Source organism: Kribbella swartbergensis, from assembly GCF_054784135.1.
The window spans coordinates 394,318-450,018 of record NZ_BAAGPM010000017.1; the positions used below are offsets into that span (position 1 = coordinate 394,318).

At 70.1% G+C, this 55,701-nt stretch carries 52 protein-coding genes (2 of these 52 cut by a window edge); 31 read left to right on the forward strand and 21 right to left on the reverse strand.

What is annotated here, in order from left to right; genetic code table 11:
• Positions 1–32, forward strand: the 3' portion of a protein-coding gene (locus ACYVOK_RS13705; protein WP_460662745.1) for an ArsR/SmtB family transcription factor. It extends 937 nt beyond the left edge of the window; only the last 32 of its 969 coding nucleotides appear in the window; the start codon falls outside the window, past its left edge; its stop codon occupies positions 30–32.
• A gap of 62 nt (positions 33–94) precedes the next feature.
• Here ACYVOK_RS13705 and ACYVOK_RS13710 read toward each other — a convergent pair whose 3' ends face one another.
• Positions 95–2,515, reverse strand: coding sequence for a glycoside hydrolase family 3 protein (locus ACYVOK_RS13710; protein ID WP_460662746.1), 2,421 nt, complete (start codon positions 2,513–2,515; stop codon positions 95–97).
• Positions 2,516–2,561: 46 nt separating this feature from the next.
• Here ACYVOK_RS13710 and ACYVOK_RS13715 point away from each other — a divergent pair, with 46 nt between their 5' ends.
• The 3 genes from ACYVOK_RS13715 to ACYVOK_RS13725 all read left to right on the forward strand — a co-directional run bounded on the left by ACYVOK_RS13715 (position 2,562) and on the right by ACYVOK_RS13725 (position 4,312).
• On the forward strand, positions 2,562–3,143 hold the full coding sequence (locus ACYVOK_RS13715; RefSeq protein WP_460662747.1) for a TetR/AcrR family transcriptional regulator: 582 nt from the start codon (positions 2,562–2,564) through the stop codon (positions 3,141–3,143).
• Between the two features lie 35 nt (positions 3,144–3,178).
• Positions 3,179–3,976: a CPBP family intramembrane glutamic endopeptidase gene (locus tag ACYVOK_RS13720; RefSeq protein WP_460662748.1), complete on the forward strand. Its 798-nt coding sequence runs from the start codon at positions 3,179–3,181 to the stop codon at positions 3,974–3,976.
• Positions 3,977–4,105: 129 nt separating this feature from the next.
• Positions 4,106–4,312 (forward strand): hypothetical protein, encoded by a 207-nt coding sequence (locus tag ACYVOK_RS13725; protein WP_460662749.1) that lies wholly within the window; start codon positions 4,106–4,108, stop codon positions 4,310–4,312.
• A 72-nt stretch (positions 4,313–4,384) separates the two neighbouring features.
• Here ACYVOK_RS13725 and ACYVOK_RS13730 read toward each other — a convergent pair whose 3' ends face one another.
• The 3 genes from ACYVOK_RS13730 to ACYVOK_RS13740 all read right to left on the reverse strand — a co-directional run bounded on the left by ACYVOK_RS13730 (position 4,385) and on the right by ACYVOK_RS13740 (position 6,821).
• A complete protein-coding gene (locus ACYVOK_RS13730) occupies positions 4,385–5,152 on the reverse strand; it encodes an SDR family NAD(P)-dependent oxidoreductase (RefSeq protein WP_460662750.1) in 768 nt (255 codons plus the stop codon).
• 68 nt (positions 5,153–5,220) lie between these two features.
• Positions 5,221–5,988 (reverse strand): helix-turn-helix transcriptional regulator, encoded by a 768-nt coding sequence (locus ACYVOK_RS13735; protein WP_460662751.1) that lies wholly within the window; start codon positions 5,986–5,988, stop codon positions 5,221–5,223.
• Positions 5,989–6,008: 20 nt separating this feature from the next.
• A complete protein-coding gene (locus ACYVOK_RS13740) occupies positions 6,009–6,821 on the reverse strand; it encodes an endonuclease/exonuclease/phosphatase family protein (RefSeq protein ID WP_460662752.1) in 813 nt (270 codons plus the stop codon).
• Positions 6,822–6,895: 74 nt separating this feature from the next.
• Here ACYVOK_RS13740 and ACYVOK_RS13745 point away from each other — a divergent pair, with 74 nt between their 5' ends.
• The gene (locus ACYVOK_RS13745; protein WP_460662753.1) at positions 6,896–7,420 is read left to right on the forward strand and encodes a GNAT family N-acetyltransferase; all 525 of its coding nucleotides are present in this window, start codon (positions 6,896–6,898) and stop codon (positions 7,418–7,420) included.
• A 34-nt stretch (positions 7,421–7,454) separates the two neighbouring features.
• Here ACYVOK_RS13745 and ACYVOK_RS13750 read toward each other — a convergent pair whose 3' ends face one another.
• The 6 genes from ACYVOK_RS13750 to ACYVOK_RS13775 all read right to left on the reverse strand — a co-directional run bounded on the left by ACYVOK_RS13750 (position 7,455) and on the right by ACYVOK_RS13775 (position 15,416).
• Positions 7,455–8,186 (reverse strand): amidohydrolase family protein, encoded by a 732-nt coding sequence (locus ACYVOK_RS13750; protein ID WP_460662754.1) that lies wholly within the window; start codon positions 8,184–8,186, stop codon positions 7,455–7,457.
• Positions 8,183–8,908 (reverse strand): amidohydrolase family protein, encoded by a 726-nt coding sequence (locus ACYVOK_RS13755; RefSeq protein ID WP_460662755.1) that lies wholly within the window; start codon positions 8,906–8,908, stop codon positions 8,183–8,185. Before ACYVOK_RS13755 ends, ACYVOK_RS13750 begins: the two co-directional genes overlap by 4 nt.
• Positions 8,905–10,140, reverse strand: coding sequence for a DegT/DnrJ/EryC1/StrS family aminotransferase (locus ACYVOK_RS13760; protein ID WP_460662756.1), 1,236 nt, complete (start codon positions 10,138–10,140; stop codon positions 8,905–8,907). Before ACYVOK_RS13760 ends, ACYVOK_RS13755 begins: the two co-directional genes overlap by 4 nt.
• Positions 10,141–10,169: 29 nt before the next feature.
• Positions 10,170–12,128, reverse strand: coding sequence for an NHL repeat-containing protein (locus ACYVOK_RS13765; protein WP_460662757.1), 1,959 nt, complete (start codon positions 12,126–12,128; stop codon positions 10,170–10,172).
• Positions 12,129–12,137: 9 nt separating this feature from the next.
• The gene (locus ACYVOK_RS13770; RefSeq protein ID WP_460662758.1) at positions 12,138–14,024 is read right to left on the reverse strand and encodes a YncE family protein; all 1,887 of its coding nucleotides are present in this window, start codon (positions 14,022–14,024) and stop codon (positions 12,138–12,140) included.
• Between the two features lie 180 nt (positions 14,025–14,204).
• Positions 14,205–15,416, reverse strand: coding sequence for a helix-turn-helix domain-containing protein (locus ACYVOK_RS13775; RefSeq protein ID WP_460662759.1), 1,212 nt, complete (start codon positions 15,414–15,416; stop codon positions 14,205–14,207).
• Positions 15,417–15,510: 94 nt separating this feature from the next.
• Between ACYVOK_RS13775 and ACYVOK_RS13780 the strand changes: the two genes are divergently transcribed.
• The 6 genes from ACYVOK_RS13780 to cpt all read left to right on the forward strand — a co-directional run bounded on the left by ACYVOK_RS13780 (position 15,511) and on the right by cpt (position 20,205).
• Entirely contained in the window at positions 15,511–16,371 is an 861-nt protein-coding gene (locus ACYVOK_RS13780; RefSeq protein ID WP_460662760.1) for a hypothetical protein, read from the forward strand.
• Between the two features lie 99 nt (positions 16,372–16,470).
• Positions 16,471–16,881, forward strand: coding sequence for a PRC-barrel domain-containing protein (locus ACYVOK_RS13785; protein WP_460662761.1), 411 nt, complete (start codon positions 16,471–16,473; stop codon positions 16,879–16,881).
• 113 nt (positions 16,882–16,994) lie between these two features.
• Positions 16,995–17,606 (forward strand): maleylpyruvate isomerase family mycothiol-dependent enzyme, encoded by a 612-nt coding sequence (locus ACYVOK_RS13790; RefSeq protein WP_460662762.1) that lies wholly within the window; start codon positions 16,995–16,997, stop codon positions 17,604–17,606.
• 51 nt (positions 17,607–17,657) lie between these two features.
• Complete coding sequence (locus tag ACYVOK_RS13795) at positions 17,658–18,899, forward strand: MFS transporter (RefSeq protein ID WP_460662763.1); 1,242 nt, start codon at positions 17,658–17,660, stop codon at positions 18,897–18,899.
• 36 nt (positions 18,900–18,935) lie between these two features.
• A complete protein-coding gene (locus ACYVOK_RS13800; protein WP_460662764.1) occupies positions 18,936–19,622 on the forward strand; it encodes a GAF and ANTAR domain-containing protein in 687 nt (228 codons plus the stop codon).
• 49 nt (positions 19,623–19,671) lie between these two features.
• A complete protein-coding gene (gene cpt / locus ACYVOK_RS13805) occupies positions 19,672–20,205 on the forward strand; it encodes a chloramphenicol phosphotransferase CPT (protein ID WP_460662765.1) in 534 nt (177 codons plus the stop codon).
• Positions 20,206–20,226: 21 nt separating this feature from the next.
• Here cpt and ACYVOK_RS13810 read toward each other — a convergent pair whose 3' ends face one another.
• The gene (locus ACYVOK_RS13810; RefSeq protein ID WP_460662766.1) at positions 20,227–21,186 is read right to left on the reverse strand and encodes a TIGR03885 family FMN-dependent LLM class oxidoreductase; all 960 of its coding nucleotides are present in this window, start codon (positions 21,184–21,186) and stop codon (positions 20,227–20,229) included.
• A gap of 119 nt (positions 21,187–21,305) precedes the next feature.
• Here ACYVOK_RS13810 and ACYVOK_RS13815 point away from each other — a divergent pair, with 119 nt between their 5' ends.
• Positions 21,306–23,327: a GMC oxidoreductase gene (locus ACYVOK_RS13815; protein ID WP_460662767.1), complete on the forward strand. Its 2,022-nt coding sequence runs from the start codon at positions 21,306–21,308 to the stop codon at positions 23,325–23,327.
• A gap of 6 nt (positions 23,328–23,333) precedes the next feature.
• Here the strand turns inward: ACYVOK_RS13815 and ACYVOK_RS13820 are convergent, their stop codons facing one another.
• Both ACYVOK_RS13820 and ACYVOK_RS13825 read right to left on the reverse strand, forming a co-directional pair.
• Positions 23,334–23,852, reverse strand: coding sequence for a VOC family protein (locus ACYVOK_RS13820; RefSeq protein WP_460662768.1), 519 nt, complete (start codon positions 23,850–23,852; stop codon positions 23,334–23,336).
• 65 nt (positions 23,853–23,917) lie between these two features.
• Entirely contained in the window at positions 23,918–24,619 is a 702-nt protein-coding gene (locus ACYVOK_RS13825) for a LysR substrate-binding domain-containing protein (protein ID WP_460662769.1), read from the reverse strand.
• Between the two features lie 39 nt (positions 24,620–24,658).
• Here ACYVOK_RS13825 and ACYVOK_RS13830 point away from each other — a divergent pair, with 39 nt between their 5' ends.
• Genes ACYVOK_RS13830 through ACYVOK_RS13855 form a run of 6 tightly spaced genes read left to right on the forward strand, consistent with a single transcriptional unit; the run spans position 24,659 to position 29,406 of the window.
• Positions 24,659–25,036, forward strand: a complete 378-nt coding sequence (locus tag ACYVOK_RS13830; RefSeq protein ID WP_460662770.1) for a DUF5997 family protein — start codon at positions 24,659–24,661, stop codon at positions 25,034–25,036.
• Between the two features lie 14 nt (positions 25,037–25,050).
• The gene (locus ACYVOK_RS13835; protein WP_460662771.1) at positions 25,051–25,515 is read left to right on the forward strand and encodes a GNAT family N-acetyltransferase; all 465 of its coding nucleotides are present in this window, start codon (positions 25,051–25,053) and stop codon (positions 25,513–25,515) included.
• 52 nt (positions 25,516–25,567) lie between these two features.
• Complete coding sequence (locus ACYVOK_RS13840; protein WP_460662772.1) at positions 25,568–26,821, forward strand: ABC transporter substrate-binding protein; 1,254 nt, start codon at positions 25,568–25,570, stop codon at positions 26,819–26,821.
• Positions 26,822–26,825: 4 nt separating this feature from the next.
• Positions 26,826–27,509, forward strand: coding sequence for an amidohydrolase family protein (locus ACYVOK_RS13845; protein WP_460662773.1), 684 nt, complete (start codon positions 26,826–26,828; stop codon positions 27,507–27,509).
• Positions 27,506–28,261, forward strand: a complete 756-nt coding sequence (locus ACYVOK_RS13850; protein ID WP_460662774.1) for an amidohydrolase family protein — start codon at positions 27,506–27,508, stop codon at positions 28,259–28,261. The genes ACYVOK_RS13845 and ACYVOK_RS13850 overlap by 4 nt, the downstream gene beginning before the upstream one ends.
• Positions 28,258–29,406, forward strand: a complete 1,149-nt coding sequence (locus tag ACYVOK_RS13855) for a DegT/DnrJ/EryC1/StrS family aminotransferase (protein WP_460662775.1) — start codon at positions 28,258–28,260, stop codon at positions 29,404–29,406. The genes ACYVOK_RS13850 and ACYVOK_RS13855 overlap by 4 nt, the downstream gene beginning before the upstream one ends.
• A gap of 137 nt (positions 29,407–29,543) precedes the next feature.
• Here ACYVOK_RS13855 and ACYVOK_RS13860 read toward each other — a convergent pair whose 3' ends face one another.
• Entirely contained in the window at positions 29,544–30,686 is a 1,143-nt protein-coding gene (locus tag ACYVOK_RS13860; protein ID WP_460662776.1) for a pyridoxal phosphate-dependent aminotransferase, read from the reverse strand.
• A 110-nt stretch (positions 30,687–30,796) separates the two neighbouring features.
• On the opposite strand from ACYVOK_RS13860, the gene ACYVOK_RS13865 reads away from it, so the two are divergent.
• The gene (locus tag ACYVOK_RS13865; RefSeq protein WP_460662777.1) at positions 30,797–31,645 is read left to right on the forward strand and encodes an NAD-dependent epimerase/dehydratase family protein; all 849 of its coding nucleotides are present in this window, start codon (positions 30,797–30,799) and stop codon (positions 31,643–31,645) included.
• Here the strand turns inward: ACYVOK_RS13865 and ACYVOK_RS13870 are convergent.
• Positions 31,642–32,994 (reverse strand): FAD-binding oxidoreductase, encoded by a 1,353-nt coding sequence (locus ACYVOK_RS13870; RefSeq protein ID WP_460662778.1) that lies wholly within the window; start codon positions 32,992–32,994, stop codon positions 31,642–31,644. The two genes, ACYVOK_RS13865 and ACYVOK_RS13870, sit on opposite strands and share 4 nt — an antisense overlap.
• Positions 32,995–33,037: 43 nt before the next feature.
• Positions 33,038–33,766 carry an alanyl-tRNA editing protein gene (locus tag ACYVOK_RS13875; RefSeq protein WP_460662779.1) on the reverse strand — a complete coding sequence of 243 codons (729 nt, stop codon included), beginning with the start codon at positions 33,764–33,766 and terminating at the stop codon, positions 33,038–33,040.
• A 77-nt stretch (positions 33,767–33,843) separates the two neighbouring features.
• Between ACYVOK_RS13875 and ACYVOK_RS13880 the strand changes: the two genes are divergently transcribed.
• From ACYVOK_RS13880 to ACYVOK_RS13905, 6 genes are all read left to right on the forward strand, one after another.
• Positions 33,844–34,497: a hypothetical protein gene (locus tag ACYVOK_RS13880; RefSeq protein WP_460662780.1), complete on the forward strand. Its 654-nt coding sequence runs from the start codon at positions 33,844–33,846 to the stop codon at positions 34,495–34,497.
• A gap of 8 nt (positions 34,498–34,505) precedes the next feature.
• A complete protein-coding gene (locus ACYVOK_RS13885) occupies positions 34,506–35,057 on the forward strand; it encodes a DUF6529 family protein (protein ID WP_460662781.1) in 552 nt (183 codons plus the stop codon).
• Positions 35,058–35,068: 11 nt separating this feature from the next.
• Positions 35,069–35,473 carry a Rieske (2Fe-2S) protein gene (locus ACYVOK_RS13890; RefSeq protein ID WP_460662782.1) on the forward strand — a complete coding sequence of 135 codons (405 nt, stop codon included), beginning with the start codon at positions 35,069–35,071 and terminating at the stop codon, positions 35,471–35,473.
• A gap of 33 nt (positions 35,474–35,506) precedes the next feature.
• The gene (locus ACYVOK_RS13895) at positions 35,507–36,388 is read left to right on the forward strand and encodes an LLM class flavin-dependent oxidoreductase (protein ID WP_460662783.1); all 882 of its coding nucleotides are present in this window, start codon (positions 35,507–35,509) and stop codon (positions 36,386–36,388) included.
• A 148-nt stretch (positions 36,389–36,536) separates the two neighbouring features.
• The gene (locus ACYVOK_RS13900) at positions 36,537–42,050 is read left to right on the forward strand and encodes an ATP-binding protein (RefSeq protein WP_460662784.1); all 5,514 of its coding nucleotides are present in this window, start codon (positions 36,537–36,539) and stop codon (positions 42,048–42,050) included.
• Positions 42,051–42,059: 9 nt separating this feature from the next.
• Positions 42,060–44,333 carry a penicillin-binding protein gene (locus ACYVOK_RS13905; RefSeq protein WP_460662785.1) on the forward strand — a complete coding sequence of 758 codons (2,274 nt, stop codon included), beginning with the start codon at positions 42,060–42,062 and terminating at the stop codon, positions 44,331–44,333.
• A gap of 73 nt (positions 44,334–44,406) precedes the next feature.
• Here ACYVOK_RS13905 and ACYVOK_RS13910 read toward each other — a convergent pair whose 3' ends face one another.
• Positions 44,407–44,742, reverse strand: coding sequence for a hypothetical protein (locus ACYVOK_RS13910; RefSeq protein ID WP_460662786.1), 336 nt, complete (start codon positions 44,740–44,742; stop codon positions 44,407–44,409).
• Positions 44,743–44,806: 64 nt separating this feature from the next.
• Between ACYVOK_RS13910 and ACYVOK_RS13915 the strand changes: the two genes are divergently transcribed.
• On the forward strand, positions 44,807–48,241 hold the full coding sequence (locus ACYVOK_RS13915) for an error-prone DNA polymerase (protein ID WP_460662787.1): 3,435 nt from the start codon (positions 44,807–44,809) through the stop codon (positions 48,239–48,241).
• 116 nt (positions 48,242–48,357) lie between these two features.
• Positions 48,358–48,747, forward strand: a complete 390-nt coding sequence (locus ACYVOK_RS13920) for a VOC family protein (protein ID WP_460662788.1) — start codon at positions 48,358–48,360, stop codon at positions 48,745–48,747.
• Positions 48,748–48,833: 86 nt separating this feature from the next.
• Here ACYVOK_RS13920 and ACYVOK_RS13925 read toward each other — a convergent pair whose 3' ends face one another.
• Positions 48,834–49,232, reverse strand: coding sequence for a hypothetical protein (locus tag ACYVOK_RS13925; protein ID WP_460662789.1), 399 nt, complete (start codon positions 49,230–49,232; stop codon positions 48,834–48,836).
• Between the two features lie 101 nt (positions 49,233–49,333).
• Between ACYVOK_RS13925 and ACYVOK_RS13930 the strand changes: the two genes are divergently transcribed.
• Entirely contained in the window at positions 49,334–49,774 is a 441-nt protein-coding gene (locus ACYVOK_RS13930; protein WP_460662790.1) for an SRPBCC family protein, read from the forward strand.
• Between the two features lie 41 nt (positions 49,775–49,815).
• Here the strand turns inward: ACYVOK_RS13930 and ACYVOK_RS13935 are convergent, their stop codons facing one another.
• The gene (locus tag ACYVOK_RS13935; RefSeq protein WP_460662791.1) at positions 49,816–50,589 is read right to left on the reverse strand and encodes an inositol monophosphatase family protein; all 774 of its coding nucleotides are present in this window, start codon (positions 50,587–50,589) and stop codon (positions 49,816–49,818) included.
• 83 nt (positions 50,590–50,672) lie between these two features.
• Here ACYVOK_RS13935 and ACYVOK_RS13940 point away from each other — a divergent pair, with 83 nt between their 5' ends.
• Positions 50,673–51,572 (forward strand): TIGR03619 family F420-dependent LLM class oxidoreductase, encoded by a 900-nt coding sequence (locus ACYVOK_RS13940; RefSeq protein WP_460662792.1) that lies wholly within the window; start codon positions 50,673–50,675, stop codon positions 51,570–51,572.
• A 3-nt stretch (positions 51,573–51,575) separates the two neighbouring features.
• Here the strand turns inward: ACYVOK_RS13940 and ACYVOK_RS13945 are convergent, their stop codons facing one another.
• Positions 51,576–52,403, reverse strand: coding sequence for an IclR family transcriptional regulator domain-containing protein (locus ACYVOK_RS13945; protein WP_460662793.1), 828 nt, complete (start codon positions 52,401–52,403; stop codon positions 51,576–51,578).
• A 58-nt stretch (positions 52,404–52,461) separates the two neighbouring features.
• The gene (locus ACYVOK_RS13950; protein WP_460662794.1) at positions 52,462–53,934 is read right to left on the reverse strand and encodes an amidohydrolase family protein; all 1,473 of its coding nucleotides are present in this window, start codon (positions 53,932–53,934) and stop codon (positions 52,462–52,464) included.
• A gap of 183 nt (positions 53,935–54,117) precedes the next feature.
• Between ACYVOK_RS13950 and ACYVOK_RS13955 the strand changes: the two genes are divergently transcribed.
• Both ACYVOK_RS13955 and ACYVOK_RS13960 read left to right on the forward strand, forming a co-directional pair.
• Positions 54,118–55,269 carry a CaiB/BaiF CoA transferase family protein gene (locus tag ACYVOK_RS13955; protein WP_460662795.1) on the forward strand — a complete coding sequence of 384 codons (1,152 nt, stop codon included), beginning with the start codon at positions 54,118–54,120 and terminating at the stop codon, positions 55,267–55,269.
• Positions 55,266–55,701 carry the 5' portion of a citryl-CoA lyase gene (locus ACYVOK_RS13960; RefSeq protein WP_460662796.1) on the forward strand. It continues 359 nt past the right edge of the window, so only the first 436 of its 795 coding nucleotides appear in the window; its start codon is at positions 55,266–55,268; its stop codon lies beyond the right edge, outside the window. Before ACYVOK_RS13955 ends, ACYVOK_RS13960 begins: the two co-directional genes overlap by 4 nt.

Consider the following 55,701-nt stretch of genomic DNA (forward strand, 5'->3'; position numbering starts at 1 on the left):
GCCGCCCGGCACCGAGCCGCCGCCGCCCCTAGCCGGATACCAGCCGCCGTCCGCGGCCTCCTCAAACTGGTCCAGCCGCAGCGAAGGTGAGCTGCTAGGGCAGCTGAATTGTCGTGGACAAGGGAAGATCCGAAATCGAGGAGCCGGCTCGAAGGGTGAAGGTGCCTGGCTCGGTGGTCCAGCCGTTGTCCCAGTGTTCGAAGGTGTGGTTGTGCAACTGGACGGTGATCTCGCGCGCCTCACCGGCGTTGAGGCGTACGACGGCGAACCCGGCCAGCCAGCGGACCGGGCGGTCCACGGTGGTCTCGGGGCGTTCGGCGTACACCTGGACGACGTGCTTGCCGGCCCGGCCGCCGGTGTTGCGGACGGTCAGGGCGACCGACGACGGGTCGATCGCCCGGAGGTCGGTGAGCTCCCAGGTGGTGTAGCCGAGGCCGTGGCCGAACTCGAAGGCCGGCTCGGTCCCGGCGCGGAGCCAGGCCCGGTAGCCGATGTGGATGCCTTCGTCGTACCGGACGATCCCGTCGCGCGAGGTGACGTCCATGACCGGTACGTCACTCTCCTCGCGCGGCCACGTCGTCGGTAGCCGGCCGCCTGGCTCGACGACGCCGAGCAGTACGTCGGCCAGTGCGTTGCCGTACTCCTGGCCGCCGAAGTAGGTGACCAGGAGTGCGGCAACCTCGCCACGCCAGGGCAGCAGGACGGGCGAGCCTGCGTTGACGACCACGACCGTGCGCGGATTCGCCGCGACGACGGCCCGGACCAGGTCGTCCTGGTGACCGGGAAGCGCGAGCGTGGTCCGGTCGTAGCCCTCGGACTCGACCTTGGAGTTGGTGCCGACCACCACGACCGCCACGTCCGCGGCCCGCGCGGCCTCGACGGCTTCGTCGATCAGTACCTGCGGATCCGGGACGTCCGGCTCGACGCCGACGGTGATGCCGAAGGCGTCGGCGAGACCGCCTTCGCGGCTCGGCAGGTCCAGCTCGACCCGGACGTCGACCGGCCGGCCGGCGGTCACCGCGAGCGGGGTGGAGATCGACGGCGGCGCCAGCAGCGCGGCGCCGAGGTCGGTGCCGACCGGTACGGCGACGTCCTCCCGCAGAAGCTTGCCGTCGGCAAAGATCCGGCCGCGGCCGACCGAGGCGAAGCCGAGCAGTACCGAACCGGACTCGGCCGGCGTGTACGTCGTACCGAACTCGAAGACCGCGGTGTCGCCGATCGGTGCGTCGCCACCGAAATAGACCAGCGCGCTGGAGAAACGGTCCTCGGCGAACAGTTCGGAACCGTCCTCGGCCAGGAAGCGCACCCGGGCGCCCGGACGGCCGCTGCTGGGATTGGTCATCGCCGACAGCGGCAGCTCCGCGACGCCCTCCTGGACGACCGCGCCGATCGAGTACGTCACGTCCGCGTCGGGCAGCGCCGCGCGGAGCCCGTCCAGCGGTGAGACCACGGACGCGGGAATCACGGTCGCGCTGCCGCCGCCCTGGGTCCGGGCGTCCCGCGCGTTGTGGCCGATGACCGCGACCCGCTGCAGAGCGCCGGCGTGCCACGGCAGCTCGCCGGCGTTGCGCAGCAGCACCGACCCTTCGGCGGCCGCCCAGCGGGCGAACGCGACACCGTCCACGTCCGGTACGTCGGCAGGCTTCTCGAACCCTTCGAGCGCGCCGACCCGGGCGGCCAGCGTGAGCAGCCGCAGGACCTTCCGGTCGATCAGGCGTTCCTCGATCTCCCCGGAGCGCACCGCCTCGACCAGAGCATCACCCCACGCCCCGACCGGCCCCGGCATCGCCAGGTCCTGCGAATGTTTCGCGCTCTCCAGGCTGCGTACGGCGGTCCAGTCGCTGACGACCACGCCGTCGAATCCCCACTCGCTGTTGAGTGGCGTCTCGAGCAACTCGTTCTCCGAGGCGGTCACGCCGTTGATCGAGTTGTACGCACTCATCACCAGCCACGCCCTGGACTCGACGACCGCCTTCTCGAACGCGAGCAGGTACACCTCGCGCAGCGCACGGTCGCTCACCACTACATCGGCGGTGAAGCGCTCGGTCTCGAAGTCGTTCGCGACGTAGTGCTTCGGCGTCGCGCCGACACCCCACTCCTGCACACCGGCCACGTACGCCGCGGCGAGATCGGCGGTGAGCACCGGGTCCTCGCTGAATGCCTCGAAGTGCCGTCCGCCGAGTGGCGAGCGGTGCAGGTTGATCGTCGGCCCGAGAACGACGTCGACGCCTTTGCGACGTGCCTCGAGAGCCGACACCACGCCGTACCGATGGGCGATGCCGAGGTCCCAGGACGACGACAGGGCGGTCGCAGACGGGAGGTTCAGCGACGGGTCGCGCTCGTCCCACACCGGGCCGCGGACGCCGCTCGGGCCGTCGGACAGCACCATCGAGCGCAGCCCGATGCCGGGCAGCGGATGCGTGGACCAGAAGTCCTGGCCGGTCAGGATCCGGACCTTCTCCTCGAGTGTCAGCCGGTCGAGGAGTCCGGTGAAATCAGCGGGTGCCGGGCTCATGCGTGTCACTCTACGCGTGAAAACCGAGTGGTGCTAGGTTTTGGATATGGCACCTAGAGGCCCGTACGCGAAAGGGGTCGCCAAGCGCGAGGAGATCCTGACCAAGGCGCTCGAGGTGATCGCCCGGCACGGCTACCGCAAGACGTCGACCCGCGAGCTGGCGAATGCGGCCGGCCTGAGCGAGGCCGGCCTCCTGCACTACTTCGGCTCGAAGGAGAAACTCTTCGAGGCGGTCCTCCGCGCGCGCGACGAGGCCGACGTGGCGCGACTCGGCGACGAGGTCGACGCGATCGACAAACTCGGCGCCATCGTGCGGCACAACAGCGACGTACCGGGTCTGGTGCAGCTGTACTCGACGTTCTCGGTCGAAGCCGGCGATCCGCAGCACAGCTCGCACGAGTATTTCGTCGAGCGGTACGACGCCCTGCGTCAGGCGCTCGCCGACAGCGTCCGGGCGCGTCAGTCGGACGGGACGATCAGTCCGGCGGCCGATCCGGACAAGATCGCCAGCCTGCTGATCGCGCTGTCCGACGGGCTGCAGATCCAGTCGCAGTTCCGGTTGCGGGACGAGCCGGCCGACCTGCTCGACCACCTTCTCGACCTGCTGCGACCGACTTCGCGGACCTAGCCCTGCCGGTTGGGGGGCGGGGGATAGTGGAGGGCATGACGAGATCCGCGGATGAGGCGGTCGCGCCGGCGGGGGCCTCGGTGGTCGGCCGGCGGGTGCTGACGAGGGAAGTGTGGCTGGTCCTGGCGTTGTCGCTGGGCGCGTCCGGGGTGGCGGCGCTCATCTCGTTCACCGGGGTGCTGACGTCGGCGAAGCCGATCAGCGGTCAGACCGCCGTGATCGTCGGCTCGCGCGCGCCGGGGCGGCCGTGGCTCGACCTGGCCTGGCAGCTGTTCGCAGTGGTCACGGCGCTGGTGCCGGTGGCGCTGGTCGCACACTTCCTGGCGCGTGGCGGCGAGACGATGCGCACGCTCGGCTTCGACCTGCGCGACCGGCTCCGCGACCTGGGACGTGGGACAGCGGTTGCCGCGGGTATCGGCGGCGCCGGGCTGGTGTTCTACCTGGCCGCCTACGCGAGCGGTGTGAACCTGACCGTCGACCCGGCCCGGCTGCCGGACACCTGGTGGCGGATCCCGATCCTGATCGCGGTCGCGGCGCAGAACGCCGTACTGGAGGAGGTCATCGTCCTCGCGTACCTGAACCGGCGGCTGGACCAGCTCGGCTGGTCGGTCGGCCGCAGTACGGCGGCCAGCGCGCTGCTGCGCGGGTCGTACCACCTCTACCAGGGCCTCGGCGGGTTCTTCGGGAACGTGGTCATGGGCGTGATCTTCTGCTACCTCTACCGGCGCTGGGGACGGGTGATGCCGCTGGTCGTGGCGCACACCCTGATCGACATCGGTGCGCTGGTCGGAGCGACGTACCTGATCGGGAAAGTCGGCTGGCTGCCGGGCTGAAACCGGGACTCGACCACAGCCGGAACGTAACCGATCGGTGTTCCGTCAGGTTGTGAAGACGTGACTGTTCACGGGGAAACGACGAGTCCGCCGGAGATCGATCCGGGATTGGCGGCCGCGGCGCTGGCAGTGTACGCGCACCGGCACGAGGTGGTCCATCTGCTGTACGCCGCGGTCGACGAGCCGGACGCACTGAGCCGGATCTCGGACCTGCTGCACATCGACGAGGCGACGATCGCCCGCGTCCTGGACCAGCCGCTGCGCTGGATGCTCCCGCAGTTCCGCGCCGAGCTGGAAACCATCGCCGCCGGCCCGGCACCGGTCACCACCGGCTGACCGCCACCTGAAAGGTCCCGGCGGCGCCCGGCTGAGTGAGAGCAATCGGACGCCGCCGGGCCGCCACGCCGGTCAGCTCGGGGCGCCGGCGGTGACCAGGCCACCGTCGATGACGAGGTCCTGGCCGTTGATGTACGACGCCTCGCCGGAGGCCAGGAAGGCGACGGCGGCCGCGACGTCCTCGGCGGTGCCGACCCGGCCGGCGGGGACCGCGGCGACGACGGCCGCGTGGGCCTCGGGCGTGACGTTGGCGTGGAACATCGGGGTTTCGATGTACCCCGGGCTGACCGAGTTGACCCGGATCCGGCGGGGCGCCAGTTCGGCGGCGAAGGTGTGGGTGAGGTTGTGTACGGCGGCCTTGGTCGCGGCGTAGACGGAGGCGCCGGGCAGGCCGCGCTGGATCGTCCAGGACGCGTTGATCACGACCGCGGCGCCGTCGGACAGCAGGGGCGCCAGCTTCTGGACCGTGAAGAACACCCCCTTGAAGTTGATGTCGACCACCCGGTCGAACTCGGCTTCACTGGTCTGCTCGGCGGGCTCGAAGGCCGCGACCCCGGCGTTCGCGAACACCACGTCGAGCCGCCCGAAGCGGTCCCGCACGGTGGTCGCGAGCGCGTCGAGATCAGCCAGACTCGCCGCGTCCCCCGGCACCGCCACCACCCGGTCAGCCGGGGCGGAACTGGTGCGGAGGGCTTCGGCGGCGGTGTCCAGACGGGCTTTGTCGCGGCCGGTGATGACGACGTGCGCGCCCTCGGACAGCAGACGCTGGGCCGTGGCGAGGCCCATTCCGCTGGAGCCGCCGGTGACGAGCGCGATCTTGCCGGTGAATCGGTGAGTCATGCCGCCAGCCTGCCGCTCGTTGCACCGGGCAAACAGTGTGCAGTGAACCTGGGTCCGGCACCACCACCTTAGGCAGGCCGCGGGACGTAGAGTTCCAGGAACCAGTCCGGGTGGTCGGTCACCGTCAGCGTGGTCAGGTCGAAGAACAGCTCACCGTCCTCCGGATGGTTGACCGCCTTCACCACCTGCCCCGGTACGCCGACCTCCTGCCGTGCCCAGAGCTCGGTGAACTCCGGGCTCGCCGCACAGAGTTCGTCCACCACCCGCCGGTACTCCGGGTCCTCGGGAGCCCGGGCCGCGTCCGCTCGGTACGCCGCGACGACGGCCGGTGCGATCGACGCCCAGTGGACGTGCATCCCGCGGTACCGCGGGTTGGTGAAGAACGAGATCAGGCAGTTGTGGTCGGTGTCGTCGTACCCGAAGACCGTCCGGGTCGCGTCGTTGATGGCCAGCAGGTTCCAGTACCGGTCGCGCAGGATCGCCGGCCGCGGCGACCACGCGTCGACCAGGCGCTGCAGTTCGGGGGAGACCTCGCTGTCCGCGGCCGCGACGAGTGGTGGATTCAGACCGGCCAGCAGGTACAGGTGGGCGCGTTCGGGCTCGTTCAGCCGCAGCACCCTGCTGATGGCGTCCAGCACGTCGCCCGAGACGTTGATGTCCCGCCCTTGTTCGAGCCAGGTGTACCAGGACACCCCGACACCGGCCAGCGTCGCGACCTCCTCCCGCCGCAAGCCCGGCGTACGACGCCGTCCCGCCACCGGCAGCCCCACGTCACCAGGCGACACCGCCGCCCGACGAGCCCGGAGAAACTCCCGCAACTGCTCCCGCCGCGCCACCCCACGAGGCTACCCGGTGACTACGGTCGCTCGAGTTCGGCGATGACACCGAAGTGGTCGGATCCGAACACGCCGCGCACCGGCCGGTCGAAGAGGCGCTCGGCCGACCGGATCCGCAGGGTCGGGCCCCGCACGTCACAGCGGACCATGACGTAGTCGATCCGCCGGGGCGGGATGCGTCCCCAGTCGGCCTCGGCGATGATGAGCGGGTTCTCCAGCGTGAACGTGTGCCCGTGCTGGTCCGGGTGCGCGAACTCCCAGACATCCTGGTAGTTGACGCTCACATCGCTCAGTGACTGGCGCCCGGTCCAGAACCGCACGCTGCTCGTCTCCGGGCGGGCGTCGAAGTCCCCGGCGAGTACGACGTGCAGGTCGCGGCCGGAGGCGATTCGTTCGATCATCCGGGCCGCGGCCACCGCCTGCAGTTCGCGTTCGTGTTCGTAGGTGATCTGCCAGTTCGGCTTGTGGTTGACGAACAGCACCGGTCCGACCGGTGTGTCGAACTCCGCCGCCGTGGTGCGCCCCGGGAAGTCCGCCGGATCGACGCGCTCGGTGACGCACAGGTCGATCTCCTCGACCGCGACCGCGGGCCACCGGCTGACGATCGAGCAACCGGCGCCGTCGGGCGAGCGTCGGCCCTGGTGCAGGACGTGGTAGTCGTCGCCGAACAACTCCGCCGTCTGGTCGTAGTCCTCCGTGACGACGGTCTCCTGTAAGGCGATCAGGTCCGGCTGGAGCGCGCGGAAGCCTTCGCGGAGCACATCCCGCCGGGCTTCCCAGTCACCGTGCCGGCACCAGATGTTCAGTGTCGCGACTCTCAGTGTCTCAGCCATACACACGGCGGTACCCCCGCCTATGCGCGAGATTCCCGTACCTGCGATCCGGTCGCACCGGGTAGGTTCGGCGGGTGCAGAGTTACGGGACCGACGTGCTGGAGATCGCCGACGAGTTGACCGACGCGTACGTCGAGGTGTTCACCGCGCCGCCGTGGGATCACCGCGATCCGGAGGAGACCCGCGCCGCGTTCCGGGCCCGGCTGGAGGGGGATGCGCGGCGGGACGGGTTCCAGGCACTGATCGAGCGGTCGGCCGGCGGGACGATCTCCGGGTTCGTCACCGGGTGGACGACGCCGACGCCGTTCCGGACCGATCGGGCCTACGGCAAGGTGCTCGAGCGGCTCGGGGCCGAACAGGTCGAGGAACTACTCGTCGGCGCCTTCGAGATCGACGAACTCGGCGTACTGCGGAACGCTCGGGGGACCGGGCTGGGTCGCCGCCTCCTCGAGGCGGCGGTCGCCGATCACCCACGCGCCTGGCTGCTGACCTGGGACCAGGCGCACGACACGATCGCCTTCTACCGCCGGGTCGGCTGGCGTGAGCCGCCGGTGCGCGGCCCGGAAACCGACATCGTCGTCTTCCTCGCGCCGAACTGACGACCGCGTCGCAGGGTCCACGAGGGCGCTCACGTCAGAGATCGAAGAGGTCCTGGGCGTTGCGCCACATGACGGCTTCTTGTTCGGTGGGGGTCAGGTTGGCCGCCTCGAAGGTGCCGAGGGCAACTGAGGGGTCGATGAGGGTGGCGTCGGTGCCGAACATGAGGCGGGACGGGCCGATGCGGTCGAGGATGTAGCGGATGCGGCCGGCCTCGGGGGCGGACCAGCAGGGCTCGAACCAGATGCGGTCGCTGCGGCCCGCGGCCTCGGGGACGAGCGGCCAGCCGTTCGCACCCATGTGGCCGGCGATCACCCGGGCGCCGGGCACGCGAGCGGCGACGTCGGCGAGGTCGAGGACGTTCTCGCCCCAGGTGTGCACCAGGGTGGGCAGCGCGAACTCCGTGGTGAGTTCGATCGCCGCCTGCATGCCGGGGGAGTCGATCGGAGTCCGGCTGTATTCGGTGTGGATCTTCGCGCCGACCCAGCGGGACCGCCCGTCACCGGCGAGCAGTTCGTCGAGGTCCGCGCGGGCCTCGTCCAGCCGGCGCGGGTCGACCACGAGCATGCCGCGCAACCGCGGGTCCGCCGGGAGTTGCGCCGCCAACGAGCGGTTGCCGGCCGGAGCGTCGTACACGATCGCCTCGATCGCCGACACCAATTGGATATCGATCCCGAACCGGTCCAGGAGTTCGCTGTTCACGCTGACACTGCCCACGTCCATGGAGAAGAACCACGGCCCCCAGTGCGCGTGTACGTCGATGATCATGGCCGCTCCAGGACGCGGGTGAGGTTGTGGCTGCCGGTGAGCGCGATCTCTTCCGGACCGAGTTTGGACGAGAGCAGGCGGCGGACCACGGACCGGGTTTCGTGGAACGGCGTACGGCACCCCAGCACCAGCCGCTCCGCCCCGACCTCGGCGGCGACGATCTCCAGCGAATCCGGCCCGGTCAGCATCCGTGTCGACGTGTGGAAGCCGGGCTCACCACGCGCCAGCACGACGAAATCGCCGAGGTAGTAGAAGTGCGTGTCGAGGAACACCACCGTCGCCCCGAGCCCCCGGAAGGCCGGACCCACCTTCCGTACGTCGCCCTCGGTGAAGATCGTCACCCCCGCCTCCACCAGCAGCCGAACGACGTGCTCGAACGCCGGGAAACCCGGCTCCACCCCCTGCGACGTCGGCGCCAGCCGGATCGCCCGCGGCCGCTCCGGCTGAGCCATCAGCCGGTCGAGCTCGCGCTCCGCCCCGAGCGGATCACGCAGGTCGAGCACCGGGCACACCGTCCACCCGTTGCCATCGGCAACGTCGCGCGCCTCGTCGTTCCCACTCGGTACGTCGAAGTACGTCGCCCGCAGCGACGACACCACACCACCCGAGACCCCGGTCGCCTTCATCACGTCCCGCACCGCGTCCGGCCGGCTCCACCGGCCCGTCGTGACGTCATGGCCGACCAGCACGTCGCAGTCCAGCAACACAGGCACGTCGCTCATCCGGCCACCTTAGACAGTGCGGTGTGGACCTTGCGGATCGCGGTGACGATGTCGTCGACGTCCCCCGAGGTGTAGTTCTCGTTCCAGGGCAGGACGAGGAGCCGATGGTTGATCAGCTCCTCGGCGTTCGGGCACAGGCCGACGGGATACTCGACGTCCTGCAACGGGAAGTGCGAACCGCCGTACGTCACCCGGTCCCGCACCGCCGGCGCGCCGTACAGCGGACTCGTCAGATAGCCGCCGTTCGCCGGCACGCCCTCAGCGGTCAACGCCGCCGCCCACTCCCGCAGGTCGCCCGCGACCTCCGGATCGAGGATCAACGGATACTGCCAATAGACGTGGTCGCCCGGGTCCGGGGGAGGCGTGATCCCGGCCAGGCCGGCGATGCCCGCAGTCGCTCGCACGGCCGCGGTACGACGATCTGCCACGACGCCGGCCAGACGCGTCAGTTGGACCCGGGTGACCGCACCGACCAGTTCGGTCATGCGGTAGTTCAGTGCGAGGAAGAGGTAGCTCCGCTCGTTCGTGTCCCGCGGCCAGCCCTTGTCTGCGAACAGCCGCATCCGACGGGCCAGCGTGGCGTCCTCCGTCACGACCAGCCCGCCGTCGCCCGCGCTGATGTGCTTCGTCTGCTGCAGGCTGAAGCAGCCGATGTGGCCGATTCGGCCGGTCACCGTGTCGCCGACCGGCGCGAGATAGGCCTGCGCACAATCCTCGATCAGCATGATCCCGTGCTGGTCGCAGAGCTCGCGCAAGGCGAAGATCGGGGCCGGCTTGCCGAACAGGTGGACGGCCATCACGGCCCTGGTCCGGGGCGTGATCGCGGCCGCGACCGCGGCCGGATCGAGGTTGCCGGTGATCGGGTCCACGTCGGCGAACACCGGTACGGCGTTCTGCATCAGGATAGGGAACACCGTGCCCATGTCGCTGATCGGCGTGGTGATGATCTCGTCACCCGGCTCGGGATCGACCGCGGCGACGGCCAGGTGAAGAGCCGCCGTACCGGAGCTGCAGGCGACCGCGTGCGCGGCGCCGAGAACGTCCGCGAACTCCCGCTCCAGCGCCGGAACCTCGGTGCCCCAGGTGGCCGAGAGCATCCCGCTGCGGAGTACCCGCTCGGCGGCCTTCACCTCCTCGTCGCCGAAGCGCCGGCCGGACGCGTCCATCACCGACGGCAACGGGGCGGAGCGCACCGCTGTGCCGCCGTCGCGTGCGAGTTCGGTCTGGTCCATCGCAGAGGTCCTCACGTCATTGCGGTTGCTCACGGCAACGGTAGCTGGACGAGGTCGCGGTCGGCGAGGCCCCAAACGCTGTGCGGTGCTCCGCCGCGCACCGGCGACAACTGGGGCACCGTGTACCAGCCGTCGCCGAGCTTGTTCACCAGCAGTTTCGCCTCGCTGAGACCCGGCCCGAGCTGGTACAGGTTCCCACCGAAGTTCGTCTCACAATAGACGCCGGTGCGGTCGGTGTAGATCTCGCCGTAGCCGGACAGCTTGTTCGTCCCGCGGACGACGGCACCCGTCCTGAGGTTGTACGTGAACCAGCCACCGCTGGTCCGCTTCAGAACGCCGTACAGGATGCCGTCCTTGACCGCGACGCTCTGGATCGAGCGCTCGCCGGCCAGCGGGTCGATCGTCCACAGCAGCTTGCGCTGTCGCAGGTCGAAGGCGCCGACCGCGGCCGCTGTCCGGGTCGGGGTGATGCCGCCGCCGCCGACGACGTCGCCGCCGAGGTACGCGATGCCGTCCACGATCGCGACCGACATGACGCTCTGCTCGGGCAGGACGCCGTAGTGCACGTCGAGTTCGCCGGTCCTCGTGTCGAGGAGGGTCAGGGCGCCGGTGAGCTTCCCGGTGCCGGGCGCGGAGGCGATCGCGAGCAGTTTGGTCTGCTCGTCGTACGCCGCCTGCCAGGGCCGGATCTGTTCGTGGCCGATGATGCCGAAGCTGTGGAGCTCCTTGGTCCGTGGATCGATGCGGACCACCTCGGTGCTCGGGTAGATCGCGGAGTAGAGCGCGTCGTTGACCCAGGTCAGAGTCTTGGGTTCGCCGGGCACGCGGATCCGGCGGGTGGCGCCGGTGCCGATCGCGTGCTCGGTGACGACCCAGTGGCCGCCGACGTACAGGTGCGGGTTGCCGAGCTCGATCGACTGCGGCTTGTCCGGCGCCGGCGTGAAGCCGGCCTCGACGAGGTCGAGCAGTTCGAACGATCCGGTGGCCAGGTCGAGCCACCAGAGCACGCCGGACCCGGTCGAGCCGAGCAGTGTGGACTCGTCGAGCAGCACGAGCCGCCGGTGCTCGTCGGCCGGCGCGGGCGTGGCGACTGCGGTGAGCGTCGTGTCGCCCGGACCGCAGGACCACACGGTCCCGGAACGCCGGGTTGTGAGGTACGCCGTCCCGTCCGCGGCGACCGCGATCGCATCCACGCCGGTCTCGCCGTCCGGCAACGGCACGATCCGAACGTCGCTCCCGCCGAGGGCCATGCTCACGAGTGCGCCGGACGCACCCGCGACGATCCGATCTCCCGAGGCGGCGAAGGGTCCGAAGTTCTGCCCGCGCACCGCCGCCGGGGTCAGATCACGGAACGTCCCAGTGGTCCGGTCGTAGCCGACGAGCTGGGACGGCGTGTAGATCCCCGCGTAGACGAAGTTCCCGGCCGCGCCGACGTAGCGCCCGTACTGCGCCCCCGGCACCGGCGCACCGAGACGAGTCAGGGCGTTCGTGGCCGGGTCGATCTGCCAGACGGCGCCGTTGGGATAGCTGACCGCGAAGACCTGACCGTCCGGTGCGGTCGTCATGTCCCAGACGAACCCGCCCGCACCGGCCAAACTGCCGACCCGGGTCAGCTGACCGTCCGCCGGATCGAAGCAGTACACATCGGCGACCGGATACAACCCGACGTAGATCTTGCCGGCGGCAACGGTGATGCCCCAGCCGCCTTCACCGACCGGGAGATCGATCGTCGTGGTCGCGCGCCGGGTGCCGAGGTCGACCTCCACCAGCTTGGGCGGCACGATGCCACGGGTGACCACATACGCATGCCCGTTGTGCACGGCCATCGCCACCACCGCGGCCGTCAAGCACGCGGCACCGAATCTCGGCAGCGTCGAGCCGTCGATGGGTTCAGCCTGCACGGCGGCTCGTGCTCCGGAGCTCGGAAGGGCGGCTGCGGCACCGGTGAGCACGGCACCGGCCAGCACCGTACGGCGGGAGATCGTCATCTGAAGGCCTCACTGCTCGCGGGGGAGATTGCCGATCCGGACCAGGTCGCGGCCCTTGATCGTGTAGAGGGCGTCGCCGGTGTGCGACGTCGTGATCAACGGATAGCCGTAGACCTGCGTGGCCAACCCGTCGACGACCGTGGTCACCACCGGTGGACCGGACCGGCTCGGCACGATCTGGAAGACCCGCTTGCTGTCCGTCCCGAAGAGCCCGGAGCGGGCGATCGTCAGCCGGCTCTGACCGGTGCCGATGACGACCGTCGACAGCACCGTGCCGGTGGACGGGTCGAGTACGGCGAGCCGCCCGTCGTCCGTGGTCGCGTAGAGCCGGCCGCGATAGACCATGACGTCGCTGTACGACGGTGCACCGGGCAGCGGGGCGACCTCCCACAGCCTGCGGTTGCTGCTCAGGTCGAACGCGACGACCGTTGCCTCGGGCAAGATCGGATCCGTGCCCAGACTGTTGCGGGTCGCGCCGCCCAGGTAGGCGATGCCGTCCTGGGTGGCCACCGATCGGACCGACTGCTGCGGTACGACGCCGCGGTGGACCTCCCGCTCACCGGTGTCCAGGTGCTGCTCGGTCAACGTGCCGTCGTACTTGCCGTAGTCGGGCTCGGTCGAGATCAGCCAGGTCCGGGACCGGGCGTCGTACGCGTCGTCGGTCGGCCGGGTCTGTTCGTGGCCGATCCGGCCGAACTCGTGCAGACCTGAGCCGTCGGACTTCATGGCCCACAGCCGGGCGAGTGTGTAGACACCGAGGTAGACGTCCCGGCCGACCGGGGTCAGTGTCTTCGCCTCACCGGGCAGGAACGTCCGGCTGCTGGCGCCGGTGGCCAGGTCGTGGACCTGGATCCCGGCCTTCCCGCTGACCAGCACCGAGGTCGCGGTCGCCGCGATCCCCATCGCCTGCTCGGGCGCCGGCGGCAGACCGGCGGTGCCGAGATCGGTCCCGCTGAACGTGCCGGTGGCGCGGTCGTACTCGACCACCTGGCTCGTCAGTTCCGCCCGGATCGTCGAGCCGTCGACGAAGATCCGGTTGAAGTAGGCCCCGTCGTACGGCGAACCGAGGCGTTCGAGCGTGGAGCCGGCGTACCGGTAGAGCGTGCCGGACGGGCGGGTGCCGAGGTAGACGTCGCCGGTGGGCGCGTCGATCGTGATCGCGGTGACGTACTGATCGCCGCCCGGTGTCTGGACCTCGACCGGATTGCTCAGGTCGGCGGTGTCGAAGACGAGCATCGTCCCGGTCGGGGAGAGGCCGGCGGCGAGTTTCGTCCCCGACAGGGTGAGGGTGGCGACGAAGGTGCGGTCGGCGTACGCGGCCGGCAGCACGTCACGACGCTCGCCGGTGACCCGGTCGATGGCGATCAGGTGCGCCTTGGTGCCGACTCCGGCGTAGATGGTGGTCGCGTCGGCGGCGATGCTGCGGACGTACTGCTGGCCGGCGACGGCCGCGCCGTACGTCCTGGTGCCTCCGGTCGCCGGGTCGTACTCGTGGACGGCGCCGTCCGGGTACGTGCCGACGACGATCTTCCCGTCGGGGGTGGCGGCGATCGACCAGATGAAGGAACCGAAGCGCGCAACCTTGCTCGCGGTGCCGGTGGTGGTGTCGATCCGGTAGAGGTCACCCGGCGTGTAGAGGCCGACGTACAGGTCGGTGCCGACATGGGTCATCGCCCAGGCGCCCGCGCCGGTCGGCAGCGTGAGCTTGCGGTCGACGGTACGGGTGACCGGATCGAACGCGCCGACCTGGATCGGCGAGACCCCGGACGTCACGGTCCAGATCCGGTCGCCGACCTGCTCGGCGACGCTGGTCGAGGTGACCGCCGACGCCGGGCCGAGATTGTCCACGGTCACCGTGCGCACGGCCGCCGCGCCGGGGGTGACCGGAACGCTCACCAGTACTGCGCAAATGACAAGAGCGCCGATCAGTTTCCGTGCGAATCGCTTGTCCACAAGGCCTCCCGGGACATCGCCGCCGGTTTTACGGTCATGGCTGAAATTACCCGGAAGACTACGCGCGGCCGAATCGGGACGTCAACAGGCCAGGGCCGGGGGCGGGGAAAAGCGCGCGGGAACTCAGAGGTGGACGCGGTACACGACCAGCGGCCGGCCGCTGCCGGAGCCGATCTGGGTGCCGGTCGCGTCGGCCAGGCCGGCCCGCTCCAGCCGGTTCAGCACCCGGCGGGCGGTCCGCGGCTGGATGCCGAGGTGATCGGCGACGGTGCGCGTGGTCAGCCCCTCGGGTGTCGCGTGCACCAGTTCCTGCAGCCGCTCGAGCGTTGCCTTCGACAACCCGGCGCGCTGTGCGAGCACCTGCAGTTTCGTCCGCTGCTGTGCGCGCGGCGCGGCGCCGCCGACCAGTACGAGGTCGATGTCGTTGCGCAGCGAGACCACGGCCGCGGTCCGTCCGGCCGTCTTCGCGCGGCTGAGGGCACGCCGCGCCAGCGCCTCGGTCTCGGTCCCCGAGCCGCCGATGCCGAACCCGATCCGCACCGGCCCGAACTGCTCCTTGAGCCGGCTCAGCATCCCGAGTTCGGTGAACGAGGCGGTCGCCTGTTCGAGCGGCCCGCGCGTCGCCACGATCAGGTAGCGCTTGTCGTCGTACCGGATCACGCTGCCGCCGAGCGAGCCGGCTTCGCGTCGCAGCGCCCGCTCACCGTCGGCGGCGATCTCGACCAGGCCGAGCGCGATCTGCGCATCGTCACTGCGCAAAGCGTCATGAACGAGCAGCAGACTGTTCACCGCGGCGCGGACCGAGTGCACCGACGGAGCCAGCCGGACGGCGGTCCGCTCGGTGCGCAGTTTCTCGTACGCCGACCGCAGACAGGTCACCGCGATCGTCGCACCGGCCTCGCGGTGGAACGCGATCACGTCGTCGGCGCTCAGGCCGCGCCGGTACGGAAGGACGCGGACTCCGCCGGTCGGCAACCCGACCTCGTCGAGCGTCTCCCGGACCTGTGCCTCGTCCAGGACGTCGATGCTCATCGAGGTCACGTCCTGGCCTTCACGGAGCAGCTGGACCAGCGCCCGCATCAACGTCGCGCCGGTGTACTCCACGTGAGCGGCCGGGCGGTCGAGAAGGTCGTTGGCGGCGGCGATCTGGTACGGCACCACGCCGGTGAACAGCCACGCGTCGACACTCGGCGGTGCCTCGGCCATCACCCGTGGGGTGTCGGTCTCGCGGCGGTAGCGCAAGGGAACGACCTCGACACCGCGCAAGGCCGAGACGATGCGGCTCGTGGAGGTGACCAGGTCCGACGGCCCGATGATGCCGATCGTCGTCACCATGTCGTCATCACCGCGCGGTCCCCTCCTTCACCCGGCCAGTCTCGCCACATCGTCAGGCGGCTGCAAGAACCCTCGCCGTAGAACACTGGCACCCATGCCACGCGTTGCCTTAGTCGAACTGGACACCTCCCACCCCGCGGCCTTCGTGCCGTTGTTGCGCGAGCTCGGTCTGGAGGTCGTCGCCGTACTCGACTCGGGAGCCGTCCGCCCGCCGTCGTACGCCGACGAGTTCGCGCAGCGGCACGCGATTCCGACGGTGGCGAGCGGGCTGGACAACGTGCGGGCGGACGTCGCGATGTTGCTGGGGTGTGACTGGGACCAGCGCTACCAGCAGGCGTGCACGCTGCTGGATGCCGGTACGGCGGTTGTACTCGACAAGCCGGTCGCCGGCCGGGTCGGCGACCTCCGCGACCTGGCCGCACGGGCAGCAGCCGGGCAGCCGGTCAGCGGCGGGTCGTCGTTCCGCTGCCTTCCGGAGGCGATCGCCTGGCGGGAGCGTGGTGAGGCGGCCGCCCTCGTCGTGGTTGGTTGCGCAGGGCATCCGTTCTACTACGGCGTCCATGCGGTCTCGTTCGCGGAGGCACTGCTCGGACCGGGATTCACGGCTGCGCGAGCGTTGGACGAATCGAGTCGGCGTGGGCTGCTGCGGCATGCGAGCGGAGCCGAGGTACTGGTCGACATCCACGAGGGCTATCCGTACTTCGCCACGGTGGCCACTTCGTCTTCGGTGGAACACCTGCAGCCGGACCCGCTCGGTGTCTACAAGCCGTTTCTGACCGCCCACCTGCTGCGCGAGAAGCCGCCGTACCTGAGTGTCGAGCCGGAGTTGATGCTGCTCGCGCTGGCCCGTTCGGCGGCGACCGGTGGCGACTGGGTCGAACCCGAGTCGCTGCCCGATTCCTTCTCGCCTTGGGACGCCGCCGCGTACACGGCCGCCTACATGCCGCCGGAGTAGGCCGGTCGCGAAGGGGTACTGGAATGGCGCCGCCGGCCGATGAGCCCGCTCGCACACGGTGTCACCGGTCGGCTGCACCCTGCACAGGAGGGAGGACCGATGAACGATCCGACAGGAACTCTGGTCCGACTGGACGACGTCGACCTGACCCTGGCCGACCCGGCCGACGACCTGCGCGGCCGCACCGTCATCGACCGCAACGGCGACGAGGTGGGCAAGGTCGACAGTCTGCTCATCGACGAGGACGAGCGCCGGGTGCGCTTCCTGGAGGTCGGCTCGGGCGGTTTCCTCGGGCTCGGCGAGAAGAAGCGGCTGGTCCCGGTCGACGCCATCATCCGGGTCGACGACGACAACGTCCACATCGCCACCGATCGCGACCGGGTCGCCGGCGCGCCGGTGTACGACCCCGAGGTCGTCCCGCAGCGGCACTACCTCGAGGACGTCTACGGGTACTACGACACCCCGCCGTACTGGGGTCCCGGCTACTTCTATCCAGGGTGGCCGCGTTAGCCGTACCTTGCGTGGTTGACATCAGGGGGACGCGCCGCTGACCTGCTCCTCGGCCCTGTCGGGCAGGTCCGGTACGTTTCGGCCATGATCTGTCTGACTGCGGGCGTCGGCTGATGCGATCCCAGGAATGGATCGCCGAGGGTACGGCGCTGTGCCGGAAGGCGCTGGTGGACCTGGAGGGGCCGTCGCTGCTGCCCGGCTGGACCAGGAAGCATGTCGCGGCGCATCTCGCGTTGAACGCCGAAGCGCTCGGCAACCTGGTCGAATGGGCGCGCACCGGCGTGGAGAAACGGATGTACGCCTCGACCGATCGGCGCAACGCCGACATCGAGGCCGGTGCGCGGCGGTCGTCCGCCGAGTTGCTCGCCTGGTTCGACGAGTCGGCGCGGCTGCTGACGGAGGCGATGGGGGAGTTGACCGACGCGCAGTGGCAGGCCCGGGTGCTGACCGCTCAGGGAAGCGAGGTGCCCGCCGGCCAGATCCCGTGGATGCGGGCCCGTGAGGTCATGATCCATGCCGTCGACCTCGGTACCGGGGTGACCTTCGCGGACCTTCCCGAGGACTTCCTCGAGGAGCTCTGTACCGATATCCGGACGAAGCGCGGCGATGTGCCGGAGGTCAACGGGCCGCTGCCCGCCGTGGCGGCATACCTGGCCGGACGTCCGTACGAGGGCGTGACCACGCCTGACGGCACGCCGGTAGCACCGTTGCCGCCCTGGCTGTAGAGATCATCGGGACGGCTCCGACGTAGCAGACGACTACGGAGGAGGTGCCCGATGACCACGCCGGAACAGGTTCTGCGGACCTACATCAGGCTGACGGTGGTGTCGACGACCGCGTCGTCGATGATCTGGGGCGTCAACACGCTGTTCCTGCTCGATGCCGGGTTGAGCATCGGGGAGGCATTCGCGGCCAACGCGTTCTTCACCGTGGGCATGGTGCTGTTCGAGGTGCCCACGGGTGTGGTGGCGGACACGGTCGGCCGGCGTACGTCGTACCTTCTCGGGACGATCACGTTGATCGGCTCCACGCTGCTGTACCTGTCGCTGTGGAAGACCGGCGGGCCGTTCGCGGCCTGGGCGGTGGCGTCGGTGCTGATCGGGCTCGGGTTCACCTTCTTCAGCGGTGCCACCGAGGCGTGGCTGGTGGACGGGCTGAAGGCGACCGGATACCGCGGCTCGCTGGACGCCGCGTTCGCGAAGGGCCAGGTCGCCGGCGGGGTCGCGATGCTGGGCGGGTCGATCGGCGGCGGTGTGCTCGCGCAGTGGACGAATCTCGGCGTTCCGTACGTCGTTCGCGCGGCGCTGCTCGGGGTGACGTTCGTGGTGGCGTGGCGGGCGATGCACGACGTCGGCTTCACCCCGAAGCCCCGCGTGTCGGTGGTCGCCGAGGTCCGCGGGATCCTGCGGTCGTCGCTGGATCATGGGCTGCTGAATCCGCCGGTGCGCTGGGTGATGCTGGCCGCCCCGTTCACCGCGGGTGTGAGTATCTACGGGTTCTACGCCGCGCAGCCCTATCTGCTCGAGTTGTACGGCAGCACCGACTCGTATGCGATCGCCGGCCTGAGCGCCGGTCTGGTCGCGGGTGCCCAGATCGTGGGTGGCGTGTCGGCGTCGTACGTCGCCCGTGCCTTCCGTCGCCGTACGTCGATCATGCTGGTGGCGACCGGGACGATCGGCGGCGTCCTGGTGCTGATCGGGCTCGCGTCGGGTTTCTGGGGTGCGCTGCTTCTGCTGGCGGTGTGGGCGGTGTTGTTCGAGGCGATCTCGCCGGTGCGGCAGGCGTACCTCAACGAGCTGATCCCGTCGGCGCAGCGGGCGACCGTCCTGTCGTCGGACAGCCTGCTCAGCTCGGGTGGCGGCGTGGTGATCCAGCCGACCCTCGGCCGCGCCGCCGACGTCTGGGGCTACGGCCCGGCGTACCTCATCGGCGCCGGCGTCCAGCTCGTGGCCCTGCCCTTCATCCTGCTCGCCCGGCGCTCACATCCGGCGGAGGAACGGGTGCCGGTGACCGCATGAGGAATTGTCGGTGTGGTATCGGGTACCGGTGCGCGCATGCACGACGAACGATTGGTCGAGACGATGCGGCAGCTGTCCAAGTCGCTGACGCCGCGCGCACTCGACGAGACCCTGCGCAACATCACGACGGCAGCCGTCGAGCTGTTGCCCGAGGTCGAGTACGCCAGCATCACGGTGCTGCACGACGACCAACGGCTGGAAACCGTCGCGCCCACCCACGACGTGTTGCTGCCGCTCGACGCGGCGCAGTACGAGCTCCGTGAGGGGCCGTGCTACGAGGCCGCGGCGTCAACGGTGCACATCATCTCCCCGGATCTGGCCGCCGACCAGCGCTTCCCGAGGTACTCCTCCATCGCGGTGGCGTCCGGGATCAAGGCGCAGGCCGGTCTCCGGCTGTTCCAGGCTCCGAGCGCGAACGGCGCCCTGAACCTGTATTCGGGCATGGTCGGGGCGTTCGAGGACTTCGACTCCCTCGCCGCGTTGTTCGCCCATCAGTCCGCGATGGCGATCGAGTACGCCCGCGAGATCGACAATCTCGAACAGGCCCTGCGCACCCGCTCGACGATCGGCCAGGCCATCGGCATCGTGATGGAGCGCTACAAGCTCACCGAGCAGCGGGCGTTCGCGTTCCTGGCCAGGCTGTCGCAGACCAGCAACATCAAACTCCGCGAGGTCGCCGAGGAGGTCGTCGACCAGGTCGAGCGGCAGAGCAACGCGCTCTGACCGAAAATCACGAGCCCGGCGCCTGGTCGCTGTCTTAGCCTTGGGGCTCGTGACGCTGCGGATGATTGTGCTGAACGGCGGGTCGAGCTCGGGCAAGTCGGGGATCGTGCGGTGCCTGCAGGCGGTGCTGCCGGACCCGTGGCTGGCGTTCGGGGTGGACAGTTTCGTCGACGCGCTGCCGGCGGCACTGCGGGACTCCGGCGCCGGGATCGAGTTCAAACCGGACGGTGGCATCGAGGTCGGGCCGGTGTTCCGGCACCTCGAAGCCGCCTGGGTGGAGGGGATCGTCGCGATGTGCCGGGCCGGCGCGCGGGTGATCGTCGACGACGTGTTCCTCGGCGGAGCCGCCTCGCAGCAGCGCTGGCGCGACGCCGTCGGCGACCTCGAGGTCCTCTGGGTCGGCGTCCGCTGCCCGGCCGAGGTGGCCGCCGGCCGCGAACTCGCCCGCGGCGACCGCGTGGTCGGCATGGCCGCCCTCCAGGCCGACATCGTCCACGAGGGCGTCACGTACGACGTCGAGGTCGACACCACCCGCACCGAGTCCGTCGACTGCGCCCGCCAGATCGCCCACCACGTGACCTGACAACCTCGTCCTCCTGCGAGGTCAGGTCAAGGCCGGAAGGACGTGCTGGGCGAAGGTGTCCAGGAAGGGTTGCTGGGTCTGGCCGACGTGGTGGAGGTAGACCTCGTCGAAGCCCAGGTCGGCGGCGTCGCGGACACAGTCGACGAAGCGTCGGGGGTCCGAGGAGATGACCACGCTGCGGTGCATGTCCTCGGGTTTCACGTACTTGGCGGCCAGGTCGAACTCCTCCGGGGTCGCCAGGTTCCAGCACAGCGGTGCCTCGAAGACGTTGGACCGCCACTGGTCGAAGGCCATGTCCAGCGCCTCGTCCTCGTCGGGTGCCCAGCTGAGGTGGATCTGGACCGCGAGCGGCTTGTCGTCACCGCCGTTCTCGCGGAACGCGGCGACGATCCGCTTGAGCACCTCCGGCGGCTGCCAGATCGTCACCAGTCCGTCCGCCCACTCACCGGCCCATCGAGCGGTCGCCTCGCTGACCGCGAGAGCCAGCATCCGCGGCGGTTGCTGCGGCAGCGTCCACAACTTCGCGCGGTCCACCTGGACCAGGCCGTGATGCGTGACCTCCTCACCCGCCAGCAGCGCGCGGATCACGTCGACGCACTCTTTCAGTCGTGCGTTGCGGGTGTCCTTGTCGGGCCAGGGCCCGCCGGTGACGTGTTCGTTCAGGAACTCGCCGCTGCCGAACCCGGCGGTCAGGCGTCCCGGGAACATCTCGGCCAGCGTGGCCAGCGCGTGCGCGACGATCGCCGGGTGGTACCGCTGTCCCGGCGTACTCACGACTCCGACCGGAAGCGACGTCGTCGCCATCGCGGCGCCCAGCCACGACAAGGCGAAACCGGACTCGCCCTGCCGCCGGCTCCACGGCGCGATGTGGTCGGAGGACCAAGCGGCCTGGAATCCCGCCTGCTCGGCCAACTGGATGTCCCGCAGCAACTGGCTGGGCGGGATTTGCTCGTGCGACGCGTGCCATCCGACAACGGGCATGCAGAACCTCCGGATCCTCGATCCGCCTGCCGGTGCCCGTCCGGAGCGCGGACAAAACCCCACGCCACGCTCGTCGGGCGCTGAGCCTAGGGTGGGCGACGACGGCGAAGGGATCGGGGGTGAGCGTGCTCTCGGGATGGCAGCGGGTGGTTCTGGGGCGGCTGGCCGAGGTGGCTGTGCCGGCCGACGAGTTTCCTTCGGCGGCCGAGGCCGGTGCGGTCGCGTTCGTCGAGCGGGTTCTGAGCGCGGACCGGCCCGACTGGCGGCCCCGGGTCGAGCGCGCGCTGGAGGTCGCGGGGGAGGACCCGGACCTGGACGCGGTGCTGGCCGACGAGGACGGAGCCTGGCTGGTCCGGCTGGTGGTGCAGGGGTACTACGCCGGCGACGGCCACCTCCCCGATGTCCGCGGCGGCCAACCGTCGGCCTGGACGATGGTCGGGTGGGAATCCGCCGGCCTGCCGGTCGTCGAGACCGAGTTGCCGATCACTCCCTGGGCCGGCCTGCTCGACCGGTACGACACCGTCGTCATCGGCTCGGGTGCGGGCGGCGGCGCTGCCGCGCAGGTGCTCGCGGAGTCCGGCCGGTCGGTGCTCGTCATCGAGGCCGGCCGCTACCCGACGACGGCGTCACTGACCCGCGACCATCTGCGGAATCCGCGGTCGTGGTCCGCACTGCCCGCCCCGACCGACCCGGACCCGCACGGACGACCACGGATCTCGGTCGTCGACGGCGTACGACGTACTGTCCTGCCACCCGACCCCGGATGGGGCAACAACGCCTTCACCGTCGGCGGCGGCACCCGGGTGTACGGCGCCCAGGCGTGGCGGTTCGTGCCACGCGATTTCACGATGGCCGGCACGTACGGCGTTCCCGACGGAAGCAGCCTGGCGGACTGGCCGATCACCTACGACGACCTGGAGCCGTACTACAGCCTGGCCGAGCAGCGATTCGGCGTCAGCGGCGGGGGAGTGGACCCATGGCACGAGCCACGGTCGCTCCCGCTGCCGATGCCGGCCATGCCGCGGACCGCACCGGCGCAGCGGCTGGCGGCTGCGGCCGACCGCCTCGGCTGGGGCACGCTCGACGTACCGCTGTTGATCAACTCCGTCGAGTACCAGGGTCGAGCGGCCTGTGTGCGGTGTGGGCACTGTGTGGGGTTTGCGTGTCCGGTCGGTGCGAAGAGTGGGACCCACAACACCGCGTTGCCTGCCGCGCTGGCGACTGGCCGGTGCACGCTGGTGACCGAGATCACGGCTGAGCGGCTGGTGACCTCCAGTGGGCGGGTCGTCGGAGTAGCGCTGGCCGGATATGAGTCCGGCCAGGTCTGGCGACGTACGGTGTACTGCGCCGAGGTCGTCGTCGCCGCGGGTGCCACGGAGACGCCGCGGTTGCTGCTGAACAGCGCGCACGACGGTGAGCCCGACGGCCTCGGCAACAACCAGGATCAGGTGGGCCGGTATCTGCAGGCACACGTGTACGCCGGAGCGGTCGGGCTGTTCGACGACGAGGTGGTCGATCTGGTCGGGCCCGGGGCGTCGATCGCGACCTGCGACTTCCGGCACGGCAACGACGGGATCGTCGGTGGCGGGATGCTCGCCAACGAGTTCGTTCCGACGCCGGCCGCGACGTACGACTACCTGACCGCGGCAGGCCTGATCCCGCCCGCCGGTGCGGCCGGGAAGCGGGCGATGCGGCGCGAGGTCCGCCGGATGATGCGCGTGGTCGGACCGATCCAGGAGGTCACGTCGGCGGAGTCGCGAGTCCGGGTGGATCCGGCGGTCGTCGACCGGTTCGGCAATCCGGTGGTGGTGATCAGCGGGTCCATTCATCCCGAGGACGTCCGGGCGCACGCCTTCATGAGCGAGAAGGCTCGGCAATGGCTCGCCGAGGCGGGCGCGGTGCGGACCGCGGTGGGCGGTCTGGGGAGTACCCGGCAGGCGAGCAGTGGTCAGCATCAGGCGGGCAGTTGCCGAATGGGCGACGATCCGGCGCGGTCGGTGACCGATCCGTACGGCCGGGTCTGGGGGCACGACAACGTCTGGATCGCCGACGCCTCCACCCATGTCACCAACGGCGGCGTGAATCCGGTGCTGACCGTTCTGGCCAACTCCCTGCGGATCGCCGAGCGGATCGCCGGCTGAGGCGGATCAGCCGAGGACGCGGGAGATGCCGACGCCGCTGCGGGCGTCGCGGCCGTACTTCGCCACCTCGGCGGCCAGGTCCAGCCGCGCGACTCCGGTCTTCTGCCGGTCCTCGTCGGTGAGCCGGTCCGCCGGAATGATCCAGACGATCTCGAACTCCAGCCCGTTCGGGTCCCGCCCGTACAGCGACTTGGTCGTGCCGTGGTCCGACGCCCCGACCAGCGCGCCGGCCTCGCTCAGCGTCGCGGCCAGGTCCTCGAGATCGCCGAGCGTGTCGACCTCCCAGGCGAGGTGGTACAACCCGACCGTCGACCTGCCGGCGCCGGACGGGCCGGCCTGGGCGCCGAGCTCGAACAGCCCGAGGTCGTGGTCGTTGGTCGAGCCCGGGGCCCGCAGGAACGCCGCGCCCTGGAACGCGTCGCCGGTCTCGGTGTAGCCGAAGCCGAGCACATCGCGGTAGAAGGCGACACTTTCGGCCAGGTCGCGCACGAACAGGACCGCGTGGTTCAACCGGAAGATCGCCATGACCTACTCCTTCTGTCGTCTCTGGCATCTCCGATTATAGTTGAAGACTCAACTTTTTACCACTGTCAGCGTCGCGGCCGCCGGCGTTGACCACCACGGCGGTCCGGCGACTTGGCAGGTCTGCGCCTGGACTTCGGGTCGGTCTTCTTGGTGACGGCGGGTTCCGTGCCGCGGCTGCTGTTGACGGTCCGGCCGCGGACGATGCCGATGAACTGCTCCATCAACTCGGTCGTCTCGTCCTCCGGCCACGACAACGCGACTCCGGACTGCGGCGCGTCGGCGAGCGGCCGGTAGGTGAGGTCGCGGCGGTGATACAGCCGGGCGAGTGACTGCGGTACGACGACCAGGCCGGTGCCGGCGGCGACGAGTTCGATCGCCTCCGAGGTCGTCGCCGGACGGTGGTCGATCACCCGGCCGGGTGGCTGCTCCCAGTCGAGTACGTCGTCGCGCGGGTGCAGCATGAGTTCGTCGGCGAGGTCCTCGGCCGTGACCTCCTCGGCCACCGTGACGACATGGTCCTTGGGGACCACGACGACAGTCGTCTCGGTGTACAGCGGAATGGCGTGCAGGCCGGTCCGGTCGATCGGCAGCCGCAGCAGGGCGGCGTCGATCTCGTGGCCGCGGATCAGCCCGGCGGCGTCCGCGGCCTCGACCTGGATGAGCTCGAGCGGGATGCCGCGTGACCGCTCCTGCCACATCCGTGCCCACTTGGCGGGCGTCACGCCGGGGACGTACCCGAGCCGGAAGGACGTCTGGGGGCCGGTCACGTGGTCAGGTTACCGGGTGTGATCGCTACTCTTGCTGCCATGACGTCGCGTAAGACAGCCCAGACGATGAAGCCGGCCACGGCGGCGAAGAAGCTGGGCGTGTACCTCCCGGCCACTCCGCCGGACTTCCAGGAGGGGGTCGTTTCCCGCGACGAGCTGAACGCGCTGCAGGCCGACCCGCCCGAGTGGCTGCGGGAACTCCGGCAGAACGGTCCGCACCCGCGTGCCGTCGTCGCGGCCAAGCTGGGTGTCTCGATCAGCGGCCTCGCCCGCGCGGGCATCACCGAAGCGCTCACCACCGAGCAGATCGAAGCCATCAAGACGGAGAACCCCGACTGGCTGGAACACGAACGCGCCACCCAGGCCGACGTCCGCAAGGAAGCGGCCCGGCTCAAGCAGCAGACTCGCGAGCAGTAACCGGCCAGCCGTCGGTGAACTGGGTGTTGCGCGCCGCGGTCGCGGAGGATGTCGGGGCGATCGCGGAACTGCGGGCGGTGGTGATGCGGGCCGACCTGGAGCGGTTGGGGCGGTTCGACGAGCACCGGGTCCGGCAGCGGTTCCGGGATGCGTTCTCGCCGCAGTACACGTCCGTCATCGAGGCCGGCGGGGAGTTCGCGGGCTGTGTCAGCGTGCGCGCGGCCGAGGACGGGCAGTGGCTGGAGCATTTCTATCTCGCGCCGGGCTTCCAGGGCCGCGGGCTCGGGACGGCCGTGCTGCGAACTCTGCTGCGGCAACTCGACGCCGACGGTGTGACGGTGCGGCTGAACGTTCTGCAGGGCAGCGCGGCCCGGCGGCTGTACGAGCGGCACGGCTTCGCCGTCGAGGAGCAGGACGCGATCGACGTCTTCATGGTGCGAAAACCGGAAAGTTCGGGCGTGAACATGCCAGGTGGTTGACGACCTCGGGGCTCCGGGCTGTACTTTCGGTCCTGACCGTAAAGGAGTCCCGATGAAGATCAACCGTCTCGTGGTTCCGCTCACCGCGTTCGCCGCCGCGGCCGCACTGACCGCCTGTGGTGGCCCGGACGAAGAGGCGTCGGCCCGGCCGGTCACCGTCTGGATGTACCCCGTCATCGCCGACGAGAAGGCGTCCGCGGCCTACTGGTCGCAGATCGAGAAGGACTTCGAGGCGGCCAACACCGACGTCGACCTGACCATCGAGCAGCAGCCCTGGGCGAACCGGGACCAGAAGCTCGCCACCGCGTTCTCGGGCGGCAAGGGGCCGGACGTCCTGCTGCTCGGGCCGGACCAGATCCCGCAGTTCGTCAAGACCGGTTCGCTGGAGCCGATCGACAAGGTCCTCGAGGCGGACAAGTCGAAGTTCCTGCCGGGCGCGTTGAGCGCGCTGACCGTCGACGGCAAGCTGTACGGCGCTCCGATCTACCACACCGTCACCACGACGCTCTACAACAAGAAACTGCTGGACAAGGCCGGTATCACCAAGCCACCGGAGACCTGGGACGAGATCAAGGCGGCCGCGCCGAAGCTGAAGGCGGCCGGCGTCGCCACGCTCGACTACTCGGCCTCACCGGAGACCTCGCTGAATCTGAGCTTCTACCCGCTGCTGTGGCAGGCCGGCGGGTCGGTGTTCGCCGAGGACGGCACGAAGGTCGCGTTCAACCAGGCCCCGGGCGTCGAGGCGCTGACCTTCATCAAGGGCCTGTACGACGCCGGCGCGATCCCGAGGAGCAGCCTGACCAACGCCAACGTCGTCGCCGACCAGGCGCTCGGCAAGCAGCAGGTCGCGATGGGCTTCACCAACACCCTGATCGACGCCAAGACGGTGAACTCGAGTTGGGGCGCGGCCAACGTGATCGTCGGCGTACCACTGGAGAACAAGAAGCGGGTCGGGTTCGGACTGCCCGGTGGGCTCGCGGTGAACGCCGGGTCGAAGAACATCGAGGGAGCCGAGAAGTTCATCAGCTTCATGACCCAGCCGAAGCAGGTGGTCAGTCTCGGGCAGGCGGCCAACTACCTCTCCCCGCGCACCGACGCACCGGTGCCGGCGGCCGACGAGCAGGCGAAGAAGTTCGAGGAGGCCCTGCAGTACGCCTTCCACGGTGAGGTGAACCCGGCCGCACGCCAGGTGATGGCGTTGCTCGCCGTCGAGATCCAGGCCGCTCTGACCGGCAAGAAGACGCCGCAGCAGGCCCTCGACGACGCGGCCAAGCAGGCCGACGACCTGCTGTCCAGACAGCGTTGATCCGATGAGAGTCGTCGACGTCAACCGGATCCTCGGACCCGTTCCGGCCGCCGACGTGCCGAGCCGGGACGTGCCCGGGTTGGTGGACGAGCTCGACCGGTTGGCGATCGACGCCGCGTGTGTCGTGCACTCACTGTCACTCCACTACGACCCGGTCATGCCGGTCGGCGTACCGAGTCATCCACGGCTGTTCGGCGTGCCGGTCGTCGTACCCGGACCGCTGGGTACGCCGGCGCCGTCGGACGCTCGACTGGTGCGGATGTGCCCGGCCGAGCATCGGTTCACGATGACCGGGCCGCAGGGGCTCGGGCTGGCGCGGGAGCTTGCCGAGCGCAACATCACCGTGCTGCTCGGGTGGGAGTCGACCTCGCCCGGCGGGATTCACCACCTGGCGAGCGAGGTTCCCTCGCTGCGGATCGTGCTGATCAACACGGGTTATCGCGCGCTGCGCGAGCTGGCGGAGCTGATGGACGCCCACCGGGAAGTGCGGGTCGACACGTCCGGCCTGTGCGGGCATCTCCAGGTGGAGTGGACGGCGAACCGGTACGGCGCACACCGCGTGCTGTTCGGCACCGGCGCCCCCGAGACCGACGATGCCGGTCCGCGGTTCCAGCTCGATCATCTGGAGCTCCCCGAGACCGACGTCGAGCTGATTGCCGGTGGCAACGTCCTGGAGCTGCTGGGATGAGCGGGATCATCGACGCACACGGGCATCTCGGCGGGTGGTTCGCGTTCGCGATCGCGGACAGCTCGACCGAGAGCCTGGTCCGGGTGATGGACGGCTGCGGGGTCGCGACGATGTGCGTGTCGCACCTGCTCGCGGTCGGCCCCGACGCGCGGGCCGGCAACGCGCTGCTGGTGGACGAGATCCAGAAGCATCCGGGCCGTTTCCTCGGGTACGCCGTGTACGACCCGCACGACCCCGAGGCGCCGGAGCGGGCGGCCGACCTGCTCGCGACGCCCGGCGTCATCGGGCTGAAGCTGCATCCCGACACGCATCAGCATCCGCTGGACGGACCGGGGTACGCGAAGGCCTTCGAGCTCGCGGCCGAGCACAGTGGCGTCGTTCTTGCGCACAGCATGCACGGCTCTCCCTGGTGTGATCCGGCGCGGTTCGCGACCGTCGCGCCGCGCTATCCGTCGGTCCAGCTGCTGATGGGTCATGCCGGACTCTTCCCGGCCGGACTGCCCACAGCTGCCGAGGTCGCCTCGGCGTACCCGAATGTCACGCTGGAGATCTGCAGTTCCCGGTTGACCGCGCGGCACGTGGCCTGGCTGGTCGCCGCCGTCGGCGCGGACCGGATGGTGTTCGGATCGGACGCCCTGTTCCTCGATCTGCGCGTCGGCCTGGGCCGGGTGATGCTCGCGCCGATCGCGCCGGCCGAGCGCGACCAGTTGCTGTTCGGCACCATGACGAGACTCCTGGAGGGATCGCGATGACGCTCGCTCTGGACGGTGGTACGCCGGTACGACGTGCACCCTGGCCGAGTTGGCCGCCGCCGGCGACGAAGGAGCAGCGCGAACTGCTGCTGGAGGTGCTCGACAGCGGAGCCTGGGGAGCCACGTCGGGCACGAAGGTCAGCGAGTTCACCGAGGCCTTCACCCGTTCGGTCGGATCGTCGTACGGCGTGAGCGTCGTGAACGGCACCGTCGCACTCTTCCTCGCGCTGCGGGCCCTCGGCGTCGGCCGGGACGACGAGGTGATCGTGCCCGCGTACACGTTCGTCGCCAGCGCGACCGCCGTCGTCCTCGCCGGTGCCAGGCCGGTGATCGCCGATGTCACGCCGGAAACGCTGCACCTGGATCCGGCGGCCGTCGAACCGCTGATCGGCCCGCGGACGAAGGCGATCATGCCCGTCCACCTGGCCGGTGCGCCGGCCGATGTCGCGGCGTTCAGGCAGTACGGCGTACCGATCGTCGAGGATGCCGCACAAGCGCACGGGGCGACGTGGCACGGCCGGCCGGTGGGCACCCTGGGGGATGCGGCGTGCTTCAGCTTCCAGTCCAGCAAGGCGATGACGGCCGGGGAGGGTGGGCTGATCGTCACCGACGACGAGGAGGTGTACCGGCGGTTGTGGGCGCTGCACAACGTCGGGCGCAGCATCGACGGCGGCTGGTACGAGCACCCCGATGTCGGCTGGAATCTCCGAATGACGGAGTTCCAGGCTGCCGTTCTGATGCCGCAACTCGCCATCCTCGACGAGCAGGTCGCGACCAGGGAACGCTCGGTCCGCTATCTCCGTCAGCAGGGTCTCGACCTCCTGCCCGCGCCGGAAGGTACGACCAGAAGCAGTCACCACCTCGCATTGCTGCGCTACGACGCGCAGCGCTTCGGGGGACACAGCAAGGCGGAGTTCCTCGAGGCGATGACCGCCGAGGGCGTCCCGCTGGACTCGGGCTATCGTCCGTTGTCGCGCGAGGACGCCCTCCGCCCGTACACGGACCTGAAAGCCTGCCCGGTCGCCGAGGCCGCCGAGGACTCGATCGTCTGGATCCGGCAGAGTCTGCTGATGGCCGACGAGGAAGATCTCGCGGACATCGTCACCGCGCTGCTCAAGGTCCAGGAGGCCTTCGGCCACCGCTGAGGCCAGCTTCCCACCGCGCGACTGCGGGAGCGACTGCTCGAGCGGATGGTCGACGCCGGTGAAGCGCCGCAGGCCATCGAACGGAGCCCCGAACGCGAGTCGGGTCAACGGCACCTCGAGCCCGGCGAGGCCGACCTCTAGGACGACGTCAGGTGCTTGAAGGCGGACAGTGCGCGCTGGATGTTCTCGACCGAGTTCGCGTACGAGAAGCGCAGGTGGCCCTCGCCGTACGCGCCGAACGCCGTCCCCGGCAGGCAGGCCACGCCGGCCTCCTCGAGCAGGCGGTCGGCCAGCGTCGCGGCCGACATACCGAGTTCGCTGATGTTCGGGAACGCGTAGAACGCGCCGCCGGGCTCGACGCAGGAGACACCCGGTATGTCGTTCAGACCCGACACGATCACCTCGCGCCGCTCCCGGAACGCGGCGAGCATGGTGTCGACGTCGTCCCACGGTCCCTCGAGGGCCGCGATCGCGGCGTGCTGGCTGAACGCCGACGTACAGGAGACCGAGTTGATCACCAGGCGGGTGATCGGCTCGATCAGCGGCTGCGGGAACACGCCGAAACCGAGCCGCCAGCCGGTCATCGCGAACGTCTTCGACCAGCCGTCGAGCAGGATGGTCCGCTCCGCCATGCCGTCGACGTCGAGCACGCTGTGGTGCTCGCCGTCGTACCGGAGCGCCCAGTAGACCTCGTCGCTGAGCACCACCAGGTCGTGCCGGTTCGCGATCTCGGCGATCGCCTCGAGTTGCTCGGGCGTCGACGCGCTGCCGCACGGGTTGTGCGGGGAGTTGAGGATCAGCAGCTTGGTGCGGTCGGTGACCAGCGAGGCGAGTTCCTCGGGGTCGATGACGAACCCGTTCTCCTCCCGCAGCGGCACCGGGACCGGAGTGGCGCCGGCGAACGAGGCGATCGACGCGTACATCGGGAAGCCCGGGTCCGGGTAGAGGACCTCGTCGCCCTCCTCGCACAGCGCCATGATCGTGAAGAACATGATCGGCTTGGCGCCGGGCGTGATCAGCACCCGGTCCGGCGTGGTGCGGAGCCGGTCGGTGCGCTCGAGAAAGTCCGCCACCGCGGTCCGCAGCTCGGGGATGCCGGGCGCCGGCACGTAGTGCGTGTGGCCCTTGTCCAGCGCCTGCTGCGCGGCGGCCGCGACGTGGGCCGGGGTGTCGAAGTCCGGCTCGCCGATCTCGAGGTGCACGATCTCCCGGCCGCTCGCCTCCAGCGCCTTGGCCTTGGCCAGCACCTCGAACGCAGACTCGGTCCCGAGACGTTCCATCCGCCCAGCTAGTTTCACAGGCACGAGCCTAGTCCACCCGCTGGTTACCGGCTGAAACCGATTGCCCCGGGTGGAATCATCGGGCCCATCAGCTGGAAAGGGAGTGCGGAATGGCACGGGTAGCGGTCACCGGAAGCAGCGGCAAGCTCGGCCGGGCGGTGGTGGATCACCTGCTGGACAACGGCTGGGAGGTGGTCGCCCTCGACCAGGCTCCGCCGGCGCGGACCGGCGTCACGTCGACGCGGGTCGACCTGACCGACTTCGGCCAGACCTACGAGGCACTGGCGGGGATCGACGACCGGCATGGCGGTGTCGACGCGGTCGTGCATCTGGCCGCGATCCCGGCGCCGGGGCTGCGGCCGAACGCGGCGACGTTCGAGAACAACATGGTGGCCACCTACAACGTGTTCTCGGCGGCACTGCGGGCCGGTGTGCGCAACATCGTCTGGGCGTCGAGCGAGACCGTGCTCGGTCTGCCCTTCGACGAGTTCCCGCCGTACGTGCCGGTGGACGAGGAGTACGCGCCGCGGCCGAACAGCACGTACTCCCTGGTGAAGACGCTCGAGGAGGAGCTGGCCCGGCAGCTGGTTCGTTGGCATCCGGACCTGAAGCTGATCGGCCTGCGGTTCTCCAACGTGATGTATCCCGAGGACTACGCGGCGTTCCCGTCGTTCGACGCCGACGCCAGGCTGCGCAAGTGGAACCTGTGGGGCTACATCGACGCCCGCGACGGCGCCCAGGCGGTCCGCAAGGCGCTCGAGTACGACGTGACCGGCACCGACGTGTTCATCATCGCCAACGCGGACACGGTGATGACCCGGCCGAACGAAGAGCTGCTGGCCGAGGTCTTCCCCGGCGTACCGGTGAAGCGGCCGTTCGGGCCGCACGAGACCCTGCTGTCCATCGACAAGGCCCGCAAGCTCCTCGGCTACGAGCCACAGCACTCCTGGCGCGACTAGGCCGGGCCGTACGGGAATACCTTGTCCGGGTCGTACGCCGCGCGGACCTCGGTCAGCCGGGCGAAGGTGTCCGCCGGCCAGGAGCCTTCGTACGAACCGGGGACGTCGAACGCGCCCGCGAAGTTCACGGTGTGTTCGGACGAGATCCAGTTGGCGAGCGGCCCGGCGACGCGGTCGGCCGCGGCCGGCAGGACATTCTCGAACAGGCTCGGGTCCGGTACGCCGATCAGCACGAAGCTGTAGCCGCCGCCGCGTCCACCGACCGCACTGCCCTCCGGTACGTCGCGATGCGTCGCGCCGCCGAGGTGTCGGATCTCCATTGCCACCAGGGGGAGTTGCTGATCCGGCCCGGCAACCTCGAGCAAGGCGGTGGCGAAGCCGGCGTCCACGTCGTTCAGCAGCATGCCGCGGTCCCACGCTGGCAGCGGGCCCTTCGGGTCGTTGTGGATCAGCGCGATGTCGCTCGCCGGCATCTCGCCGACGCCGTCGATGACCGCCGTACCGGCGTCCCGGATCGGCTGGAGCAACCGCTCGCCCTCGGCCGGGTCGCCGACGAAGGCGTAGCGGACGGTCAGTGTCGTCTTGCCCCGCAGCGGTTCGGGGATGGCGTCCAGCGGCGGCAGCCGCAGGATCGCGACCGAGGAGTTCACGGTCTCCGGGACCGTCTTGGTCCACTCGACCCAGGTGGTGAACACCGACGCGATGTCGTCCGCGGCGAAGAAGAGCGACCCGCCGTACAGGCTGGTGAGCTCGACCAGCTCGAAGTCCATCGACAGGACCAGCCCGAGTCCGCCCTTGCCGCCGCGCAGCGCCCAGAACAGGTCGGCGTTCTGCTCGGCGTCGGCCGTGACGACCTCGCCGGTCCCGGGGACGACGCGGAAGCCGCGGGCCCAGTCGGACGAGAAGCCGTACGTGCGGGCCAGCGGGCCCAGTCCGCCGCCGAGCGTGTAGCCGATGCAGCCGACCGCGTCGGAGGCCCCGGTGATCGGCGCGAGCCCGTGCTCGGCCGCGGCCGCGACGACCTGGGCCCACCGGCAACCCGCCTCGATGTGCGCGACCCGGCCGTCGATGCGGACCTTCGACAGCCGCGACGTGTTGACCAGGACGCCGTCTTCGATCGCCCTCGGCGAACCGTGCCCGGTCGCCAGGACGCGGACCGGAGTACCGCTTGCGGCCGCCGTCCGCACCACCGCGACCGCATCCGCCTCGGACGTGATCCCGACCGCCACCTCGGGCCGGTGCTGCGCGGCCAGGTTGAAGCCGGCGACCTCGGCCGCGAACCCCTCGTCCCCGGGCCCGAACACCGGCCCCTGCACCACACCCCGAAGCTGTTCCAGCAACTCGCCCATCGGTCCACCCCTCTCCAGGACCGCAGTCTTCCTGCTGAGAGGGTCAGACGATGCGAACCCGGAGGCGGCGGAAGCCCCGGCCCTTGCTCTCCATCTTGACGACTTCCATCCGGCCGATCATCGCGGTGGAGGCGACATGGGTGCCGCCGTCGGCCTGGGTGTCGAGGCCGGCGATGTCGACGATCCGGACGACCTCGATGTCGGGTGGCAGCAGGTTGGTCGCGGTCCGGATGATGTCCGGGATCGCGAACGCCTCCTCCCGCGGCAGGTTGGCGACCGTGATCCGCCGGTCGTTGCGGATCTCCGCGTTGACCGCCTCGGCGACCCGGTCCTTGAAGTCCGGCGGCACCTCGGCCAGGTCGAAGTCCATCCGCGCGGTGAGCGGCTCCATGTTCCCGCCGGTGACCAGAGCGCCGAAGTCCCGGAAGACCACGCCGGTCAGCACGTGCAGGCCGGAGTGCGTCCGCATCAGGTCCGTACGGCGCTCGTCGTCCAGCGCACCGCGGACGGCTGTGCCTGCCGGCGGCACCGGGTCGTCCTCGTGCGGCACCAGGTAGAGGTCGTCGCCCTTGACCGTGCCCAGGATCCGGGTCCGCACCCCGCCCCAGAGCAGGACGCCCTGGTCCGGTGGCTGGCCGCCTCCGCCGGGATAGAACGCGGACCGGTCGAGCACGATGCCGCGTTCCGGGTCGACGCCGACCACGGTCGCGTCCCACTCCCGCAGGGTGGCGTCGTCCAGGTCCAGCCGATGGGTGTGCCCGTGCTGACTCACGTCGCCGAATCTAGCAACCAGCCGTTGACGCCCGGCCGTGGCGGCGTGGATTCTCGACTCCAGGGGTTGGGGGAGAGATGGGGCAACGCAGTCCGCTGGTCACGCTCGCGGCCGCAGCCGTCGGCCTGGTCGCGCTGCTCGTCGTGAACAGCACCCAGACCGGCGCCACCTCGACGTCCTACGACGCAGCCCCGCCCGCTACCAGTTCGCCGCCACCGGCGCCGACTGCGTCCCCGACAGCCAGGTCCGCGACCCCAACCCCTACCCAGCCACAGATTGTCGCGGTCTTCACCGGCCGTACGACGGGCCGCGAAGCGACTCTTGCCGTCGCGGTGAAGGGCGGCCGGGCCGCGGCGTACGTCTGCGACGGCCGCCGCGTCGAGGCCTGGTTGACCGGATCGCATGAGGCCGGCCGCCTGGCACTGCGCTCCAAGGCCGGTGACCGGCTGGCCGGAACGCTGTCCGCGCAGACCGTGACCGGCACGATCACCGTCCGCGGCCGCCAACTGTCGTTCACGATCGACAAGGCCGACCCACCCGCGGGTCTGTACCGGGCCCGCACCGCACGGAACACGATCGGCTGGATCGTCCTCCCGGATGGCAGTCAGGTCGGCATCGACAACGACGGCAGCCCGGCTCCCGCGCCGCCGCTCGATCCGTCCAGCGGTACGGCGACCGTCGGCGGTACTGCGGTCACCGCCGCGTCGATCACCGGCGACGAGACGTTCTGAGGACAGCGATGACGACGACTGTGCCGGTCCGGGCCGCGAGCAGGGTCGCGGTTCCGCTGTCCGTCGGTGCCGCGGTCGCCGTCGGACTGGGTGTCTACGGTCGGCTGCACGATCCGACCGGTGTCGCGATCAACGTCGCCGGCTTCTCCGGTCCGCTCTCGGTGAAGTCCTGGCTGGCCACGATCGCCGTGGTGCTGGCCGTCGTACAACTCGTCTCTGCGATGGCGCTGTTCGGGCACCTTCGCGGGCTGGCCGGGCGGCCGTGGGTCGGGCCGTTGCACCGATGGTCCGGACGGGCTGCCGTGGCGTTCACCCTTCCCGTGGTCGCGCATTGCCTTTACGCCCTGGGATTCCGGTACGACGAGCCGCGCGTCCTGATCCACTCCTTGCTCGGCTGCTTCTTCTACGGCGCGTTCGCGGCCAAGATGCTGACGCTGAGCCGGAGCGACGTGCCGCGGTGGCTGCTGCCGGTGGCCGGCGGAGCGGTGTTCACCGGACTGGTCGGGCTGTGGCTGACGTCGTCGCTGTGGTTCTTCACCACCTTCGGAATCATTCGTTGAGAGGACGAGTCGTGGACGAGCCGAACCGCCGTACTGTCCTCGCCGCCGGCGCGGCCGCAATCGCCGCCGTGTCCGGCTGCAGCACGTACGGCGAACCCCGGAACACACCGGCGACTTCGGCGCCGGCGAATGCTGTCCTCGCCAAGACCGGCGACGTCCCGGTCGGCGGCGGCGTGATCATCGGCGACCGCCAGATCGTCGTCACCCAGCCGACGGCAGGCACGTTCAAGGCGTTCACCTCGGTCTGCACCCACCAGCAGTGCCAGGTCGCGAACGTCGAGGGCGGCACGATCAACTGCACCTGCCACGGCAGCAAGTTCGACATCAAGGACGGTTCCGTGGTCCGTGAGCCGGCTGCCCAACCGCTGGCGGCCAAGCCGATCAAGGTGTCCGGGGACTCCATCCAGCTTGCTTGAGTTCAAGCGGGCTTCAACTGCCATCCTGACGGCATGGTCGAATTCGGAGTGCAGGTGACGCCGACCGCGGAGGTCGGCTTGCATCGGGAACTGGTCGCGGCCGCCGAGGAGGGCGGGCTGGACCTGGTCGCCGTCCAGGATCATCCGTACGCGCCGACCCAGCTCGACGCGATGACGTTGATCGGGGATCTGCTCGCCAGGACCGAGCGGCTGCGATTCTTCCCCGACGTGGCACCGCTGCCCTTGCGGCCGCCAGGAATGCTGGCACAGGCCGCCGCGGCGCTCGACGTGCTGTCCGGCGGGCGGTTCGAGCTGGGTCTCGGAGCCGGCGGGTTCCCGCGCGGCATCACCGGCATCGGCGGGCCGCGGCGCACCCCGGCGGAGGCGCTCGAAGCGCTGGCCGAGGGGATCGGGCTGCTCCGGCGGCTGTGGACCGAGCCCGGCCGAGTGGTTGCTGACGGCAAGTACTACCCGCTGAACCTGCGCACCGGTCCGCTGCCGGTCCACGACATCTCGATCTGGGTCGGCTCGGTCGGGCCGCGCTCGATGGAACTCACCGGCCGGCTGGCCGACGGCTGGGCTGCGCCGATCCCGAAGTATCTGCCGTACGAGCAGTGGGCCGAGGCGAACGCGATCATCGACAAGGCGGCCGAGGCGGCCGGCCGGGATCCGGCGGACGTGCTCCGGATCGCCCAGGTCGTCGGCACCATCACCGACGGACCCGGGGACACCGACACCACCCGGGGCGACGCGCCTTTGCGCGGTACGCCGGACCAGTGGGCGGCGTTCTTCGCCCGGCTGGCCACGGAGCAGCCGTTCCGGACGTTCGTCTTCTGGCCGGAGCACCACGACCTGACCCAGATCACCCGGTTCGCGGCGGACGTCGTACCGGCCACGAGGGCACTGCTGGCCTGATTCGAGCGTGACTACCACGGGTGACGACGCACCGGAACAGGGGGCCGACTCGACGGTAGGCCTTCCGGGCTGAAAACCTGTGCCAGCGGCACGGCCCGAAAAGACAATAGGGCCGGCCGTGACAACAGGTGAGACACGGAGGCGGTCGATGTTCAAGCGTATCGCAGTGGTGAACCGCGGTGAGGCCGCGATGCGGCTGATCAACGCGGTGCGTGAGCTCAACGCCGAGGGCGGTGAGCCCATCCGGACGATTGCGCTGTACACGGACGGTGAGCGGACTGCCACCTTCGTACGGGAGGCCGACATCGCCTACCCACTCGGCCCGGCGTCCGCGCGGCCGTACCTGGACCTCCAGGTGCTGGAGCGTGCGCTGCGCGAGACCGAGGCGGACGCGGCCTGGGTCGGCTGGGGGTTCGTCGCCGAGGACCCGGCCTTCGCGGAGCTGTGCGACCGGCTCGGCGTGACGTTCATCGGGCCGCCGGCCGACGCGATGCGCAAGCTGGGCGACAAGATCGGGTCCAAGCTGATCGCCGAGGAGGTCGGCGTACCGGTCGCGCCCTGGAGCCGGGGCGCGGTGGAGTCGCTGGAGGCGGCGCTCGAGGCGGCTTCCGGGATCGGCTACCCGTTGATGCTGAAGGCCACCGCGGGCGGTGGCGGCCGGGGGATCCGGGTGATCCGGTCGGCCGAAGAACTCGAGGACGCGTACGCGCGGACCAGCGACGAGGCGGCGCGGGCCTTCGGCAGCGGCGTGGTGTTCCTGGAGCGCCTGGTCACCGGCGCCCGGCACGTCGAGGTGCAGGTCATCGCCGACGGCCAGGGCACGGCGTGGGCGCTGGGTGTCCGCGACTGCTCGGTGCAGCGGCGGAACCAGAAGGTGATCGAGGAGTCCGCGTCCCCGCTGCTGTCCGCGGCCCAGGTCGAGGAGCTGAAGGCGTCGGCCGAGCGGCTGGCGCTCGCGGTCGGCTACCGCGGTGCCGCGACCGTCGAGTTCCTGTACCACCCGGGCGACAAGACCTTCGCGTTCCTCGAGGTGAACACGCGGCTGCAGGTCGAGCACCCGATCACCGAGCTGACCACCGACTTCGACCTGGTCAAGGCGCAGCTGCACGTCGCCTCCGGCGGCCGGCTGGAAGGCACCAAACCGGCCGAGACCGGGCACGCCGTCGAGGCCCGGCTGAACGCCGAGGACCCGGATCGCGACTTCGCGCCGTCGCCCGGGCGGATCGCCGTCCTCGACCTGCCGGCCGGACCCGGTGTGCGGGTCGACACCGGCGTGAGCGCGGGGGACAGCATCCCGGCGGACTTCGACTCGATGATCGCGAAGATCATCGCCTACGGCCGGACCCGCGACGAGGCGCTCGCCCGGCTGCGCCGGGCCGTCGGCGCGACCACCGTGCTGATCGAGGGCGGCACCACCAACAAGAGCTTCATCCTCGAACTGCTCGACCAGCCCGAGGTGGTCGACGGCACCGCCGACACCGGCTGGATCGACCGGGTCCGCGGCGAAGGCCGCCTGGTTTCGCACCGGCACTCCGGAGTGGCGCTGGTCGCGGCGGCGATCGAGGGGTACGAGGACGCCGAGCAGGTCGAGGTGACGCGGTTGCTGGAGACCGCCCACGGCGGCCGGCCGCAGGTGCAGCACGAGGTCGGCCGGGCGATCGACCTGAAACTCCGCGGAGTCAGCTACCGCGTGACGGTCGCGCGGATCGGTCCCGACCGGTTCCGGGTCGGCGTCGGCAACGGGACCCAGTTCAAGGTGGTCGACGCCGAGCTGGAGCGGCTGGACTCGTACAGCAGCCGGCTCGTGGTCGGCGGTCAGCGGTTCCGTCTGGTCACCGCGACGCACGGCCCGGTGCACCTGGTCGAGGTCGACGGTGTCACGCACCGGGTCAGCCGCGACGAAGGCGGCGTACTGCGTTCTCCCGCTCCGGCGCTCGTGGTCGCCACGCCGCTCCAGAGCGGTGACACGGTCGAGGCCGGTGCGCCGGTCCTGGTGCTCGAGAGCATGAAGATGGAGACGGTGCTGCACGCGCCGTTCAAGGCCACCGTGAAGGAGTTGCTGGTCGCCACCGGCAGCCAGGTCGAGACCGGTGCGCCGCTGATCCGGCTGGAGCCGGTCGACGACGACGCCGTGGCCGAGGAGGCCGCACCGGTGGAGAACGGCGTACAGCTGGATCTGCCGGACGGGTCGGGCGAGAAGTCGGCGGCCGAGCGGGTCGAGCGGGGCCTGGACGACCTGCGCAGCATGCTGCTCGGCTTCGACATCGACCCGCGGGATGAGGGCGGGATGCTGGCCGACTACCTGGCCGCGCGCTCGGAGCTGCCGGAACCGCCGGTGTGCGCCGAGATCGACCTGTTGCAGGTCTTCGCGGACTTCGCCGAGCTGAGCCGGAACCGGCCGGCCGACGAGGAGATCAGCACCGAGAACCGGGTGCACAGCCCGCGCGAGCACTTCCACACGTACCTGCAGAGCCTGGACCCCGAGCGGGGTGGCCTGCCGGCCGAGTTCCAGACCCGGCTCGCCCGGGTGCTCGGTCACTACGGCGTGACCGACTTCGAGCGCACCACCGAGCTCGAGGAGGCCGTGTTCCGGATCTTCCTCGCCCAGCAGCGGTCCACGCCCGACGTGCTGCTGGTGACGTCGGTGCTGCAGCGCTGGATCGCCGAGCCGCGGCCGGCCGCACCGCTCGACGAAGGTGTGCACGAGTTGCTGGACCGGCTGGTGCTCGCCACCCAGCTGCGTTTCCCGGTGATCGGCGACCTGGCGCGCAGCGTGCGGTTCCGGTGGTTCGACCAGCCTCTCGTGGACGCGGACCGGGCCTCGGTGCTGGCCGGCGTCGGGGACGAGGTCGCGGCCCTCGCCGCCAACCCCGCGGTGCCGGACTACAAGGAGCGGATCGACGCGCTGGCGGCCATCCCCGAACCGATCGTCCGGTTCCTGGCCCAGCGGCTGGAGCGCGGCTGGGGTGAGCGGGAGCCGATGCTCGAGGTACTCATCCGCCGGCACTACCGCGAGTACGAGTTGCACGACCTGCGCGAATTCGTGGTCGACGGGCGGCCGTTCGCGACCGCGGACTACTCGATCGACGACCGGCTCAGCCACCTGGTCACCACGGTCGGCACGGTCGCCGAGCTGTCCGACCCGGACAGCGGGCTGGTCCAGGCTCTGACCGCCCAGGTGGACGCCCGTCCGGCCGGGCACGAGGCGGTGACCGAGCTGTACCTGTACGGTCCGGACGTCCCCGAGGGACAGCAGGAGGCGTCGGACCACCTGCGTACCCTGGTCGCCGCGCTTCCGGTGTCCCAGCAGGTACGGCGGTTCACCGTCGCGATCGCACCCGGTCAGGAGCGCCCGGTCGCGTACTTCACCTACCGCCCGGCGGGCGGCACGGTGACCGAGGACGACAACGTCCGCGGCGTCCACCCGATGGTCGGCCGGCGACTGACGCTGTGGCGCCTGCACGACTTCCGGATCACCCGGCTGGACGCGCCCGAAGACGTGCTGCTCTACCACTGCGTTGCCCGCGACAACGAGGCCGACCAGCGGCTGGTCGCGCTGGCGCAGGTCCGTCAGTTCGCCGTCGTCCGCGACGACGACGGCCAGGTGACCTCGCTGCCGCACGCCGAGCGGGCGATCGCGAACTGCCTGGAGGCGATCCGCCGGGCCCGCACCGAGCGCGGCGCGGCCGGGGCCAAGCTCGACATGAACCACGTCTGGGTGCACATCTGGCCCGAGATCAGGGCCCAGGTCGACGAACTGACCGCGCTGCGGCGCAACATCGCGCCGCTGACCGCGGGCGCCGGCATCGAAGAGGTCGTCGTGCAGGGCCGTGTGCTGACACCGGACGGTTCGGTCAACCTGCTCGCCGCGCGGTTCCACTACCAGCCCGGCGCGGGCGTGGTGACGTCGGTGGAGCCGCCGCCGACCGATCGGCTGAAGCCGCTCGACGACTACGCGCAGAAGGTCCAGCGGTCCCGCCGCCGCAACACGGTCTACCCGTACGAGGTGGCCGGCATGGTGGCCGGACCGGGTGGCACCTGGACGGAGTACGACCTCGACGACGCCGGCGCCTTGGTGCCGGTCGAGCGGCCGCGCGGACTGAACAAGGCCGGTCTGATCGCCGGCGTGGTCACCACGCCGACCGCCCGGCACCCCGAGGGCATCACCCGGGTCGTGCTCAGCGGTGACCCGACCAAGGCGCTGGGCGCGGTGGCGGAACCGGAGTGCTCGCGGATCATCGCCGCCCTCGACCTGGCCGAGCGGATGCGGGTGCCGGTGGAGTGGTACTCGCTGTCCGCGGGGGCCCGGATCTCGATGGACTCCGGCACCGAGAACATGGACTGGGTGGCCAGGGCGCTGAAGCGGATCGTCGAGTTCACCCAGGACGGCGGCGAGATCAACATCGTGGTCGCGGGCATCAACGTCGGCGCGCAGCCGTACTGGAACGCCGAGGCGACCATGCTGATGCACACCAAGGGCATCCTGGTGATGACGCCGGACAGCGCGATGGTGCTGACCGGAAAGCAGACGCTCGACTTCTCCGGCAGCGTCTCGGCCGAGGACAACTTCGGCATCGGCGGTTACGACCGGGTGATGGGACCCAACGGCCAGGCGCAGTACTGGGCGCCCGACCTCAAGGGTGCCCGGGACGTGCTGATGGCCTACTACGACCACACGTATGTCGTCCCCGGGGAGGCCGGTCCGCGACGTGCCGAGACGTCCGACCCGATCGACCGCGACGTGACGACGTACCCGCACCATGCGGCCGGCAGCGACTTCCGCACCATCGGCGAGATCTTCTCCGCGGCCACGAACCCGGACCGCAAGAAGGCGTTCGACATCCGCACACTGATGCGGGCGATCACCGACCAGGACCACCCCGTGCTGGAGCGCTGGGCCGGGATGGCCGACGCCGACACCGCGGTCGTGCAGGACGCCCGGCTCGGCGGGTACCCGGTCTGCCTGGTCGGGATCGAGTCCAAGTCGGTGCCGCGGCGGGGCTTCCCGCCGGCTGACGGCCCGGACACCTACACGGCCGGCACGCTGTTCCCGCGGTCGTCGAAGAAGGTCGCCCGGGCGATCAACGCGGCCAGCGGGAACCGCCCGCTGGTGGTGCTGGCGAACCTGTCCGGCTTCGACGGCTCGCCGGACTCGATGCGGAACCTGCAACTCGAGTACGGCGCGGAGATCGGCCGGGCGATCGTGAACTTCCAGGGCCCGATCGTGTTCTGCGTCGTGTCGCGGTACCACGGCGGCGCGTTCGTGGTGTTCTCCAAGGCGCTGAACCCGTCGATGACGGTGCTCGCGGTCGAGGGGTCGTTCGCATCGGTCATCGGTGGCGCGCCGGCGGCGGCGGTGGTGTTCTCCGCCGACGTCGACGCGCGGACCGCGGCGGACCCGCGGGTCGCGTCACTGGCCGAGCGGGTCAGCGAGGCGACCGGCGCGGAGCGGGCCGCCCTGGCGACCGAGCTGGCCGAGGTGCGATCCGCCGTACGGGCCGAGAAGCTGGGTGAGGTCGCGACCGAGTTCGACCGGGTGCACAGCATCCAGCGCGCGGCCGAGGTCGGCTCGGTCGACGCGGTGATCACGGCCCACGAGCTGCGCCCCCGCCTGGTCGAGGCAATCGCCGCCGGCCTGGCACGAGGAGTACCGGCCCCCTAACCTGGAGGTATGCGAACCGACCAGGGCGGTCGCAACAAGGCTCGCGCGTTGGTGACGTTCCTCGCCGTGAGCGTGTTGTCGGGTGCCCTGGCGGCGGGGCTGGCGATCCCGTTCGCCGGCCTGGCCGGGATCGGCAGCGAGAAGGTCGTGGAGACGGTCCAGACGCTGCCGCGGGAACTGGAGATCGAGCCGGTCGCGGTCCGCAGCCGGATCCTGGCCTCCGACGGCACCCTGATCGCCACGCTGTACGAGCAGAACCGGGTCCCGGTGTCGCTGAGCTACATCAACCCGATCATGCGCAAGGCGATCATCGCGATCGAGGACGCGCGCTTCTACGAGCACGGCGCCATGGACCTCAAGGGCACGCTGCGCGCGTTGCTGCGCAACCAGACCGAGGGCGAGGTGCAGCAGGGCGGGTCCAGCATCACCCAGCAGTACGTGAAGCTCAGCCTCGTCGAGAAGGCCAGGACCGCCGAGGAGCGGCAGAAGGCCACCGCGGTGACGTACGAGCGCAAGCTGACCGAGTTGCGGTACGCGATCGCGGTCGAGAGCCAGTTCTCCAAGGACCAGATCCTCGAGCGGTACCTGAACCTGGTGAACTTCGGCGACGGCGCGTACGGCGTCCAGGCCGCGGCCCAGCACTACTTCCGTACCACCGCCAAGAACCTCACGCTTCCCCAGGCCGCCCTGCTGGCCGGCCTGGTGAAGAACCCGACCGGTTACGACCCGACGAACAACATGGCCCGGGCGAAGGCCCGTCGGGACGTGGTGATCCGGCGGATGCTCGAACTGGGCGTCATCTCCGTGCACCAGGCGAACCAGGCGCTCAAGACCCCGGTGATCGACCCGAAGAAGGTCCTGAAGGTCCCGAACGGCTGTGCCAGTTCGAAGTACCCCTTCTACTGCGAGTACGTCGTCTCGAAGCTGCTGGACAACCCGGCCCTCGGCCGGACGGTCAAGGAGCGGGAGCACTACCTGAAGACCGGTGGCCTGACCGTGACGACGTCACTCGACCTGCGGATGCAGAGGGCCGCCGAGGCGTCGATCGACGCGCACACCCGGCGGACCGACACCGCCGTCGCGGCGATCACGATCGTCGAGCCCGGCACCGGCCTGGTGAAGGCGATGGCGCAGAGCCGGGAGTACGGCCGCGGCCGGTTCCAGACCGCCTACAACTACAACGTGGAGAAGTCCTACCCGGGTGGCTTCGGCGGTTTCCAGAACGGCTCGACGATGAAGGCGTTCACGGTCGCGGCCGCGATCTCGAAGGGCATCCCGCTCGACTACCGGATCAACTCGCCGCAGCAGATCGACCTGAGCAACAAGCGGTTCCAGACCTGCTCGGGCTGGACCAGGGACCCGTCGTACCGGCCGCAGAACTCCACCCGCGGCGGGAACCTGACGATGATCGAGGCGACCCGCTACTCGACCAACACCTACTTCCTGCAACTGTCGCAGCGCGTCGGTCTGTGCCCGATCGCCAAGATCGCCCAGTCGCTGGGCATGTACAACGGGCAGACCCTGGAGCCGCTGGACCAGGTCATCTCCTACACGCTCGGCGTCGGCTACGTGACCCCGCTGATGCTCTCCAACGCGTACGCGACGTTCGCCGCCCGCGGCAAGTACTGCAAGCCGCTGGTGATCATGTCGGTCAAGGACAAGTCCCGCCGGCCGATCGACACCCCGGGGATCGAATGCAAGCAGGCTCTCAAGCCGGAGGTCGCCGACGGGGTGAACCGGGTGCTCAGCGCCGTGATGGAACCGGGCGGCACCGGCGGCCGGCTGAACTTCGGCAACTGGGACCTGGCCGGCAAGACCGGAACGATCCAGGAGAACAAGGCGGTCTGGTACACCGGTTACGCGCCCAACCTGGCCGCGGCCGCGGTGGTCGCCGACGCGAACCTGCCGTACACGAACCTGATGTACCGCCACACCCTGAACGGCCGCGACATCTCCGACCCGACCGGCTCCGGTACGGCGGGACCGCTCTGGCGGACCGCGATGGCCGGCGCCCTCGAGGGCATGCCGCTGCGCCGGTTCGTCGCCCCCAGGCCCACCATCGCGGCCGCGGGCGACCGCAAGGCCATCCCGCCGGTCAACGGGATGAGCCCCGAAGAGGCCGAGGACCGTCTGCGCCAGGCCGGCTTCGACGTCGTCATCGCCGACGACCGGGTCCGGTCCCCGGAGAACGAGGGCACCGTCGCCTACACCGACCCCAGGAGCCGTGAAGGCGCCCCCGAAGGCTCGCTGATCACCGTCTACCTCTCCAACGGCGACAACTGACCTTTGCTCTGCCCTGCTCAGGCAAGCTGTGAGTGAACGGCTCTGTCCTGCCCCGGGGCCGGGCTGCACAGGGCTACAGCGGGCGGAGGTCGGAGCCGGGGATCCAGGAGACGCGGCCGTTCTTGTCGCGGACACGGCCGAGCCATTCGCCGTTGTCGCGGATCCAGACGTCCAGCTCGCCGTTCTGCCACTGGGCTCGCTGGACCGGCTGGGCCGGCTCCACCCGGCGGACGGCGTCGGCCGGCCGCGGGCCGTGGGCGTCGTACTGGACGTCGAGATCACTGGCTATCCGGTAGGCCTCCGTCTCGTCGTCGATGTCCGTTGCCCGCCACCCGTTGACCGCGCCGTCCCAGACGCCGAATCTGCCCGATCCGTCGTCCGAAGGTCGCACCGTGAACCGCCCAAGCATGTCCTCAGATTAGCCCCTCTTCGAACATATGTTCTAGTCTGGACGTGGACGGGGAGGATGTGCGATGGGCTACAACAATCCGCCGATCAAGTGGTCGGAGCTGGAGCGCAAGCTGTCGAACCGCTCGCGCCCGGGCAGTCACGGCGACCGCCCGGTGACGGCCGACGGCGGCGACAGCCCGGCGTGGTCACAGCACCGCGGACCGTATGTGCCCCAGCGGACCGTCGCCGCCCGCCGACCCGGGAACGCGGTGCCCTACGCCGAGCTGCACGTGCACTCGAACTTCTCCTTCCTGGACGGCGCGTCGCAGCCCGAGGACCTGGTCGAGGCCGCGGTCCGGCAGGGTCTGCACGCGCTGGCGCTGACCGATCACGACGGGTTCTACGGCGCGGCCCGGTTCGCCGAGGCGGCCGCGGCGTACGAGTTGCCCACGGTGTTCGGGGCCGAGCTCTCCCTCGGCCTGACCGGCCCGCAGAACGGTGTGGCCGATCCGGAGGGCAGTCACCTGCTGGTGCTGGCCGAGGGCCAGGAGGGGTATCACCAGCTGGCCGGGGCGATCACCGAGGCGCAGCTCGCCGGTGGCGAGAAGGGCCGCCCGGTCTACGACCTGGAGGATCTCGCCGACCGTGGCCGCGACCGCTGGCTGATCCTGACCGGGTGCCGGAAGGGACTGGTTCGGCAGGCCTTGGAGCTCGGTGGGTACGCCGACGGTCCGGCCGCGGCCGGGCGGGAGCTCGACCGGTTGGTGGACCTGTTCGGCCCGGACCGGGTGGTGGTCGAGCTGATCGACCACCACCTGCCGGCCGACTCCGGCCGGAACCGGATCCTGGCCGGCCTGGCCGCCGACCGCGGCCTGCCCGTGGTTGCCACCAACAACGTTCACTACGCCACCCCGTCGCAGCACAAGCTGGCCGCCGCGGTGGCCGCGGTCCGGGCCCGGCGGGACCTGGACTCGATGGACGGCTGGCTGCCGCCGGCCGGGATGGCGTTCCTGCGGTCGGGCGCCGAGATGGCCGCCCGGTTCCGGCGGTTCCCGGGGGCGGTTGCGCGGTCGGTGACCCTCGCCGACCAGTTGGCGTTCGACCTGGCCCGGGCGAAGCCGAAGCTGCCGTTGCGTGACGTGCCCGACGGGCACACTCCGATGTCGTGGCTGCGGCAGCTCACGTTCGACGGCGCCGCCGTGCGGTACGGGACCCGCGAGGAGCGGCCGGATGCCTATGAGCGGCTGGAGCGTGAGCTGGACGTCATCGAGGAGAAGGGGTTCCCGGGGTACTTCCTGATCGTCCAGGACATCGTCAGGTTCGCGCACGACCACGGGATCCTGTGTCAGGGCCGGGGGTCGGCGGCGAACTCGGCGGTCTGCTACGCGCTCGGGATCACCGCGGTCGACAGCATCCTCTACAACCTGCCGTTCGAGCGGTTCCTGGCCACGACCCGGACCGAGGAGCCGGACATCGACGTCGACTTCGACTCCGACCGCCGGGAGGAGGTGATCCAGTACGTCTACGGCAAGTACGGGCGCCGGAACGCGGCCCAGGTGGCGAACGTGATCAGTTACCGGCCGAAGTCCGCCGTACGGGACATGGCCAAGGCCCTCGGGTACTCGGTCGGCCAGCAGGACGCGTGGTCGAAACAGGTGGACGGGTGGAGTCCGGAGATCACCTCGACCGAGCACGACATCCCGCCGCGGGTGGTGGAGATGGCGACCGCGTTGCTGAAGTTCCCGCGGCACCTGGGCATCCACTCCGGCGGGATGGTGCTGACCGAGCGCCCGGTCGGGGAGGTGGTGCCGATCGAGCACGCCCGGATGGAGAACCGCACGGTGCTGCAGTGGGACAAGGACGACTGCGCCTGGATGGGGCTGGTCAAGTTCGACCTGCTCGGGCTCGGGATGCTGGCCGCGTTGCAGTACTGCATGGAGCTGGTCCGCGAGCACGTGGGGGAGTCGTGGCAGCTGCACACGATCCCGAAGGAGGAGGCCGGCGTCTACGACCAGTTGTGCCGGGCCGACTCGGTCGGCGTGTTCCAGGTGGAGTCGCGGGCGCAGATGGCGACCCTGCCCCGGCTGAAGCCGCGCAGGTTCTACGACCTGGTCACCGAGATCGCGCTGATCCGGCCCGGCCCGATCCAAGGCGGTGCGGTCCATCCGTACATCCGGCGCCGGACCGGGGAGGAGCCGGTCACCTACCTGCACCCGAAGCTGCGGCCGGTGCTGGAGCGGACCATGGGCGTGCCGCTGTTCCAGGAGCAGCTGATGCAGATGGCGATGGCGGTCGGCGAGATCGACGGCGACGAGGCCGACCTGCTCCGGCGCGCGATGGGGTCGAAGCGCGGGATCGAGAAGATCTCGTCGCTGAAGGACAAGCTGTACGCCGGGATGGCGCGCAACGGGATCACCGGGGAACTGGCCGACGAGATCTACGACAAGATCGAGGCGTTCGCGAACTTCGGTTTCGCCGAGTCGCACTCGATCAGCTTCGCCCTCCTGGTCTACTCCAGCACGTGGTTGCGGCTGCACTACCCGGCCGCGTTCCTGGCCGCGTTGCTGCGGGCCCAGCCGATGGGGTTCTACTCACCGCAGTCCCTGGTCGCCGACGCCCGGCGTCATGGTGTGGAGGTACGGCGGCCGGACCTGCACCGCTCGGGTGTCGATGCCGGGCTCGAGCAACTGGTCGACGGGCAGGAGCTGACCGGGCCGACCGGTTCGCCGGACTGTCTGGTGGATCCGCAGCCGCTGGTCGGGCCGTTCGATCCGAAGGCGCCGTTCGACACCACCGCTCATCGCCGCGACGGCGCGTTCGCGGTCCGGCTGGGGTTGTCGGAGGTGCGGACGATCGGCGAGAAGGGCGGGAAGCTGATCGTCGAGGAACGCGAGCGCGGCGGGCCGTACGCGGACATGGCCGACCTGGTCCGGCGGACCGGGATCACCGCCGCGCAGGTGGAGGCGCTGGCCACCGCCGGGGCGTTCGACTGTTTCGGGCTCGATCGCCGGCAGGCGTTGTGGGAGGCCGGCCGGGCCGCCGAGGAACGTCCCGGCCAGCTCGCCGGGATCACCGCCGCCGGGCCGCCGCCCACCCTGCCGGGGATGTCCGACATCGAGTCCGACATGGCCGAGCTGTGGTCGACCTCGATCACCACCACGAGTCACCCGATCCAGCGCATCCGCGACAAGCTGCGGGCCGAGGGCATCCTTTCCGCCGCCCAGTTGCGCGAGGCGCCGGCGGGCAGCCGGGTCCGCGTCGCCGGGGTGGTCACCCACCGCCAGCGCCCGGCCACCGCCTCCGGGGTCACCTTCATGAACCTCGAGGACGAGACCGGTATGGCCAACATCGTCATCACCGTCGGCTGCTGGCACCGCCACGCCACCGTCGCCCGCACCGCCGGCGCCCTCATCATCCGCGGCCGCGTCGAACGCGCCGGCGAGGTCACCAACCTCTCCGCCGACCACCTCCAACGCCTCCCCCTCGCCGCCAAAACCACCTCCCGAGATTTCCGGTGAGGTTCGACGGCCCGGATCATGTTCCTGGGTAGATCCCGGTTGTTGAGGCGACGCAGGCCTGCTCGACTTCGTTCTGGATGAGCAGGGCGCCGACGTTGCCTGGGTACTGCAGGGCTATGAACCGAAACGCAGGGCTCGACCACTCGATCATCGGAGTCTCGGACTGGGACCGTTCGACCGCCTTCTACCGCGACGTACTCGGCGCCGAAGTCGTCGAGGTTGCGCCGGGCCGGGTTGCCTACCGGTTCGGCGATACCCAGCTGAACGTGCACGGACCGGGCGTGGACCTGTCGGACAACGTTGCCCGGCTGCCGGTCCTGCCTGGGAACAGCGACCTGTGCTTCAGGTGGGAAGGTACAGCCGACGAGGCCGCGGAACACCTGCACTCACATGGCGTCGAGGTCGAACTTGGCCCGATCGCGCGCGAGGGCGCCCGCGGCAGCGGGTCCAGCGTGTACTTCCGCGACCCAGACGGCTCGCTGCTGGAGTTCATCTGCTACCAGTAGGCGCGGGGCTCCCCCCGACGACCTCACCTGCACCTCGCTCGCGTACGCCTCGGCCTCGAACGCCGCGGCGTCCGGTGTGGTGGAGGTTAGCGGGGTTGGGGGAGTTTGGTGTTCCAGTGGTTGAGTTGGTCGGTCAGCCAGGGGAGGAGGGGGTCGCCGATGGCGGTGTCGATGCCGAGGTAGCGGGCGCCGACGGTCGCCAGGGCGAGCAGGCCAAGGAAGAGGCCGAAGACGTTGAGGGCGGAGCCGGCGACGTCGGGGCGGTGGGTGCTGACCAGGCCGATCAGGCTGGTGAGGACGGCCAGCGCGCCGAAGACCAGCGAGACGCCGAACAGGATCGAGAACGTTGCCGTGAGCACCGCTCCGAGGCCGCAGACCAGCGCGATCTCGGCCGCCGCCGACATCCGCGCCCGCGGCGCCGGCGACTCCTCGAAGAGCTCCTCCAGCCCGACATCGCCTCGAGGGCTGTGCCCGTACGTGGCCATACCCTCAGGCTAATCCGCAAAGCTCGCAGGACGGTCAACCATTGGTCACGAAACGGTTCGCGTTACCGAAGTACGGCGTACTGTCGGAGAAGGGAGGGGTCATGGCTGTCGACGTGCTGACCGAGGTCGTGATCGAGCGACCGCTGCCCGTTGTGGCCGAGTACGTCGCGGATCCGGCCAACGCCCCCGAGTGGTATGCGAACATCGAGTCGGTGGAACTGCGGACCGACCCACCCCTCGCGGTCGGGTCGCGGATGGACTTCGTCGCGCACTTCCTCGGCCGCCGGATCGCCTACACCTACGAGATCGTCGAACTCGTCCCGTTCGAGCGGCTGGTGATGCGGACGGCGCAAGGCCCGTTCCCGATGGAGACGAGCTACCAGTGGTCCGCCCCGAACAACCGCTCCACCCACATGACCCTTCGCAACCGCGGCGAACCCTCGGGCTTCGCCGGCGTCGCCGCGCCGTTGATGTCCGCGGCCATGCGCCGCGCCAACCAGAAGGACCTCGCCCGCCTCAAGGCACTGCTCGAATCCCGCTGACGTCCCCGCGATCAGGTCAGGTCCTGCTGACGTCCCAGCGGTCAGGTCAGGTGGGCAGAGACCAGTTCGAGCAGTTGCCGATGGGTCGTGGCGTCCGCGGCGGCGATCAGGCCGCGGTTCGTGTAGAGGGGCTGACCGTAGAAGTCGGTGACGATGCAGCCGGCCGCCTGGCAGAACACGGCACCGGCGGTGAAATGGACGCTGTCGACGAGGTGGCCGTCGGTGAGGTAGGCGGCTCGGCGGCCGATGGCGACCCAGGCGAGAGTCAGGGTGGTCGAGGAGACGCGGCCGGAGAAGGTGGCGCGGAACTTCTCGTCGGCCAGCAACTGCGCGCCGAGGAAGTCGTTGGCCGGCAGGCCGTCGATGTCGACGTCGACGAGCAGTGAGGCCGCGGACGGTACGGCGGGGGAGTCGGTGCCGTTTCGACGGACGTTCGCCGACGTCCCGTCGGTCCAGAAGACCTCCCCGGTGAGCGGTTGCGCGACCGCGGCGACACCGGACCCGGCCAGCGCCACGTTCACCGAGAACAGCGGTGTCCCGGCCGCGAAGTTCAGCGTTCCGCACAGCGGGTCCACCAACCAGGTGCGGGCCGCCTGACCGCTCGCGCCGTACTCCTCGCCGATCACCGCGTCGTCCGGCCGGGCCACCCGGAGCACCTCGAGGACGGCCCGTTCCGCTTCGAGATCGGCCTCGGTCGCGAAGTCCGTCGGCGACTTCTCGTAGCGGCTCACGGTCGCGCCGTACCTCTGTCGTATGACGGTTGCCCCTGCTTCGGCCGCCTTGATCGCCACCTCGGCGTCGCTCATCCGGTTCATACCGCGCATCCAATCAAGCCGTGAAAGCGAAATGAAAGCCGGAGGCAGTTGGGTGGAGGTCCGATGATCAAGGAGGAGCCGCGATGAAGTTCGGACTGACCCTGCCCAGCGACGGCGTGCACGCGAGCCCGGAGCGCATTGCCACGGTGGCCGAGGAGGCCGAGCGGATCGGGCTGGCGTCGGTGTGGACGTTCGAACGGCTGATGAACCCGGTCGACGGCGCGATCCCGATCGGCGGCACTGATCCTGTGCCGCTGCCGGAAAGCTACAACAGCGTATTCGACCCGATCGAAACCCTCGCGTACCTCGCGGCCCGTACTTCGACGATCACCCTGGGGACCGCTGTCGTCAACGCCACGCTGCACAGCCCGATCGTGCTGGCCCGGCGGTTCGCGACGCTCGACCAGCTGTGTGGCGGCCGACTGGTCGCGGGTGTCGGCGTGGGGTGGATGGCCGCCGAGTACGAAGCGGCCGGCGTACCGGAGGCGCACCGGGGGCCGCGGCTCGAGGAACACATCACCGCGATGCGCCGCGTCTGGGGACCGAACCCGGTCGAGCACCAGGGCCGCTTCTACCGGATCGCCCCGGCGAACATCGGCCCGAAGCCGGTCGCAGCGGGCGGCGTCACGTTGCTCGCCGGCTCGATGGCACCCGCCGCGGTCGAGCGGGCCGGTCGTCTGGGCGTCGGGCTGTTCCCGATCATCATGGGCTGGGACATGCTCGACGGCGTGGTGTCGCTGTTCCGGTCGGCGGCGGAGAAGGCCGGGCACGAGTCGTTGCCGGTGGTCGTCAAGGTGAACGGCTCGATCACCACCTCGCCGATCGACGACCGGGCGCCGCTCACGGGTGCGGTCGAGCAGGTGCTGGAGGACCTGGAACGGCTGCGTGCGACCGGCATCGACCACGTCGTCTGGACGATGGACACCGACCCCGCCGACCAGCTCTCCGTGCTGGCCGACCTGGTCCGGAAGGCACCGTCCTGATCCTCAGGCGGAAGACTCCTTCGTCGGCGCCTGGGGGAGTTCGTGGTGGGGGCGGGACTGCCAGAGGGCCCATTCGGCGCTGACGTCGCCGGCGGTCCGCAACAGCAGCGGGAGGTAGTCGCGGAGGAGCTTCTCGGTGCTCGTTTCGGCGGCGTGGACGGTGACGTTCATGGCCGCCCGGACCGTCCCGGTGCCGTCGCGGACCGGGGCCGCCACCGAACGGACGCCGGGCGCGAGCTCCTCGTCCGCCAGGGCCCAGCCGCGGGCCCGGATCTCGGTCAGCTCGTCGCGCAGTTGGTCGGCCGTTCGTCCGATGTACGGCGGAAGCCCGGCGCGACTCGGTTGGGCCAGGGTGTCCGCCAACTCGTCGGGGGACAGGGCGGCGAGCAGGACCTTGCCCTGTGAGGTCTGCGCGGCCGGGAACCGCGTGCCGATGTCGACCCGCAGCGCGATGATCTTCGGTACCGACACCCGGGCGACGTAGATGATGTCGGAGCCGTCGAGCTGCGCCATCGACGACGACTCCCCGGTCTTCGCCACCAGGGCTTCGAGGTGGGGTTTCGCGATGTCCCACAGCCCGAGCGCGCCGACGTACGCCATCCCGAGCGTCAGCACCTTCGGCGTCAGCTGGAACGAACCGTCGGTCGACCGGACGAAGCCGAGCTCCTCCAGGGTGAGCAGCAGGCGGCGTGCGGTCGGCCGGGCCAGCCCGGCGGCGGCCGCCACCTCGGACAGGGACATGGTGCGATGGTCCGCGTCGAAGCAGGCGAGCACGTCGAGCCCCCGAGCCAGCGACTCGACGAAGTCCGGGCCCGCGCCGCGTCCTGCCATCAGTTCCTGCCTCTCGTACGACGGACGTCCGCGGACGAGCCTACGACGCCGGGCGGGGTCACGAGCCGGGTTCGCCGAAGATCGTGCCGCGCGCCTCCCGGGTCGACTCGGACTTGTACTCGGTGTACTGGTAGGGGTTGTCCAGCACCTCGTCCTTGGGCAGCTCCGGGTTCATCCCGGCGGTCCACGCCTCCTCGCCCAGTGCTCCGCGCAGGTAGTCGACGGTGGCTTCGACAGTCCGTCGTACGGCGGGAAGGTCGACGCCGACCAGCCGATTGGCGTACTTCACCACCTGGCCGTCGACGAGCACGGTGTGGACGTCGCCGCGCTGTGCCTGGAACGCCACATGCCCGTAGGGGTTGACCAGCGGGAACGACACCGGTGAGTCGTCGTTCTTGATCAGGACGACGTCCGCCTTCTTCCCCGGTTCGAGGCTGCCCAGGTCGTCCCGGCCGATCGCCCTGGCGCCGCCACGGGTGGCCCAGTCGACCACGTGCTCGGCGCGCAAATGGCTGTGGGTGACGGTGTCGCCCTTCATGTGGGCCTCGAGGTGTTCACGGGCTCGGTCGGCGCCGAGCGTCGTACGCATCGCCGTGAACAGGTCGCCACTCCACCACACGCTGGTGTCCATCGACAGCGACACCGGGATGCCGTACTTGCGGACCTGCCAAGTGGGCGGGTAGCCCTGCCCGGCGCTCTGCTCGGACTCGGTGGAGACCGACACCGAGCCGCCGGTCGCGGCGATCCGCTGGTAGGAGTCCGCAGTGAGGGTGGCCGCGTGGACGTAGATGTTCTGCGGTGTCATGAAGCCGTTCTCGTGCATCAGCCGGATGCCCTCGTCGTCGGTGGCACCCCACACCCCGGCATGGGTGCTGACGCCGACCCCGAGTTCCCGGGCGACCTCGAAGGCGGCCCGCTCGGGGAACGCCGGGTCACCGGTGACGTCGAACGCGAGTTGCAGACCGAGCCGGCCGTCGTCGCGAAGGTGGTCGAGGAAGGCCCGGACGGACGGGTCGGCGGTCCACTCCCACGGCCCGGCCTGAATGTTGCCGTAGGCAAGAACGAACCGGCCGGGTACGGCCAGCAGCGCGTCCACCGCGGCCCGGGCGTGGTCGACGGACTGCAGGCCGTGCGACCAGTCGACGGTGGTGGTGACGCCGGCCTCGAGCGATTCCCAGGCCGAGGTCAGGTTGCCGGCGTAGATGTCCTCGGGCCGGAAGGTCTTGCCGTGCTCGAGGTAGTACCAGACGAAGTACTGCGTCAGCGTCCAGTCGGCGCCGTACGCGCGCATCGCGGTCTGCCACATGTGCCGGTGCGTGTCGATCATCCCCGGCATCACGATCCCACCGCGGGCGTCGATCTCCTGCGTCCCCTCGGGGACGTCGACCGCGGGGCCGACGGCTTCGATCCGGTCGTCGACCACCAGCACGTCGCCCTCGGGCAGCACGGTGTGGTTGTCGTCCATGGTCAGCACGGTCCCGCCGCGCAGCAGCACCGGCCGGCCCGCCACCGGCGTCTCGGCAGTGGTCATGGAGCCCTCCAGAGATCCGCCGGACATACGTCCGTATGCCGGTCACTACGGCGTCAGCGCCACTATCCGAGCGCTCGGACGCAGTGTCAAGAGCCCACCGTCGTTGCTTGACAGGCATGGGGAGCACTCTCAGACTGAGGCGACAGTGCATCTGCGGACAACTGTCCGAAGGAGAGTGTCTTCGTGCCCGATACGCGCGGTCCGCTGGCCGGCCTGCTGGTCGCCGACTTCTCCCGGATCCTGGCCGGCCCGTACGCGACCATGCTGCTGGCCGACCTCGGCGCCGAGGTGGTCAAGGTCGAGGCGCCGGGCGGTGACGACACCCGGTCGTGGCAGCCGCCGGTCCGTGACGGGATTTCGACCTACTACCTCGCGGTGAACCGGAACAAGCGGTCGATCGCGCTGGACCTGAAGGACCCGAAGGATCTGGCCGTCGCCCAGGAGCTGGCCCGGCGGGCCGACGTACTGCTGGAGAACTTCAAGCCGGGCGGGCTGGCGCGATTCGGCCTGGACTACGACTCGGTCGCGGCCGCGAACCCCCGCGTGGTCTATGCCTCGATCAGCGGGTTCGGCAGCGGGCCGAAGGGCGCGGCACTGCCCGGATACGACCTGATCGTGCAGGCGATCTCGGGGCTGATGAGTCTGACCGGTGATCCGGACGGCGAGCCGTTCCGGGCCGGCATCTCCGTCTTCGACGTGATGGCCGGGCTGCACGCGACGATCGGCGTACTGTCCGCGCTGAACGCGAGACACGAGACCGGCCGCGGTCAGCACGTCGAGGTGAACCTGCTGTCCTCGGCGCTGTCCGGACTGGTCAACCAGTCGAGCGCGTACGTCGCGGGCGGCGTCGTACCGCTGCGGATGGGCAACAGCCATCCGAGCCTGTTCCCGTACGAGCCGTTGCCGTGCTCCGACGGCGAGCTGATCATCTCGGCCGGCAACAACGGCCAGTTCCGCCGGCTGACCGAGGTTCTCGGCGTACCGGAACTGGCCGCCGACCCACGCTTCGACCAGAACGAGAAACGCACGGCGAACCGCGAGGAACTGCGGCCGCTGCTGGTCGAGCGGTTGCGGACGAAGACCCGGATGGACTGGTTCCGCGACATCATCGCCGCCGGGGTACCGTGCGGGCCGATCAACACTGTCGACGCCGGTGTCACCTTCGCCGAGGACATCGGGCTGGACCCGGTCGTGACGATCGGCGACATCCCGACCGTGCGGAACCCGATCACGTTCTCCGAGACGCAGCCGTCGTACCGCCTGCCGCCGCCGGAACTGGACGAACACGGCGCGGAACTCCGCCGCTGGCTGACCGACGAGGAGCGTTCCGCATGACCACCTTCCCGACCTCACTCGGTACGTCGACCGCCGACGAGATCCGCCTGCTCGGCCAGGATCTCCCGGCCGACCTGATGGGCAAGGTCGGGTTCGGCGAACTCGCCTTCTGGCTGGTTGCCCTGCGTCGTCCGACCAGGTCGGAGACCCGGGTGTTCGAGGCGGTCCTGGTCGCCTTGGCCGACCACGGGTTCACCCCGACGGCGATCGCGGCGCGGCTCACCTATCTCTCGGCTCCGGATTCGCTCCAAGGCGCGCTCGCGGCCGGCCTGCTCGGCGGCGGCTCGCGCTTCCTCGGGGTGACCGAGGACTGCGGGACGTACCTGCACGAGGCGCTGCTGGAGCACGAGTTGCCCGCCGACGACGCCGGGTGGGACGCACTCGCGCTCGATGTCGTCAGCGAGACGCGGGCGGCCGGCAAGTATGTCCCCG

What these genes read in the sequence shown, in the direction of transcription:
- ACYVOK_RS13830 (WP_460662770.1), top strand. Translation starts at nt 24,659, where the DNA reads ATGACGTCGCGTAAGACAGCCCAGACGATGAAGCCGGCCACGGCGGCG.
- ACYVOK_RS13780 (WP_460662760.1), top strand. Translation starts at nt 15,511, where the DNA reads ATGCCACGCGTTGCCTTAGTCGAACTGGACACCTCCCACCCCGCGGCC.
- ACYVOK_RS13795 (WP_460662763.1), top strand. Translation starts at nt 17,658, where the DNA reads ATGACCACGCCGGAACAGGTTCTGCGGACCTACATCAGGCTGACGGTG.
- ACYVOK_RS13855 (WP_460662775.1), top strand. Translation starts at nt 28,258, where the DNA reads ATGACGCTCGCTCTGGACGGTGGTACGCCGGTACGACGTGCACCCTGG.
- ACYVOK_RS13710 (WP_460662746.1), bottom strand. Translation starts at nt 2,515, where the DNA reads ATGAGCCCGGCACCCGCTGATTTCACCGGACTCCTCGACCGGCTGACA.
- ACYVOK_RS13915 (WP_460662787.1), top strand. Translation starts at nt 44,807, where the DNA reads ATGGGCTACAACAATCCGCCGATCAAGTGGTCGGAGCTGGAGCGCAAG.
- ACYVOK_RS13755 (WP_460662755.1), bottom strand. Translation starts at nt 8,908, where the DNA reads ATGAGCGACGTGCCTGTGTTGCTGGACTGCGACGTGCTGGTCGGCCAT.
- ACYVOK_RS13790 (WP_460662762.1), top strand. Translation starts at nt 16,995, where the DNA reads ATGCGATCCCAGGAATGGATCGCCGAGGGTACGGCGCTGTGCCGGAAG.
- ACYVOK_RS13860 (WP_460662776.1), bottom strand. Translation starts at nt 30,686, where the DNA reads ATGGAACGTCTCGGGACCGAGTCTGCGTTCGAGGTGCTGGCCAAGGCC.
- ACYVOK_RS13750 (WP_460662754.1), bottom strand. Translation starts at nt 8,186, where the DNA reads ATGATCATCGACGTACACGCGCACTGGGGGCCGTGGTTCTTCTCCATG.
- ACYVOK_RS13765 (WP_460662757.1), bottom strand. Translation starts at nt 12,128, where the DNA reads ATGACGATCTCCCGCCGTACGGTGCTGGCCGGTGCCGTGCTCACCGGT.
- ACYVOK_RS13850 (WP_460662774.1), top strand. Translation starts at nt 27,506, where the DNA reads ATGAGCGGGATCATCGACGCACACGGGCATCTCGGCGGGTGGTTCGCG.
- ACYVOK_RS13935 (WP_460662791.1), bottom strand. Translation starts at nt 50,589, where the DNA reads ATGAACCGGATGAGCGACGCCGAGGTGGCGATCAAGGCGGCCGAAGCA.
- ACYVOK_RS13730 (WP_460662750.1), bottom strand. Translation starts at nt 5,152, where the DNA reads ATGACTCACCGATTCACCGGCAAGATCGCGCTCGTCACCGGCGGCTCC.
- ACYVOK_RS13840 (WP_460662772.1), top strand. Translation starts at nt 25,568, where the DNA reads ATGAAGATCAACCGTCTCGTGGTTCCGCTCACCGCGTTCGCCGCCGCG.
- ACYVOK_RS13760 (WP_460662756.1), bottom strand. Translation starts at nt 10,140, where the DNA reads ATGGACCAGACCGAACTCGCACGCGACGGCGGCACAGCGGTGCGCTCC.
- ACYVOK_RS13885 (WP_460662781.1), top strand. Translation starts at nt 34,506, where the DNA reads ATGACGACGACTGTGCCGGTCCGGGCCGCGAGCAGGGTCGCGGTTCCG.
- ACYVOK_RS13740 (WP_460662752.1), bottom strand. Translation starts at nt 6,821, where the DNA reads ATGGCTGAGACACTGAGAGTCGCGACACTGAACATCTGGTGCCGGCAC.
- ACYVOK_RS13820 (WP_460662768.1), bottom strand. Translation starts at nt 23,852, where the DNA reads ATGGCGATCTTCCGGTTGAACCACGCGGTCCTGTTCGTGCGCGACCTG.
- ACYVOK_RS13715 (WP_460662747.1), top strand. Translation starts at nt 2,562, where the DNA reads ATGGCACCTAGAGGCCCGTACGCGAAAGGGGTCGCCAAGCGCGAGGAG.
- ACYVOK_RS13905 (WP_460662785.1), top strand. Translation starts at nt 42,060, where the DNA reads ATGCGAACCGACCAGGGCGGTCGCAACAAGGCTCGCGCGTTGGTGACG.
- ACYVOK_RS13920 (WP_460662788.1), top strand. Translation starts at nt 48,358, where the DNA reads ATGAACCGAAACGCAGGGCTCGACCACTCGATCATCGGAGTCTCGGAC.
- ACYVOK_RS13865 (WP_460662777.1), top strand. Translation starts at nt 30,797, where the DNA reads ATGGCACGGGTAGCGGTCACCGGAAGCAGCGGCAAGCTCGGCCGGGCG.
- ACYVOK_RS13880 (WP_460662780.1), top strand. Translation starts at nt 33,844, where the DNA reads ATGGGGCAACGCAGTCCGCTGGTCACGCTCGCGGCCGCAGCCGTCGGC.
- ACYVOK_RS13940 (WP_460662792.1), top strand. Translation starts at nt 50,673, where the DNA reads ATGAAGTTCGGACTGACCCTGCCCAGCGACGGCGTGCACGCGAGCCCG.
- ACYVOK_RS13785 (WP_460662761.1), top strand. Translation starts at nt 16,471, where the DNA reads ATGAACGATCCGACAGGAACTCTGGTCCGACTGGACGACGTCGACCTG.
- ACYVOK_RS13810 (WP_460662766.1), bottom strand. Translation starts at nt 21,186, where the DNA reads ATGCCCGTTGTCGGATGGCACGCGTCGCACGAGCAAATCCCGCCCAGC.
- ACYVOK_RS13800 (WP_460662764.1), top strand. Translation starts at nt 18,936, where the DNA reads ATGCACGACGAACGATTGGTCGAGACGATGCGGCAGCTGTCCAAGTCG.
- ACYVOK_RS13910 (WP_460662786.1), bottom strand. Translation starts at nt 44,742, where the DNA reads ATGCTTGGGCGGTTCACGGTGCGACCTTCGGACGACGGATCGGGCAGA.
- ACYVOK_RS13870 (WP_460662778.1), bottom strand. Translation starts at nt 32,994, where the DNA reads ATGGGCGAGTTGCTGGAACAGCTTCGGGGTGTGGTGCAGGGGCCGGTG.
- ACYVOK_RS13775 (WP_460662759.1), bottom strand. Translation starts at nt 15,416, where the DNA reads ATGGTGACGACGATCGGCATCATCGGGCCGTCGGACCTGGTCACCTCC.
- ACYVOK_RS13895 (WP_460662783.1), top strand. Translation starts at nt 35,507, where the DNA reads ATGGTCGAATTCGGAGTGCAGGTGACGCCGACCGCGGAGGTCGGCTTG.
- ACYVOK_RS13930 (WP_460662790.1), top strand. Translation starts at nt 49,334, where the DNA reads ATGGCTGTCGACGTGCTGACCGAGGTCGTGATCGAGCGACCGCTGCCC.
- ACYVOK_RS13845 (WP_460662773.1), top strand. Translation starts at nt 26,826, where the DNA reads ATGAGAGTCGTCGACGTCAACCGGATCCTCGGACCCGTTCCGGCCGCC.
- ACYVOK_RS13925 (WP_460662789.1), bottom strand. Translation starts at nt 49,232, where the DNA reads ATGGCCACGTACGGGCACAGCCCTCGAGGCGATGTCGGGCTGGAGGAG.
- ACYVOK_RS13720 (WP_460662748.1), top strand. Translation starts at nt 3,179, where the DNA reads ATGACGAGATCCGCGGATGAGGCGGTCGCGCCGGCGGGGGCCTCGGTG.
- ACYVOK_RS13945 (WP_460662793.1), bottom strand. Translation starts at nt 52,403, where the DNA reads ATGGCAGGACGCGGCGCGGGCCCGGACTTCGTCGAGTCGCTGGCTCGG.
- ACYVOK_RS13900 (WP_460662784.1), top strand. Translation starts at nt 36,537, where the DNA reads ATGTTCAAGCGTATCGCAGTGGTGAACCGCGGTGAGGCCGCGATGCGG.
- ACYVOK_RS13950 (WP_460662794.1), bottom strand. Translation starts at nt 53,934, where the DNA reads ATGACCACTGCCGAGACGCCGGTGGCGGGCCGGCCGGTGCTGCTGCGC.